The sequence below is a fragment of the Streptomyces sp. SID9727 genome (genome assembly GCF_010550605.1).
Classification (GTDB): Bacteria; Actinomycetota; Actinomycetes; order Streptomycetales; family Streptomycetaceae; genus Streptomyces.
Window position 1 is genome coordinate 1 of sequence record NZ_JAAGNI010000043.1, and the last position, 42,077, is coordinate 42,077.

A 42,077-nucleotide genomic window follows, 5' to 3' on the forward strand; every position below is an offset into this window, starting at 1 on the left:
TGCTCGCGGCGGCGGTCGCCGTGGCGGCGATCGGCGGGGGAGCCGCCGTCCTCCAGGCGGGCGGCTTCGGCGAGGAGCCGGACGAGGGCAAGGCCCGCACGGTCGCCGCGCCCGTCGGCACCCTGCCCGACGGCTTCACGCCCTGGCGCGTGACCGTGCCGGGCGGGCGCGAGGACATCCCGGACGAACTGCGGTGCGTCGCCCGCGCCGACGCCGTGTTCTGCGGGGGCGGCGGGGTCGTCGCCGCCCGGATCGACCTCCGGGACGGTTCACGCACTTGGACGGCGAAGAGCCCGGGCGTGCCCGTCCAGGGCATGCACCTGGTGGGCGCCACCGACGACACCGTGCTCGGCTACCGGATCGCCGCCCAGGACGACCCGCGGGGCACCTCCGACGAGGTGGTCGCCCTCGACGCCGAGAGCGGCAAGGAGCTGTGGTCCACGCCCTCGGGCGCCCAGTCGACGGCCGTCACGGGCCGGACCCGGGACGCTGTGGTGCTCGGCACCGACGTGATCACCGTCGACGCGTCCGACACCGCCCTGGAGGCCCGGGACGCGCACACCGGCGACCTCGCCTGGACGGCGCCGTTCCCCGCCGGCTCCCGGTGCGCCCCCGTCCCCGTGGGCACCCGGCTGCTCGCCATGTGCGCGACCGACGCCGAGCTCGACGCCTCGGCGGTCCGCCACCCGGCCCTGTACCCCCTCGACCCGGCCTCCGGTACCCGGGGCGAGGCCGTCGCGGTCGACGGCCCCGCCGTGCCGGTGGGCGTCACGGACGGCCGGCTCGTCCTGCTCAGGGAGCACCTGGAGGGCCCGGCGCTCACCGGGTACGACGCGGTGGTACAGGTCGACCCGGCCTCCGGGAAGGTCGCGGACGCCCCGCTGCCCACCACGTACGCGGGCACGCCCGGCATGGCGGACGGCACCGTGTACATGAGCGGGCAGACCGGCCGCGTCACCGCGTTCGACCCCGCCACGGGTCGCAGGAAGTGGTCCCGGCAGACCAGTGTGGAGGGCGCTTCGGGCCCCGTGGCCGGGAACGGCGCGCTCTTCTTCAGCTCCGCCACCGGCCGCGTGGTCGCCCTCTCCCCGTCGGACGGCTCGGTGCTGTGGGCGACGGACCCGAGTGCCGACGGCCTGACCGGCGAGGTGGGCGCGAGCCCCCGCGTGACCGTCGCCGGACGCGCGGTGATCGTGACGGCCGCCCGGAACACCGTCTTCGCCTTCGACACGGGCCACCCGCCGGCGACGGGCTGACCCGGCGCCCCGGCTCACCCGCTCCGCCTACAGTGGCCCGCATGAACCGCTGGACCGAACTGACCGGAGACTCCTCGGGCGAGGACTACGCCGCCCGTTTCGAGGCCCTCGCCCGCAGCGGCAAGGACATGCACGGCGAGGCGCGGTTCTGCGCCGCGCTGGTGCCCGCCGGGGCACGGGTGCTGGACGCCGGCTGCGGCACGGGCCGGGTCGCGATCCGGCTCGCGGAACTCGGCTGCGACTGCACCGGGGTGGACGTCGACGCCTCGATGCTGGCCGTCGCGCGCGAGCAGGCGCCCGGTCTGCCCTGGTACCGCGCCGACCTGGCCGCGTTCGACCCGGAGTCGCTCTCCATCGAACCGGGGTTCGATCTCGTCGTCGCTGCGGGCAACGTGATGGCGCTGCTCGCCCCCGGCACCGAGGCCACCGTCGTCGCCCGCCTCGCCGGGGCGCTGCGCCCGGGCGGTCTGCTGGTCGCCGGGTTCGGCCTGGATGCGGCCCATCTCCCCGTACCGCCCGGCCTCACGCTCGCGGAGTACGACGCCCACTGCGCCGCCGCCGGGCTCACCCCCGTCGACCGCTTCGCCACCTGGGACGCCGCCCCGTACGACGGAGGCGGCTACGCGGTCAGCGTGCACCGGCGGGGCGACGACGAACGCTAGGGCCGGTCTGCCAATTCCCGCCCGCCGCATCGTCCCCCGGGGCGGGCGACGCGAAGGTCAGGCAGGCCCTGGGCCGAAGCCGCGGACTCACGATCCGACCCTGGTCCGGACCTCTGTTCCCGGAGGGCCTGCACACGGCGGCCGTTGATCATTCCATCGCGTGTTCGTATTGACTTGGACTAGGTCCATCGTAGGATCGGTTCCGGCCCAGCCAGGGCAGGACGCCCTCCGGGCGAGACCGGTCAGGCCACCGCCCCCACATTCTCAGGGCACCGAGATCCGCCCCGTCCGGAAGGAATTCCATGACTGAGAACCACGACGCGATCGTCACCGACCCCAAGTCGGAGGAGGCCGGCGGCTGCCCCGTCGCGCACGGTCGCGCGCCGCACCCCACCCAGGGCGGCGGTAACCGCCAGTGGTGGCCGGAGCGGCTCAACGTGCGGATTCTCGCCAAGAACCCCGCCGTGGCCAACCCGCTCGGCGAGGACTTCGACTACGCCGCGGCGTTCAACGCGCTGGACCTGCCCGCCGTCAAGCGGGACATCGCCGAGGTGCTGACGACCTCGCAGGACTGGTGGCCCGCCGACTTCGGCAACTACGGTCCCTTCATGGTCCGGATGGCCTGGCACAGCGCCGGCACGTACCGCATCAGCGACGGCCGCGGCGGCGCCGGTGCCGGCCAGCAGCGCTTCGCCCCGCTCAACAGCTGGCCGGACAACGCGAGCCTCGACAAGGCGCGGCGCCTGCTGTGGCCGGTCAAGAAGAAGTACGGCAAGAACATCTCCTGGGCCGACCTCCTCGTCCTCACCGGCAACGTCGCCCTGGAAACCATGGGCTTCGAGACCTTCGGCTTCGGCGGCGGCCGCGCGGACGTCTGGGAGCCCGACGAGGACGTGTACTGGGGCCCCGAGACCACCTGGCTCGGCGATGAGCGCTACACCGGCGACCGCGAGCTGGAGAACCCGCTCGGCGCCGTGCAGATGGGTCTCATCTACGTCAACCCGGAGGGCCCCAACGGCAACCCGGACCCGATCGCCGCGGCCCGCGACATCCGCGAGACGTTCCGCCGGATGGCGATGAACGACGAGGAGACCGTCGCCCTCATCGCCGGCGGCCACACCTTCGGCAAGACGCACGGAGCCGGTCCCGCCGACGCCGTCGGCCCCGACCCCGAGGCGGCCCCGATGGAGCGCCAGGGCCTCGGCTGGGAGAGCTCGTACGGCACCGGCAAGGGCGGCGACACCATCACCAGCGGCCTCGAAGGCATCTGGACGGACACCCCCACCAGCTGGGACAACAGCTTCTTCAACATCCTCTTCGGCTACGAGTGGGAGCTCTTCAAGAGCCCCGCGGGCGCCCACCAGTGGCGGCCGAAGGACGGTGCCGGCGCGGGCACCGTGCCCGACGCGCACGACCCGTCGAAGAGCCACGCCCCGACCATGCTCACCACCGACCTGTCGCTGCGCTTCGACCCGGCGTACGAGCAGATCTCGCGGCGCTTCCACGAGAACCCGCAGGAGTTCGCCGATGCCTTCGCCCGCGCCTGGTTCAAGCTGACCCACCGCGACATGGGCCCGGTCGTCCGCTACCTCGGCCCCGAGGTCCCGCAGGAGACCCTGATCTGGCAGGACCCGCTGCCCGAGCGCACCCACGAGCTGATCGACGCCGCCGACATCGCGGCGCTCAAGGAGAAGGTCCTCGCCTCCGGCCTGTCCGTCTCCGACCTGGTCTCCACCGCCTGGGCCTCCGCCTCGTCCTTCCGCGGCAGCGACAAGCGCGGCGGCGCCAACGGTGCGCGCATCCGCCTCGAACCGCAGAGCGGCTGGGAGGTCAACGACCCGGACCGCCTGGCGGGTGTCCTGCGTACCCTCCAGTCCGTCCAGGAGTCCTTCAACGCGGAGCAGCGGGGCGGGAAGCAGGTCTCGCTGGCCGACCTGATCGTCCTCGCGGGCGCCGCCGGGGTCGAGAAGGCGGCCAAGGACGCCGGTACGGACATCGAGGTGCCGTTCACCCCGGGACGGGTCGACGCCTCGCAGGACCAGACCGACGTCGAGTCCTTCGTCGAGCTGGAGCCCGTCGCGGACGGCTTCCGCAACTACCTCGGCAAGGGCAACCGGCTCCCCGCCGAGTACCTGCTGCTGGACCGGGCGAACCTGCTGAATCTGAGCGCGCCCGAGATGACGGTCCTCGTCGGCGGTCTGCGCGTGCTGGACGCCAACCACCAGCAGACCTCGCACGGCGTGTTCACCGACGCGCCGGGCACCCTGACCAACGACTTCTTCGTCAACCTGCTCGACATGGGCACGACGTGGAAGTCGACGGCCGACGACCAGAGCGCCTTCGAGGGCCGCGACGCCGCCACCGGTGAGGTCCGCTGGACCGGCACCCGCGCCGACCTGGTCTTCGGCTCGAACTCCGAACTGCGCGCCGTCGCCGAGGTCTACGCGAGCGACGACGCCAAGGAGAAGTTCGTGCGCGACTTCGTCGCCGCCTGGGACAAGGTCATGAACCTGGACCGGTTCGACCTCGTCTGAGTACGACGTGAGGGCCGGCCCCGCACGGGGCCGGCCCTCACGTGTGTCCGGATGACGTCAGGCGGTGGCCACCGCGAAGACGTGGATGATCCCGCCGTCCGTGGTGGCCGGCAGCGTCACGGACGCGAGCCGCTTCCCGGCCTGGAGCGCGATCGGCGCGGTCGTGAAGACCTCGGTGCCCACCGGGTCCTTCCCGCCGCCCTGCACGTCGCGGTAGTCGGTGTGCACCGCCACCGTGTTCCCGTACGACGGCTGCTGCGAGCCGCCGCCCAGCGTCCAGTCGCTGAAGCCGATCCCGGCCTGCTGCGTGGAGCCGTCCGTGTACGTGAGCGTCACCGTGCCCGATGCCTTGCCCTCGGCCGCGCTGCCCAGGAACGCCAGCTTCGTGTCACCCTCGTCGGAGGGGACGTTCAGCACCTGGGGACTCGTACCGGCCACCTCGATGTTGTCCGGGTCACCGGCCTCCACCTTCGGCCAGGTGAAGTCGAAGCCGCCCGAGGAGACCGTGGAGCCCGCCTTCGCACCGGCCGCCGCCAGCGCCTCGGCCGAGTAACTCCAGCCCTCACCGTCGAAGTTGGCCTGCGGATTCTTGTCGTCCGCCGAGATGCCGGTGCTGTTGCGGTTCCACAGCAGGCCGTTCTTCTTCGCGACCGTCACCGCCGCCGACGTCTTCGGCAGCTCCGTGCCCGCCGACGAGGTCAGCGTCACCGGGACCGTGTAGTAGCCCTCGGCGGTGTCCTTCCCCGCCGACACGGTGAGCTTCGCCTGCGCCGCGCCGCTCGCCGGGACGGTGAAGTCGCCCTCCGCCGGGGTCACGGTGACCCCGTCCGGCGCCTGGGCCTCCCAGTGCACGGTGGTGGCCTTCGTCTGCAGGCTCTGCACCTTGACCACGGTCTGCGCGCCCTCGGCGCCCGGCTCGACCTTCAGCTGGTCGGGCGAGGCGCCCGTGAAGTACTTCAGCCCGCCGCCGGGGAAGGACGGCGGCGCGTCGGCCGGTGCGCCGCCCCAGGAGGTGTCGGGCGTCGTGCCGAGCGTGAAGTCCAGCCGCCCGCCGTGCTCCACGAGCGCGTCACCGACCCACGGCTTCGTGGACGTACGGCCGTTCACCTTCAGTCCGTGGATGTACGTGTGGTCCGCCGAGGCGGCCGGCGCCTCGATGGTGATCCTCTTGCCGTGCCCGGTGTGCACCACCGCGTGCGGGAACAGCGGCGCGGTCAGCGTCAGATCGGCGCGGCTCGGGTTCTGCGGGTACATGCCGAGTGCGGAGAAGACGTACCAGGACGACATGGTCCCCGCGTCGTCGTTGCCCGGGATCCCGCCGGGGCCGTCGGTCCACAGCTGGTCCAGTTCCGCGCGGACCGTCTCCTGCGTCTTGTACGGGGCGCCGAAGTAGTTGTACAGGTACGGCGCGTTGATGTCGGGCTCGTTCGTCGGGTCGTAACGGGTGGCGTCCTTCGCCGAGAAGTCGAACGTCCCGTCCGGCGTGCGGAAGAACGCGTCGAGCCGCTCCGTGGCCCGCTCGTTGCCGCCCATCGCACCGGCGAGACCCGCCACGTCGGAGTACACCATCCACGTGTACCGGGCGCTGGTGCCCTCCACGAACCCGGTGCCGGTGCCGGGCGTGAAGGTGCCGGCCCAGCTGCCGTCGGACTTCCGGTCGCGTATGTACCCGCCGTGCTCGGTGGCGTTGGCGTCGAAGACGTTGGTCCAGTTGCCGGACCGGTCGAGGAACTTCTTCGCGTCCGCCTTGTTGCCCAGCCGCCGGGACAGCTCGGACAGACCGTAGTCGGCCGCCGCGTCCTCCAGCGTCTCGGCCGCCCCGCCCCAGCAGTGGCAGTTGTCCGCCGGTACGTAACCGAGCTCCAGGTACTTGTCGAGGGCGGGGCGCTGGCCCACGCACTCGACGTTGCAGCCGGAGCTGTCGGAGTCGTTGGCGGTCGGCACGGTCGCCGCCGTGACCAGGGACTTCAGCGCGCCCTTGACGTCGAAGTCACGGCCGCCGAACGCGTAGATCCCGGCGAGCGCCGCGTCGGACGGGTCGCCCGACATCACGCTCGTCTTGCCGTTCTCCAGCAGCCAGCGGTCCCACTCGCCGTCGCGCTGGTTCGCGTAGTTGAACAAGGACTGCGCGTAGTCGCTGCCCGCCCTCGGATTGAGCAGGGCCATCAGCTGCACCTGCGCCCGGTACTGGTCCCAGCCGGAGAAGGTGCCGTACTGCGCCTTCTGGCCCTTGGCGAGCCGGTGCGGCTCGCGGTCGGCGCCCAGGTAGCGGCCGTCCACGTCGCTGGTGAGGGTCGGCTCCAGCATGGAGTGGTAGAGCGCGGTGTAGAAGGCGGTGCGCTGCGTGTCGGTGCCACCGCCGATCTCGACGGCCTTCAGCGCCTTGTTCCAGTTCGCGGCGGCCTGCCGCTTCACCGCGTCGAAGCTCTTGCCGGGCCCGTTCTCCTTACGGAGGTTGGCCTCGGCGTTCGCGGCGCTGACGTACGAGACGGCCACCTTGGCGCGGGCCTGCGTGGTGCCGTCCGCGAAGGTGACGTACCCGCCGGAGCCCTTGCCCGCCACGGCGTTGCCGGACGAGCTGTAGCCCGTACCGCCGGAGGCGGAGGTGGAGCCGGGGGTGAGCGTGCCGTCCTTCCAGGTGCCGGTCTTCGCGAAGGGCTTGTCGAAGTGGGCGGTGAAGTACAGCGTGTAGAGGTCCTTGCGGTTGTTCGCGCTCTGCGGCCCGCAGAAGTTGCCCGCCGTGACCGAACCCGTCACCGTCCGCGCGGCCTTGTCGATCCGCACGGTGGCGTCGGTGCTGCCGGTCTCCGAGTTGGAGGTGCGGAAGAGCAGGCTGGCGGGCTTGTCCGCCGGGAAGCCGAACTCCCCGGACCCCGTCCTGGCGGTCGTGGTCAGCGCCGCCGAAGCACCGCTCGCCAGGCCCACCTTGTAGTAGCCGGGGGTGGCCGTCTCGTCGTCGTGCGAGAAGTCGCTCGCGTACTTCGCGTCGGTGGTGTCCGAGGTGGGGGAGGAGTCCACGTCACCCACGTACGGCATGATCGGGATGTCGCCGTTCGCACCCGAGCAGCCCACGCCGTTGAGGTGGGTGAGACTGAAGCCGCGGATCTTCTTCGCGTCGTACTGGTAGCCGCCGGGAGCGGGCGTCGAGACCTGCTTGCCCCGCGAGTTCTGCGGGCTCCACGCCAGCATGCCGAACGGCTGCACGGCACCCGGGTAGGTGTTGCCCGCGTTGGACGTGCCGATCAGGGGATCGACGTACGAGACCGGGTTCTTCACGAGGTCCCTGCCCGGCGCGGCCGAAGCCGGGACGGCGACCGCGAGCCCCGCCACGGCCATGGCGGCGGCCGTGACGGAGCCCACGGCCCGGATCGCGGTGTGCGTACGACGTGTGTGCGTCTGTGGCACCGTTCCTGCCCTTCTGATGTGACGGACGGTCAACGCGGCGCGAGGCCGGCGCCGTGACCGCGAGGGAACGGCGTCGTCCCGACAACGTTGTCAACGACGTGAGGATGCTCCTCCTGCCGGTCCGGGGTGTCAAGGCTCCCCGGAATCCATCCGTCCGGCCGGGCCGCCCTCGCGCGACAGCCCGGCCCGCGCATCCGGTTGTCGCTCCGTCAGCGCAGGGACGCCGGAAGCGCCTCCCGGTGCAGGATGCCCAGCCGCTGCGTGGCACGGGTCAGCGCCACGTACAGGTCGCTCGTCCCGAACCGGCCCGGCTCCACCACCAGGACGTGGTCGAATTCGAGGCCCTTGGCCTGCCGGGGCCCCAGCAGCACCACGGTCCGGGTCAGATCCGGCTCGCCGCCGGGCGTCACGCCGTCCAGCGGCGCCGCGATCTCCTCGTGCAGCTCGCGCGGCGCGATCACCGCGAGCCGTCCCTCGGCGGGCGTCAGCTCCCCGACCGCCCGTGCCACCGCGCCCGCCAGATCCGCCCCCGCGTCGCGCACCCAGGGCGCCTCGCCCGTGGAGCGCACCGAGCCCGGAGGCTCGAACGAGGGGTCGACGGCCCGCAGCACCTTCGCCGCGACCTCCATCACCTCAGCCGGCGTACGGTAGTTGACCGCGAGCCGCACATGCTCGTACCGGTCGCCCACGTACGGCTCCAGGATCTCCCGCCACGAGCCGACCCCGGCCTCCTCCGAGGTCTGCGCCGGGTCGCCCACCAGCGTCATCGACCGGGTCGGGGACCGCCGCATCAGCAGCCGCCACGCCATCGGCGACAGCTCCTGCGCCTCGTCCACGATGATGTGCCCGAACGCCCACGTCCGGTCGGCGGCGGCCCGCTCCGCCGCACTGCGGTGGTCGGCCTCCTCCTGGCGCTCCGCCATCCGCTCCGCGTCGATGATGTCGTGGGCGGCGAGCAGTTCCGACTCCTCGTCCTCGAACTCGAAGGACTCCGAGCCCCGGGACAGTTCGAGGACGCCCTGGGCATACGCGATCCGCTCCTGGCGCTCGGCCTCGGCCGCCGCCCGCTCGGCGCTGTCGTCCACCCCGAGCAGTTCCGCGGCCTCGTCCAGCAGCGGCACGTCGGCCGGCGTCCAGGCGTCCGCGCCGGGCGCGCGCCGGATGGCCGCCGCGTCCGCCTCCGGCAGGTGCACCGGCTCGGCCAGGTAGTCGGCGAGGAAGCCCTCGGGGGTGAGGGCCGGCCACAGCTCCCCGATCGCGGCGTGCACCTCCTGGCTGACGGCGACCGCCTTGCCGAGCTGGGCGATGTCGTCCGGGCCGAGGAAGTTGGGCCCGCCGTACGGGTCGGCGCCGATGCGCTCGGTGAGCTGGGCGGTCAGCGCGTCGATGATCCGGAACGCGAAGTGCGGCCGGGCGAGGTTGTGCGGCAGCCGGGTGTCCCGGGCCGCCTGCCGGGCCTCGTAGGCGATCTCCCAGTCCAGGACCAGGTCGCCGTCGTCGTGCGGGACGATCAGCGGGGCGCCCGGCTCGGGCAGCAGTTGCCGGTCCCGCACGGCGAGCGCCAGCGCCTCGGCCATGGGCGCGCCGCCCTTCACGGCCGCGGCCCGGGGCGTGTCCGTGCCGCGGGCCCGGACGCCGGGGAACAGCTCGGCCTGGGTGGCGAGGAGGACGCCGGTCTCGCCGAGCGAGGGCAGCACCTCGCCGATGTAGCTGAGGAAGGCCGGGTTCGGCCCCACGATGAGGACCGCCCGCTTGGCCAGCAGCTCCCGCTGCTCGTACAGCAGGAAAGCCGCCCGGTGCAGGGCGACGGCCGTCTTGCCGGTGCCGGGCCCGCCCTCGACCACCAGGACGCCCCGGTGCGGCGCCCGGATGATGCGGTCCTGCTCCGCCTGGATGGTCCGCACGATGTCCGCCATGCGTCCGGTGCGCGCCGAGTTCACCGCGGCGAGCAGGACCGTGTCGCCGCTCGGGTCCTCGAAACCGGTGCGCTCCTGGTCCGCGACGTCCAGGATCTCGTCGTGCAGCTCGGTGACCGTGCGCCCCTCGGTCGTGAGGTGGCGGCGCCTGCGCAGACCCATCGGGGTGTGATGGGTGGCGAGATAGAAGGGGCGGGCGACCGGGGCGCGCCAGTCGATCAGCAAAGGCGTGTGCTCGCTGTCGTCCTCTCGGATTCCGATACGGCCGATATGGTGCGCGACGCCGTCCGTGAGATCGATACGGCCGAAACAGAGCGAGCCGTCCACCGCGTTCAGAGCGGCGAGCAGACCGGAGCGCTCGGCGACCAGGACATCGCGTTCGAGGCGGGCCTGCTGCCCGGTGCCGACCGGCGTCAGGGCGTCCTGGACCTGCTCGGCGGCGTCACCGCGCAGAACGTCGACACGGTGGTGGAGCCGGTCGATGTATTCCTGTTCCTTCTGCAATTCGGCGCTTTCCCGAGTTGACAAAACAGCTCCCTGACGGATATCGTGATTCTTGTTGGCCCCGCGAGGGGCCTTTTTCTGTGGACACACAGAACCACTCAATATACGTGAGCAAATCCCCGGGCCGCAATTGCGGTCCGGGGATTTCTCGTTGTCCCGGGAGCCTCGGTGCCGCGTCTACGCCAGGACCTCGCGCAGCCGGGCGGCGTACGCGCGGGGATGGGTGGTGTTGCCGTTGTGCCCGCCGGGGAAGGCGACGGTCTCCCGCCCCACCAGGTCGGCCAGCCGGTGCGCGCACTGCGCGACGAAGACGTCCGGTGAGGTGACGGCACCGCCGGCGGGCACGATGCGTACCGGCGAGGTCCGCAGCGCCTCCTGGTCGAGTTCGGCCTCGACGACGGCTGTGAAGTCGCGCGCGATGAAGAACCCGAAGTTGGCGGCCCGCTCCGGGGTGAGCGGCATCGGAGTCAGGTCCGGCTCGGTCTCCTGGCGGGCCGGGTCGATGCCGAGGACCCGGGCGATCTCCGGGAGCGCGGCACCCAGTCCGCCCTCGCGGTGGACCTGCTGGAGATGGATGAGCTCCGCCGCGTGCGCGGTGCGCGGGCCGGCGGGCAGCAGGGACGGGGAGACCGGGTCGTGCGCCACGAGGGTGCGGAGCTGCCCGGGGTGGGCCACCGCGAGGTGGAGCCCGATGGCGGCGCCCATGCTGCATCCGAGCATCAGGGCGGGCTCGTCGGTGAGCCGGGCCAGCAGCCGGTGGACGTCGTCGGCGTGCTGCTCCATCGTCACGCCCTGTGCCGGGTCGGCGAGGGTACTGCGGGACAGGCCCCGGCGGTCGTAGGAGACCACCGTGTACCGGTCGACGAGGTGGCTCGCCAGGTCGGTGCTCCGGCCGGCGTCGCCCTCGCCGCTCTGCGCGATGAGCAGCAGCGGCCCGGTGCCCCGGACCTCGTAGTACAGGGTCGCGCCGTCGGTGTCGAGGAACATCGGGTCTCCCGGTCGGTGAGGTGTCCGGCGCGGGGAGCGCCGGCGGTGCCCCCGACGTTACTCCATCGTTTTAGATGCATCAAGAGAGATGTATCAGGGAGGATGCATCTCCCAGCGATACATCGGTAGTGATGGATGGGGATAGGGTTCGCTCCATGAGTACCTCGATGACCCCGGTCCAGCTGTTCCTGCTCGGACGGACCCTGATGAAGATCGGTGAGCAGGCGCTCCCGGAGCCGTCGGCCCCGGCCGGCGCCGTGCAGCGCGGAGGCACCCGGGCGGCCCTGGTCGTGCTGAGCGACGTCCTGGGGCACCAGGACACCTCCGTGAGCGAGATCGCCGCCCGCACGGGCCTGCCGCAGAGTCAGGTCTCGGGTGCCGTGGCCCGGCTGAAGGAAACCGGCTCGTTCGTGTCCGCGCCCGATCCGGCCGATGGCAGGCGGCAGTTGATCCGTACGGCCACCGAGGTGTCGGAGCGGGTGGCCGAGGTGCGGTCCGCCCGGATCGACGACGCGTTGAGCGCTGCGCTGGGCACCGACGACCCGGAGACGATGCGCAGGATCGGCGCGGCGTTGGACGTGCTCGCCCTGCACCTCACGCCGGAGGCCGCGGCGGACCCCCGGACGTGAGGTACGGGCGCTCAGATCTCCTTCAGCAGCGCGTCCGTCGTCGTCACGACCGCGCAGCGGCCCGCCGCCCAGCGCAGCGCCATGTCGTGGTCCTCGCGCGAGAAGTCCGCGACCGCGTCGGCCACCACGAAGGCCTGGATGTCGCGCATCCATGCGTCCGCGGCGCTCATCAGCACACCGATGTGCGCGTACACGCCGGTGATCACCAGTTGGTCGCGGCCGCCGTCGCGGATGAGGGATTCCAGCTCGGTGCGCACGAAGGCGCTGTACTTCCACTTGGTGAGCACCGTGTCGCCCGGCGCGGGTGCCACCTCGTCCGGCGAGGCGAGGGCCTCCGGGTCGTCCGCCATCCCCGGCCCCCAGAAGTCCAGCTGGAGACCGCGCTCCTCGGCGCTCTGGCCGCCGCGCTGCGCCGAGTGCACGACGGGTATCCCGGCCCGGCGGGCGGCCTCCATCACGCGGGCGGTGTTCGCGAGCATGCCGGTCAGCGGCTCCTCGCCGGAACGGTACGCGCGCAGGAAGTGGTTCTGGAGGTCGTGGACGAGCAGCACGGCGCGCGCCGGGTCGACGGTCCAGCCGACCCGGTTCGCCGGGAGCTCGTCGGCGCCGGGCAGGGGATAGGGGGCGATGGCGGGAAGTGCCATGGGAGCAGCCTTTCGGTGCCGCGCGGAGCGGTCTCAGTTCTGTGCGGGGGGAGTTGACGCGGAGGCGGGAGCCGCATCGGTCCGCAGGCCCTTCTTGCTGATCTTGCCGATCCCCGTCTGCGGGAAGACGTCCACGAACTCGACGAGGTCGGGCACCTTGTACGCGGCGATTCCGTGGGCGCGCACGTGCCGCTTCACGGCGAGCGCCCCGGGCGGTTCGGCGCCCTCGCGCAGAATGACGTACGCCAGGGTGCGTTCACCGAGATACGGGTCGGCCACGCCGACCACCGACACGTCGTGCACCGACGGGTGGGCCAGGATGATGTTCTCGACCTCCTCGGGTGCGATCTTCTCGCCGCCCCGGTTGATCTGGTCCTTCGCCCGTCCCTCCACGACCAGATGGCCGCTCGCGGTGCGGCGCACGATGTCGCCCGTGCGGTAGAAGCCGTCCTCGGTGAACGCGGTCCTGTTGTGCTCGGGGGCGCGCCAGTAGCCCCGGATCGTGTACGGACCCCGGGTCAGCAGATGCCCGAACCGCCCGTCGGGGACGTCCTGTCCGGCGTCGTCGACGATGCGGATCTCGTCGTCCTCGGAGATCGGCCGGCCCTGGGTGCCGACGATCGTCTCGTAGTCGTCGTCCAGCCGGGTGTAGTTGACGAGTCCCTCGGCCATCCCGAAGACCTGCATGAGCCGGCAGCCGAGCGCCGGTTCGAGGCGCCGGGCCGCCGTCTCGCTGTACTTGGCGCCGCCGACGAGGATCAGCTCCAGGCTCGACAGGTCCTGCTCCGCCGAAGCGGCCGCGTCCGTCCACACCAGGGCGAGCGGCGGGACCATGCCCGTCATGGTGACGCGTTCCCGTTCGATGACAGGGAACGCCGTGGCCGGATCGGGTCGCGGGCAGAGGACGACGGTGCCGCCCGCGTACAGCGTGCCGAGCCAGCCGGGCGAGCTCATCGGGAAGTTGTGCGCGGCGGGCAGGAGCACCAGGAAGCGGGTGTCCGCGTCGACGCCGCAGATCTCGTTGGAGCCGCGCAGCGAGTAGATGTAGTCGTCGTGCGTACGGGGGATGAGCTTGGGCACCCCCGTGGTGCCGCCGGACAGCTGGAGGAAGGCCAGGTCGTGCGGCTCGGGCCCGTCCTCCGGCGCCCCGGCCGCGTCGCACGGCACGTCGGCCAGGGCGGTGTGCCCGCCCGGATCGCCGACGACGAACACGTGCTTCAGGGTGGGCGCCTGCTCCCGTACGGCGGTGGCCAGCGCGCGGTGGTCGAACCCCGCGTGCTGGTCCGGGATGACGTAGGCGACAGCCTCGGCGAAGGAGCAGAAGTAGCCGATCTCCGTCTCACGGTGGGCGGGCAGCGCGTACACGGGGAGCGCGCCGATGCGGAAGAGGGCGAAGACGACCTCGGCGAACTCGGCGATGTTGGGCAGCTGGACGACGACCCGGTCGCCCCTGGCTATTCCGCGCGCCCGGAAGCCGGCCGCCAGCCGGGCCGCGCGCTCGTCCAGCTCCCGGTACGTCCAGGCGCGGCGCTCGGGTGCGGGGTCGATCAGCGCGACGCGGTCGCCGTGGGCCTCGGCCCGTTCGCGCAGCACGCTCGTGAAGGTCTCGCCGCGCCAGTGCCCGGCCGCGCGGTAACGGGCGGCGAACTCGGCGGGCCAGGTCGGGGCGTCTTCGTACGGTGAGGCGGTCATCGTTCCAGGGCTCCAGGGGGCGTTTGCGGGGTGCCGGGCGGACGGGTCAGGCGCGCAGGGTCGCGCCGCCGTCGACGTACAGGTCGTGCAGGGTGATGTGGCGGGCCCGGTCGGACACGAGGAAGGCGACCGCCTCGGCGATGTCGGCCGGGTCGGCGATCCGGCCGAGCGGGATGCCCGTGCGGTAGCTCGCCGGGTCGCCGGCGATGACGCGCTGCGCGGCGGGCCCGTCGTCGTGGGCCTCATCGGCGGGCCACATCCCGCGCTGCATGTCGGTGAGCGTGGAGCCGGGCGAGACGGTGTTGCAGCGGACGCCCCGGGGGGCCAGTTCCAGACCGAGGCACTTGGTGAACATGACGGCCGCGGCCTTCGACGCGGCGTACGCCGCCATGGTCGTACGGGGGATGCCGGCGGCGTTGGACGCGACGGTGACGATGCTGCCCGCGCCCCTGTCCGCCATCCGGCGCCCGACGGACCGCGAGACGTGGAACACCCCGTCGGTGTTGACGGCGAACGTCGCCCGCCAGTCCTCGTCGGTCAGCTCGGTGACCGGTGAACAACGCAGTATCCCGGCGACGTTGACCGTGATGTCGAGGGCGCCGAGCGTGTCCTCGGCCTCGGCGACCAGGGCCTCGACGGCCGCGGCGTCCGTGACGTCCAGCGCCCGGGCGACGACGTCCCCGTCGTGCTCCCGGGCGAGGGCGTCGACCCCCTCCGGGGCCGCGTCGGTCGCCAGGACCCGGCAGCCGCGCGCGACGAGGGTCCGCACGACCGCCTCGCCTATGCCGCGCCCGGCTCCCGTCACGAGGGCCAGCCGGCCGGCGAGTTCCCGCTCGGCGGGGGCGGCGGGGCGACGGCGGGAAGAAGAGGCGGAATGCGGCGCCATGGTCCTGGGATCTCCCTGTGACGGTGAACGGGGAACGGCAACACTTAGGTAAGCCTAACCATAGAGTGATCACGCGGACCAGGGGGCCGGAATCGGTGCCTGGGCCGCCCGTGCCGCACGCTATGCCCTTTTTATGCGTACATGGGCTTATAGCCAATTACGGGCGATCTAGACGGTTTTGATGCTGACGGAAGCGCTCAAAACGGACGAACAGGGATATTGTGCGCCCAGTGGGCAGCGTCACGTCGGCCGTTTCTGACGCGGGATCCGATCGCCCGGTTCCCAGTCGTGCCAAGTAATTTGACTGCCCCCGGCGCCGGCGATCATGAATATTTCCTTTGATTGATCTTGCAAAACAATTGTGATCAGCAATTCCGGGCTTGTTCCGGCCGTCGTTTCTCGCTTACGGTCCCGTCATCAATCCGGATGGAACGCCGAATCCTGCCGCCGTCCGGGAACCCGACCACTCACGTACGGCAGGAGCGGGGGACCCAAGGTTTGCCGCCGGTCCGGAATCCGGAGCGGCTAGGGGTGAAGTCGCCATGCGCGACCGGACATCTCCAGTCCGAACCCGACAGCTCACCTCGCAGGCGACGGAGAGGAAATACCCCATGCCCTTCACGGGTAAGCACCGTCGTGCCAAGTCCGCGTCCCTGACCCGCGGTTTCATCGCTGTCAGTGCGGGCGGAGCCGTTCTCGCGCTCCCCCTGATCACGGCCGGATCGGCCTCCGCCGCCCCCGCCAAGACCGTCGTCGCCGAAAAGGCTTCGGCCTCGACTTCCGCTGCCGGCAAGGAAATTGCCGTGCGCAAGGCCGCGTCCACCACCTATTCCGTGGTGTCCGGTGATTCGCTTTACAAGATCGCCCAGGGGTATTCCCTCAGCGGCGGCTGGGAGCGGCTGTACAAGGACAACCGCGGTGCTGTCGGCAGCAACCCCGACCTCATTCACCCGGGTCTGAAGCTCACCATCGGCGCCGCGTCCGAGGCCGCCGCCCCGAAGGCCGCGGAGAAGAGCGAATTCAAGGCGGAGACCGCCGAGAAGAACGGTGACACCGCCCCCCGGGCCGAGAGCGCCGACCGTGCCGACCGCTCCGAGCGCACCGTCGTCCCGGTCGCCGCCGAGAAGCCCGCCGAGACCCAGGCGGCCGTCGCGTACACCGACGACCTCGACGGCTGGATCAAGGAATCCCTGGCCGTCATGGCCGAGCAGGGCATTCCCGGCAGCTACGACGGCATCTACCGCAACATCATGCGCGAGTCCTCGGGCAACCCGATGGCGATCAACAACTGGGACATCAACGCCGTCAACGGCACGCCCTCCAAGGGCCTGCTCCAGGTGATCCAGCCCACCTTCGACGCCTACCACGTGCCCGGTACGTCGATGGACATCTACGACCCGGTCGCCAACATCACGGCCGCGTGCAACTACGCCGCCGCCACGTACGGCTCGATGGACAACGTCTTCGGCGCGTACTGATCCACACCTGCCCCGTGCTCGGGGCAGTGCGTGAGCAGGGGTGGAAAGAAGCGGAAGCGCTCCTTTCCACCCCTTTGGTCTGCCCGGCCGGCGGCGACGGACGTCCCGCGGCCCGCTCACCACCGCTCCGGTCGAGGACGGGGGCGCGAGGCGGCCGACGCGGGGCCGCCGTGCCCGGCCGTCCCGGAGTGCGGGGGCGCGGCCGGGCGTGGATGCTGGAACGGTCAGCGTCTCTAGGAGGTCAGTCATGAGCATGCTCGACAAGATCAAGGACATGATCAAGGGGCATCCGGACCAGGCCCGCCAGGGAGTCGAAAAGGGCGGCGACTACGTCGACAAGAAGACCGGCGGCAAGTACGGCGGTCAGGTCGACTCGGCCCAGCAGAAGATGAACGACCAGTTCGGCGACCGACCGCCGGGCGAGGGCCGGTAAGCGCCCGCACGGATCGTGAGGGAGCGGTGGACGCCACACAGCCGTGGCGTCCACCGCTCCCACGCGTCGCACCCCGTCGGCCGCGCGGGCCCGGCGCGCCTCCGACGTGCCGCCCCCGCCGCCCGGGGGCATCCTGACTGTGTGACCTGGCACGGCGCGGCCGGGCGGCTGCCCTCCGGCCCGAGCGGCGGCCCGCCCGGAGGACCCGAGGACGGCTGGGCGCCGGACGACCTGTCCCTGGCGCTCGCCCAGTCCGTCGTGAACGCCATCGAGGCGGTCGGCGGCCGGGCCGGCGGGGTCTACCTCCCGTCCCGCACCCCCGGCCTGCTCCGGCTGGCCGTGCTCGCGGGCCTCCCCGGCCCCCTGTTCCGCCCCTGGTGGCGGATGCACGTGAACCGGCCGTTCCCCGTCGCCGAGGCGTTCCGCACCGGCAGCCCGGTCTACCTCTCCGACGCGGAGGACGCCATGCGGCGCTTCCCGCAGCTGATGGCCGGACTGCCGTTCCCCTTCGGCTCCCTGTACGTGCCGGTGCCGCGCCGCCGCCGGCCGGTCGGCGTCCTCGTCGTCCTGCGCGCCGCGACCGGCGACGAGCCGGTGTCCGCCGCCGACCGGGACCGGCTCCAGCACATCGCCCGCGGCCTGGGCACACAGCTGGCCGCCCTCGCGGAGGCGGGCGTCCGGCCGGAGTGGGAGGGCGAACCGCTCCCCGTACAGCTGCCCGCCAGGACGTCCCCGCCCGTACGCATCGGCCGCTTCGACTGGAACCTCGCCACCGGTGCCGTCGAGGCGGACGACGACCTGTCGGCGATCCTCGGCACCGGAACCGGGCGCTTCCCCGGCACCATCGGGGCCCTGGCCGCCCGGCTCGCACCGGAGGACGTCCACGGCCTCTGGGCGCTGGCCCGGCAGGCGGCGGGATCCGGCGGCCCCGTCGTCCGCCGGATGCGGCTGCGCGGCCCGGACGGGCGCTCCCACCTGCTGGAGGTCTCCGGACGCCGGCAGGACGACGAGGGGCCCGGCGGGCACCTGACCGGCTTCCTGGTGGACCTGGGCATCGGCCCGGTCGTCACCGAGGCCGCCGACCGGCTGCCGCGCGGCATCTTCTCGCTCGACCGCTTCGGCCGGATCACCTACGTCAACCCGCTCGCCGAGGACATGCTCGGCCGGCCCCGCGCCGCGCTGGTCGGCCGGGTCTTCTGGGAGGCGCTGCCCTGGTTCGCCAACCCGGCGTACGAGGACCACTACCGGGCCGCGATGATCTCCGACGCCCCGGTCCACTTCCTCGCCCGCCGCGACCCGCCGCCCTGGCTCTCCGTCTCCCTGTACCCGGGGCAGGACGGCCTGACCGCCGTCCTCACGCCCGCCGAGAAGCCCGCCTACGCCCCGGACTCCGTCGTCACGCCCGGACTGGGGCTCGGCTCACCGGCCGACCGGTCCGCCGCCCTCTACCGGCCGGTCGCCCTCGCCATCGCGCTCACCGAGGCCGTCACCGCCCGGCAGGTCTCCCGCGTGGTCACCGAGGAGCTGCTTCCGGCCTTCGGCGGCCGGCAACTGGCGATCTACCTGCTCAAGGAGGGCCACCTCTACCTGGAGTGGGAGACCGGCTTCCCACCGGGTTTCCTCGACCGGTTCGACGCGGTCGGCCTGGACGCCCGCATCCCCGGCGTGGAGACGCTCACCACCGGGCGCCCCCTCTTCTTCGAGTCGATGCAGCGCCTGGCCGCCGCCTACCCGGGCATCCCCATGGAAACCGATGTCGGCGCCCGTGCCTTCCTCCCGCTCATCGCCTCCGGGCGGCTCGTCGGCTCCTGCATCCTCGGCTTCGACCAGCCACGCGGCTTCAGCCCCGAGGAGCGCACGGTCCTGACCGCCCTGGCCGGCCTCATCGCCCAGGCCCTCCAGCGGGCCCAGCGCTACGACACCGAGGCCGCCCTCGCCCGCGGCCTCCAGGACGCCCTGCTGCCGCACCGGCTGCCCGCCGTCCGCGGCATCGACACCCAGGGCCGCTACCTCGCCGGCACCCAGGGCATGGACGTCGGCGGCGACTGGTACGACGTGATCGAGACCCGCGGGCGCCTCGCCCTCGTCATCGGGGACGTGCAGGGGCACGGCGTGGCCGCCGCCGCGACCATGGGCCAGCTCCGCAGCGCCGTACGGGCCTTCGCGCTCAGCGGCCACGACCCGCAGGAGGTGATGAGCGGTACCAACCGCCTGCTCATCGACCTGGACACCGGCCAGTTCGCCAGCTGCTGCTACATCGTGACGGACCCGGCCACCGGCCGGACGCACGCCGTGCGCGCCGGGCACCCCCAGCCCGTTCTGCGCCGGCCCGACGGCACCGCCGAGGTCATGGAACTCCCCGGCGGCATCGTCCTGGGCATCGACGCCGAGGCCGCCTACCCCGTCACCGAACTGCACCTCGACCCCGGCGCCACGCTCGCCCTGTACACCGACGGCCTGGTCGAACAGGCGGGCATCGACATCGACGTCGGGGTCGAGCGGCTGCGCTCCACCCTCGCGGGCCGGGGCGCCGCCCCGCTCGCCGACACGGCCGACCATGTCATCCGCCGCGCCCGCCAGGCCGCGGACCGGCCCGACGACATCGCGTTGCTCCTCGCGGCCCGGTGGACGGGGGAGGACGCCTGACGACAGCCTCGGCACCGGGGCCTCAGCGGCCGAGCCGCCCCCGCGCCGGGGCGGTGGACAGGGACACGGCCAGCTCCGCGACCGCCGGCAGATGGTCGTTGAGGAAGAAGTGCCCGCCCGGCAGGACCCGCATCGCGAACGGGCCCGTGGTCGTCTCGCGCCACGGCCCCACGTCCTCCGGCGCCACCTCCGGGTCCCCGTGCCCGGTGAGGGCGACGACCGGGCACGACAGGAGACCGTCACCCGGTACGTACCCGGCGACGGCCTCGTAGTCGGCGCGCAGCGCCGGCAGGATCATGTCGAGCAGCTCCGGATCGGCCAGCACCGCCGGGTCCGTGCCGCCGAGCGCCCGGACCCGCGCGAGCAGCGCCTCGTCCGACTCCGGCCGGCCGGACCGAAGCCGCGAGGGCGCCCGCCTGCCGGACACCATCAGCGCCGTCGCCCCGTGGCCGGATACGCCGGACAGCCGCAGCGCCACCTCGTGGGCGAGCGAGGCGCCCATGCTGTGCCCGAGGAGGACGCGCGGCCCGGCCGGCTCGGGGCCGGCCGCCAGGGCCTCGGCGATCAGGTCGGCGAGCCGGTGCAGATCCTCGACGGGCTCCTCGCGGTAGCGGTCCTGCCGGCCCGGATACTGCACCGCGCGCACGTCCAGCGCGTGCCGGACGACGTCGGACAGCGGACGCCAGAACCCCGCCGCACCGCCCGCGTGCGGGAAGCACACCAGCTCCGCGCGGGCGTCCGTGCCGTGGTAGCGGCGCAGCCACGTTTCCGGGCGCGCGCCCGCCGTTCGGCCGGTCTCTTCGGTCTCTTGCCTGTGCATCGGTTGCCTTCGGTTCTCACGTCTCGTGTGCGGGGCGTCCACCGGCGGACGGTGAACACGTTCCTGCTCAGCGGCGCCGGGCGCCCGGCGCGGGCACCAGGCGGACCGCCGTGTTCAGGACATGGTCGATCACGTCGCGCGAAGGGTGCTCCGTGAGGTTCGTGAGGAGCCGGGCCAGGGTGTTGAGCAGGGCCGGCGAGCTCATCACGTACCGGTTCAGCACCGGCTGGAAGCCCGACCGGCTGAAGATCAGATCGGCGGCCGTGTTGCCGAGCCGGTAGTAGCGGCCCCAGCGCCGGTTCATCTCGGCCGGATAGTGGCGCAGCGCCCGCTCCCGCCGCGGACCCGGCGGCAGCGCCAGCGCGAGCGCCGTCGTCTCGGCGGCGACCTCACCGGCTTCGAGGGCCTGCCCGATGCCCTCGCCGTTCCACGGGCTGACCATGCCCCCGGAGTCACCGACGAGCAGGAGCCCCCGGGTGTACAGCGGGTGGCGGTTGAAGCCCAGCGGCAGGGCGGCGCTCCGCACCGGCCCCTCGGCGTTCTCCTCCCGCAGTCCCCATTCCGCGGGCGTACGGGCGAGCCACCGGTCCAGCGTGGCCCGCAGGTCCGCGCTGCCGTGCCGGCGGTGGGGGAGCGCGCCCAGACCGACGTTGACCCGGCCGTCCCCCATCGGGAAGATCCAGCCGTACCCGGGCAGATAGGCGTCGCTCCCCGGGAAGCGGAGGTCGGCCCACAGCTCCAGGAAGTCCTCCCGGGAGCGCTCCGGGCTGCGGTAGTAGCGCCGGGCGGCCGTGGCGATCTGCCGCTTGGCGTCGCGCTGGAGGCCCATCGCGAGCGCGATCCGGGCCGAGGCTCCGTCGGCGGCGATCACGACCGGGGCCCGGTGCACCACGGGCGCCGTCCCGGCCACTGCCGCCACCCCGGTGATCCGGCCCGCCCGGTCGGTCACCGGCTCCTTCACCTTCACCCCGGTACGCAGCCGGGCACCGGCCGCGACGGCGTGCCGGGCCAGGATGTCGTCGAAGTCGTGCCGGCTGCGGGTGAGCCCGAAGTCCGGGAAGCCGCCCAGCGCCGGCCAGTCGATCTCCACCTGCCGAGGGCCGGCCACCCAGCGCATTCCGCGCGACCGGGCCCAGCCGGGGGCCTGGATGTCGACGCCCATGCGGATCAGCTGGTGCACCGCGCGCGGCGTCAGGCCGTCCCCGCACACCTTCTCGCGCGGGAAGCGGGACTTCTCCAGGAGCAGCACGTCGACCCCGGCTCTCGCGAGGTGGTAGGCGGCGGACGAACCGGCCGGGCCCGCACCGACGACGATGACCTGCGCCTCCTCGGCCGCGTCGTGAGCGGTCTCCTCGTCCGGCGGCGACTGCTCTGCACGCGTCTCCCGCATGGGGCTCCCTCCTCGGTCCGGCGCCGCCGCCCGGGGACGACGACCCTGTACACCGCCATCCTGCCGGTTTCCCGGGCCCTGGGGAGGGTGATCGAAAAGGCCGGTGCCCGGTACCGGACCGTTCATACACGGCCGGGTGACCCGGGCCGTGTCCGGAAGGTCCGGGCATGGTCCCGGCCCGAGGTCCCGCCGATCAGTCCGGCGGCCTGCGCCCCGCGTCGGCGAGCAGCCGTTCGATGCGGTCGAAACGCTCGTGCAGCAGTCGCTCCGTGTCGTCCCGCATCCGGCGCGCGGCGTGCTCGGCCTCGGCGGCCAGCCGGTGACGGCGCCGCTGCTCGTGCCCGACGAACCAGGTCGCGAGCGCCGCCGTGACCATCCCGTACGTCGTGATGCCGACACCCATCACGACGACGGCGACGATCCGCCCCCAAGGCGTCACCGGGAAGAGGTCTCCGTAACCGACGGTCGTCGCGGTCTCCACCGACCACCACAGCCCCCGCGGATACGAGGTGATCGTGGCGTCCGGCGCGTGCCGTTCGGCCAGGACCACCAGCCAGGAGCCGACCAGCACGGTCAGGGCGAGCAGCACCGTCGCCCAGCCCGCCGCCTTCAGATGCAGCGAGCGGTTCTCCCGGCCGAGCAGCAGCTCGACGGCCTTCGTCAGGAATACAGGCACCATGTGCGGATCATCGGGCGACGGCGGCGGTCCCGGCGCCCGGGCGCGCGCCCGCGCCCGCGTGTCACCCGATCGCGCCCGGCCCGGCCCGTCCGGGGCACGCGGACCGGTCCCGCACGCCGATCGCCCCGCGACGATCCGTGTTAAACCTGGATATGTGGGTGGCACAGGTCGATTCCGGGCGAAATTTCATCGCTCCGCCCGGCGTCCGCAGCGACACGAGGGCGGCCGCCCGGGCGGTGACGCACCCGCGCCCACCGAGCCGTCGCGCGGGCGGACCTCCCCGGGGCGCCGCCTGCTCTCCCTCTTCAGCGTGCGCACCGTCGCCGGACAGTTCTTCGTCCTCATGCTCGGCATCGTCGTCCTGCTCGACGCCGCCGCCGTCGTCGCCCTCGTCGTGCAGGGCCGGCGCGACAGCATGAGCGCGGCGCGGGCCCAGTCGCTGAGCGTCGCGGAGACCTTCGCGCACGCCCCGGGCGTGGCGGCGGCGCTCGACAGCGAGGACCCCACGGCCGCCCTCCAGCCGCGCGCCGAGGAGATCCGGCAGAGCACCGGCGTCGAATACGTCGTCGTGGCCGGTACCAACGGCATCCGCTACACCCACCCCGACATCGCGCTCATCGGCAAGCAGGTCCCCGGCCCGTACAAGGACGCCCTGGAGCACGGGCCCGTCACCCGGACCGTCGACGCCAGCCGGGGCAAGGCCGTCAGCTCGGCGGTGGCCGTCCCGCGCAGGGACGGAACGCCTGCCGGGCTGGTCGCGGTGGGCATCAAGGTCGAGGCCGTCAACAAGCTGGCGTACCCGAGCATCCCGCTCACCGTCGGTGCGGGGGTCGCCGCTCTCGCCCTCACCGCGGCCGGCGCCGCCCTGGTCAGCCGCCGGCTCAGCCGCCAGACGCGCGGCCTCGGCCCGACCGAGATGACCCGGATGTACGAACACCACGACGCCGTGCTGCACGCCGTGCGCGAGGGCGTCCTCATCATCGGTGCCGACCACCGCCTGCTGCTCGCCAACGACGAGGCCCGGCGGCTGCTCGACCTTCCGCCCGACGCCGAGGGCCGCGCGGTCAGCGACCTCGGGCTGGCCTCCGGCACCGCGGAGCTGCTGGCCTCCGGGCAGGTCGCCACGGACGAACTGCGGCCCGCCGGGGACCGGCTGCTGGCCGTCAACCTCCGCCCCACCGAGGAGCGCGGCGGCCAGCCCGGCATGGTCGCCACCCTCCGCGACACCACCGAACTGCGGGCCCTCACCGGCCGGGCCGAGACCGTACGGGAACGGCTGACGCTCCTCTACCGGGCGGGCGCCCTGATCGGTACCACCCTCGACGTCGCCACCACCGCCCAGGAGCTGGCGGACGTGGCCGCCCCCGGATTCGCCGACTGCGTGACGGTCGACCTGGCCGACGCCGTCCTGCGCGGCGGGGAACCGAGACCGCCCACCGGGGACACCCTGGAGTTCCGCCGCACCGCCGTCCGCAGCGCCACCGAGGACCACCCCCTCCACCCGGCCGGGCGTGTCATCGGCTACCGGCCGACCACCGCCGGCGGCCTGGGCACCGGCGCCGGGCACACCTGGATCGTCTCGGACCTGGCCGCCTCCCGGCAGTGGCGCGAGACCGAACCGGAACAGGCCGACCGTCTCCTGGAGCACGGATACCACTCGCTGCTCTCCGTCCCGCTGCGGGCCCGCGGCGTCATCCTGGGCATCGCCAACTTCTGGCGCGCGCAGAACGAGGACCCGTTCGACCTGGACGACCTCTCCTTCGCCGAGGAACTGGTGGCCCGCGCCGCCGTCAGCGTCGACAACGCCCGCCGCTACACCCGCGAGCACGAGATGGCGGTCACCCTTCAGCGCAGCCTCCTCCCACGCGGCTTGCCGGAGCAGAACGCCCTGGACGTCGCCTACCGCTATCTGCCGGCGCAGGCGGGCGTGGGCGGCGACTGGTTCGACGTGATCCCGCTCTCGGGCGCCCGGGTCGCCCTCGTCGTCGGCGACGTCGTCGGGCACGGGCTGCACGCGGCGGCCACCATGGGCCGGCTCCGCACGACGGTCCTGAACTTCTCCAAGCTCGACCTGGCACCCGACGAACTCCTCGGCCACCTGGACGAACTGGTGGTCAGGATGGACCAGGAGGAGGCGGAGTCGGGCGGCGGCGAGATCACCGGCGCCACCTGCCTGTACGCGATCTACGACGCCGTGTCCGGCCGCTGCACCGTCGCCCGGGCCGGCCACCCCGGACCCGTTCTCGTGCTGCCCGACGGCACGGTCGGCTTCCCGGAGATCCCGGCCGGACTGCCCCTCGGCATCGGCGGCATGCCCTTCGAGATGACCGAGCTGGACGTCCCCGAGGGCAGCCGCCTCGTCCTGTACACGGACGGTCTGGTGGAGCGCCGCGACCGGGACATCGACGACGGCCTGGACCTGCTGCGCCGCTCGCTCGCCGACCGCGACCGCACCCCGGAGGAGACCTGCGACGACGTGCTGGAGGCCATGCTGCCCAGCCGTCCCGGTGACGACGTGGCCCTGCTGGTCGCCCGGACCCGGACCCTGGACCCGTCCCGGCGCGTCGAGTGGGACGTGCCCCCGGACCCCGCCGCCGTCGCCGGAATCCGCAAGCAGGCCATGCGCTGGCTCTCCGACCGGGGCCTCGACGAGGAGGGCTTCGTCACCGAGCTCATCCTGAGCGAGCTCGTCACCAACGCCATCCGCTACGGCTCCGAGCCCATCACGGTCCGGCTCCTGTACGACAGGGCCCTGACCTGCGAGGTGTCGGACTGCAGCAGCACCTCCCCGCACCTGCGCTACGCCACCACCACCGACGAGGGCGGCCGGGGCCTCTTCCTCGTCGCCCAGTTCGCGGAGCGCTGGGGGGCCAGGTACACCGACCGGGGCAAGGTCATCTGGTCCGAGCAGGCAGTGGGCGGCCCGCCGCCGGCCGGCTTGTTCTAGGTGTATCGCCCTGTGAGGTTGGGGACGCGGGGCCCGGCGTACTGCCGGGCCCCGCGCCGGTTCACCTCAGGTGCCGGATGTCCTGCGTGTCCCGTCAGGGGTAGGACACCACGTTCGACGGGACGGTCGAGGTCCCCGAGGTCGGGGAGCCCGTGTCGTTGATGACGTGGTTGTACTGGCCCTGGCCGCCGAGTGAGACGACGAGCAGGTCGTGGAACTTCACGCCCGCCTTGACCGGGGCTTCGAAGCCGTGGTCCTGGCGGATGCCCGGGTCGACGTTGAAGTAGCAGTAGCTGCCGAGTCCCCAGCCCTCGTGGGTGTTGACCGAGTCGTCCACCTTGTAGGCGGCGTAGCCCTTGGTGCTGCCGTTCTGGACGGCCACCTGGCTGGGGGCGTCGTAGGCCTTCTCGTTCTGGAAGAAGATCGTTTTGCCGTTCTCGCCGGACCAGCGGACGTCGTACTTGTTGAAGTGCTCGACGAAGAGCCCGGTGGCCAGGACGTTGTCGCCGTTGACCTGGAGGCCGTAGTCGGAGCGGTTGGTCTCCCAGCCGATGCCCTCGCCGTGGTCGGCGCGCCAGAGCCAGGTGTGGTCGATGATCGTGTCGTTGCTGTTGATCACCATGCCCGTGGTCGCCTTGCCGGCGCCCGCGCCGCCGACCCGGACGAACACGTCCTGGACGCTGGTCGGGTTGGCCGCGTGGCTCGCGGAGGCACCTTCGGGGCCGACCTCGACCAGGGAGTCGCTGTTGGTGGTTCCCGCGTCGATGAGCAGCCCGGCCAGCTTCACGCCGTCCACGTCACCGACCTTGAGGGCGGTGACGCCGTTGTCGGGGATGATCGTGGCGAGGCCGAGGCCCAGCACGACCGTGTTGGCGCGGTCGATGTTGATCGTCTGGTTCACGTGGTAGATGCCGGGCGTGAACAGCAGGTGCAGGCCCTGCTGGACGGCCGCGTTGATGGTGGCGGCGGTGGCCCCCGGCTTGACGACGTAGAACTGGCTCAGCGGGATCGACTCACCCTGCGGGGTTCCGCTCCAGGAGACGCCGCGCGCGTTGGTGCGCTTGGCGGGGACGAACACCTTGTAGTCGTTGCCGTCCAGGTAGAGGAACGGCTTCTCGCGGGAGACCGGGGTGTTCTGGAGTGTGGTGTACGGGGGGTTGGGGAAGCTCTGGGCGGGCGCGCCTTCGACGCCGGAGAACGTCATGTTCCAGACGCCGTTGCCCCAGCTGCCGATGGAGCTGTCGCGGGTGTACCACTGCTGCTGCGAGTACGGGCCGACCTGGCCGTCGATCTTGCTGTCGGCGATGTATCCGCCGCTCGCCCAGCCGTAGCCGTTGGGGGCGAGGTTGAGGCCGCCCTTGACGTGCATCCGGCGGAACGGCGCGGCCTGGGACACCGCCCAGCGGTCGGTGCCGCTGACCGGGTTCAGGGCCAGGTTCTCCGCCGAACGCCAGAAGTTCTGGGTGGCGTTGCCGTTGAACCAGCCCGCGTCCACGGTGACGTCACCGTTGAACGTCGTGTCGTCCGGCTTGAGGCCGAGACCGGCGATCGACGTGTAGAAGCCGATCTGCGCGTTGATGTTGTTGTACGTGCCCGGCTTGAACATCAGCGCGTAGCGGCCGTTGCCGAACTGTGCCGACTCCTGCTGGTGGAAGATCTCGTCGACCTTGGCCTGGATGTTGGGCGTCGACGGGTCGAAGACCAGGACGTTCGGGCCGAGGTCGCCGCCGCCCGGGAGCTGCGGGCCCCCGTCGCCGCCGGTGGTGCCGAACACCTGGAACTCCCACAGCGAGTAGCCGTACCCGGTGGCTCGGGCGGTGCCGGTCAGCCGCACGTAGCGGGCGGTGCCCGAGACGTTCAGCGTCTCGTTGCCGCCGGGGCCGGTGGTGGTCGAGTAGGCGGTGCTCCACGTGCTGTTGTCCGTGGAGAACTCGATCTTGTAGCTCTTGGCGTAGGCGGCCTCCCACTTCAGGGCGATCTGGCTGACCGAGGCGGAGGTTCCCAGGTCGACCTTGAGCCACTGCGGGTCGGAGAAGGCGCTCGACCAGCGGGTGCCGTTGTCGCCGTCGACGGCGGCGGTGGCGGGGGTGCCGGCGCTCTCCTGGCTGGACGTGGTCACCGTCTTGCCCTGCGAGAGCAGGGAGGGGGCCGCGTTGGCCGCGGTGGAGGGCACGAAGGCGAGGAGTGAGACGACGAGACCGGCGACGGCGGCGAGTACGCCGGTGCGTCTCCTTCCGGTCGAAGGTGCGGTTCTGCGGAGCGAGGGGGGTCCATACATGGGGGCTTGTCTCCTGAGTCGCGGAACGGGTGCACGACACGAGGTCGGAGAGCGCTCTCTCCGGCCGATGGGGATACTTCACCCTGGCTCACGACGCGTCAATAGGTGTGCGGCAACAGCTTGTTCACGTGGCCTTGCGAACAACAGTTGACGACGGAAAGCTCACGAGTGTCCGCCTTGCGGCCATCTTGCGGGAGCTGCCGCTCCCGGCCCGTCGCCCCGTCGGTTCAGGTGATGACGGGGTGCGTACGGGGAGTGAGTGCGGTCGAGCTGATCGTTGCCGCCGCAACCACCGGGCGCGCGGGCCGGACGCGTGGACCCCTCGGCCGCCAACCCCCGCGCCGGTTACCGGACATGTTGTCCCCGCCCGGGGGACAGCGGCCCCGGCCCGTCGCTATCCTCCGGGGCATGAGCCGTGAGCGTGGCGCGAGCAGCAGCCCTGACCAGGCGCGACGAGGCCAGGGGTGACCGAGGTGACGGGCCCCGCGCCCGCGGACGCGCGGGGTGTCCAGGCATGGCGGGCGTTCGGTACCCGGCTGCGCCGGTGGCGCAGGCGGGCCGGTCTCACCCAGGCCCAGGTGGGCGCCCGGGTCGGCTACGACCACACCGCCATCAGCAAACTCGAACACGGCAGCCGCCGCACCCCGCTCCCGCTGGCCCGCCGACTGGACCGGCTGCTGCGGGCCGACGGCGACCTCGTCGCCGCCTGCGAGGAGGCCGAGGCGGGTGAGCGGTCGGTGGCCGTCCCGGCCGCGCCCGGGCCCCCGCCCGACCCGGTCCGGCAGTACCCGCTGCCCGGCGAGCCGGCCGGCGGGGAACTCACGGCGATGCTGCCCCCGGGCACCGTCCTGCCCGGACGGCTGCCGGCGTACGGCCTGGTCTGCCCGCTGCACGGGCGTGATGGCTGCGCGGTCCCGGCGCTCACCGATGTCGTCGCCCTGCACGCGCGGTTCTGCGCTCCGGGGCCCGACGCCGCCGACCACCCCGCCCTGGACACCGACACGGTGCACGCCCTGACCGCGCTGCTCGCCGTCTGCCTGCGCGCCGACGAGGAGCGCGCCTGGCCCGGAGCGACCGCCTTGGTCGAGCGCACCCTGCACGCGATGCTCCGCTGGATGGCGCTCCCGGCCGCCCCGTACCAGCGCCAACTCGCCCCGCTGGCCGCCGAGTACGCGCAGTCGGCCGGCTGTCTCAGGCTCCTGTGGGGACGCAACGGCACGGCGATGGCCTGGCTGGACCGCTCCCTGGTGTGGGCGGCCCTGTCCGGCCACGTCGGCGTCCGGGTCGCGGCACTCAGCGACATGAGCACCCTCGCCAGGCTGGAGGGCGACGGCCCCTCCGCCCTCGCGTACGGCGAGGCCGTCCGCCCGGCGGCGGCGGGCCGCCACTGGGCGGGGGCCCTGAGCGACCTGTACCAGGCGCGCGGCCACGCGGTGCGCGGCGACGCCGACCGCACCCTGCACCACCTCGCCCGGGCCTGGTCGCAGATGGACCTGGCCGGTGAGCGGGACGAGGCCGAGGCGCCCTGGCTCTCCGTCGCCTCCGTGCGCCTGCGGGTGGAGTCCGGCGCGGCGGGCGCCCTGCGCGACCTCGCGGTCGCGACGGGTGAGCGCCGGTACGCGCTGCGCGCCCTGGACGCGGCCGGCAGCGCGATCCGGCTGCTGCCGCCGGGCCTGCACTCGGCCCGCAAGCTGTTCCTGGTCCGCACGGCGGATGCCTACGTCTGCGCGGGCGAACCGGCCGCCGCTTCGGCGGTGGCCGGACCGGTCCTGGACAGCACCGTGGTGCACCCCGCGACCCTGCTCGGCCAGGAGCTGCGCGGACTGTACGGGCGACTGGCCGGCCGCTCCGACGGGTGCGCGGAGACCGAGGACTTCGTCCGCAGGCTGGCCGCCGTCGTCCGCTGAAGCGCGGGGCGGGCGTGTAACGCACAGGGCGGGGCGTGTGGTCCACGCCCCGCCCCCGTACACACGCCTGCGGCGGTCAGCTCACGTCGAGGGCCACGTCGTCCACGACGAAGCTGGTCTGCAGGTAGGCGTCCTCCTTACTGGTGAAGCCCAGCGTCACGGTCTGCCCGGCGGCCGACGCGACATCGAAGGTCCGCAGGACGTAGCCCCCGGCCGCGTCGAGGTTCGAGTACGTGCCCAGCGTCCGGGACCCCAGCTTCACGGTGAACGTGTCGTACGCGTTCCCGTCGGGCGTCTCGGCGGTGTCGGTGCGCAGATAGAACGACAGCCGGTACGACGAGCAGCCGGCCGGCACGGTCAGCGACTGCGTGACGTAGTCGGAGTGGGTGCTGCCCCAGCCCCCGAGCCACGCCTGGTACGAGCCGCTGTGCGCGGGCTTCTCGGAGGTCCGGTTGTTGATCACACCGTCGGTCTGCGTCCACGGCGCGGTCCCGCTCTCGAACCCGCCGTTGGTCACGACCTGCCGGGGCTGGCAGGTGCCGCCGCCTCCGACCACCAGCGAGTAGGTGGTGGTGTGGGTGGCCGTGCCGGTCCCGGTCACGGTGAGCGTGTACGTGCCCGCCGCGGTCTGGGCGCTCGCGGAGACCGTCATCGTGGCCGACGAGCCCGACTGCACCGACGTGGGCGAGAAGGAGACGGTCACCCCGCTCGGCGCACCGGACGCGGACAGCCGCACGCTCTGCGCGTCGCCGCCGGTGGTGGCCGTGGACACGGTCGCGGTGACCGAGCCGCCCGGCTGGACGCTGCCCGAGACCGGGTTCACCGAGACGGAGAAGTCGTCGTCGGGCGCGGTGGAGCCCACGGCGGACTTCCACAGCGTGTACGCGACCCCGTCGGCGCTGCGGTTCAGCGCGGTGGCGCTGATGTTGGCGGTGGTGTCACAGGAGGAGTGGTAGCACGGGTCGTACGAACGGCCCGCCGTGCCGCCCCACTTGGACGCCTGCCCGGACGTCTTGGTGTCACTGGCCCCGGTGGCGTACCCGGAGGTCGCGATGCCCGCCTGCTGGAAGGAGTAGTCGTCGGAGCGGCCCTGGCCCTCCACGTTCTCCTCCGGGGCGAGCCCCAGGGAGTCCCAGTAGGCCTTCATCGGGGCCGACGCGGCGGAGTTGAGGTTGTTGATGAAGTAGCCGCCGTTGACCGAGGCCACCATGTCGAAGTTGTAGTAGGCGGTGATGGCGCTGCGCTGTGCCGCACTCAGCTGGCTCACGTAGTACTTGGAGCCCTGGAGGCCCTGCTCCTCACCGTTCCACCAGGCGAACCGGACGTGCTTGGTCATGGTGGGGTTCTGCTGGGCGAGCGCGAGCGCGTTCTCCAGCAGGGTGGCGGAGCCGGAGCCGTTGTCGTTGATGCCGGGCCCGGCGGACACACCGTCCAGGTGGGCGCCGAACATCACCGTGCTGTCGGCGGGCCCGCCCGGCCAGTCCGCGATGAGGTTCTTGCCGGTGTAGGTGCAGGTGGCGCAGGTCTGCTCGGTGACGGTGTAGCCGGCTGCCTGGAGCTTGCCCTTCACATAGGCGAGCGAGGCGTTGTACCCGTTGCTCCCGGCCCGCCGGTTGCCGCCGTTCTGGGAGGCGATGGTCCCGAACTGCGTGAGGTGGGCCTGTACCCGGGCGACGTCGATGTCGGGCGGGGTGCCGCCGGGCGTGCCGCCGCCGTCGTTGACGGTCAGGGTGTACTGCGCGGTGTGCTCCTGGGTGCCCGCGCCCTTCACGGTGAAGGTGTAGGAGCCGGGGGCGGCGGCCGAGGTCGTCGAGACGGTCATGGCGGAGCTACCGCCGGACTGCACCGACGCCGGGCTGAACGAGGCCGTCACCCCGCCGGGCAGCCCGCTCGCGGACAGGTTCACCGTCTGGGCGCTGCCGGAGGTGAGCGTCGTACGCACGGTGGCCGTCACCGAGCTGCCGGGCTTCACCGAGCCGGACGCCGGGTCCAGGGACAGCGAGAAGTCGTTGTTGCCGCTCGGCGAGCAGGTCGGGTCACCGCTCTGGGCGGGCACGCTGACCGCGTCCCACGCCGCCTTCGTGCGGTTGTACAGGGTGCAGGTGGTGTCGAGGTTCTTGGCCGCGGTCAGGGTGGCCGTGCGGTAGCGCTTGTACGTCATGCCGCTGGTCTTGAGGAGCATGCCGCCGTAGAACACCTTGCCGGCGTCCTGGATGCCGACACCGGTGACCGCGGAGTTGTTGCAGGTGGGGCTGGAAGGCTTGCCGCCGCCGGGGTTGGAGCCCTCGGCGAGGAGATAGAACCAGTGGTTCAGGGGCCCGGCCGCCGCGTGCTCCTCGGTGTTGGGTATGGAGGAGCTGTAGCAGTTCGGGTCGCCGGTCTGGCCGGGGTTGTACATGACCCGGATCGGCCCGTTGCCGACGAGGTTGATCTTCTCGCCGACGGTGTAGTCCGGGTCGTCGTACGGAGCCGGCTCGTTGGTGTACGCCTCGGTCAGCGCGCCCATGATGTCGCCGGTGGCCTCGCCGAGCCCGGACTCGTGGTTGGCGCCGCCCGGTGTGTACTGGTCGATGCCGTGGCCGAACTCGTGGGCCACGACGTCCATGGCGCCGATCCACTGGTTGGCCTGGTTGTGGCCGATGGAGACCGTGGAGCCGTCCCAGTAGGCGTTGACGTCGTTGAGCCCCACCTTGACCGGCCAGCTGCGGCCGTTGCCGTCGTGGCCGTTGCGCCCGAGCCAGTCGCGCAGCATGTCCCACTCGTGCTGGGCCGCCCACATCACGTCGACGCAGCCGGTCTCCTTGCTGGACGCGCTGCCGTTGCCCCACGAGTCGGTGGACTTGGTGAAGACGCTCCCGGTGCTGTAGTCGGCGCAGCTGAGGCCGGTGCGGCCCGGGTCGCGGAGCGAGTAGCTCCCGCCGGAGGACGTGGTGTTGATGGTGAGCGGGCTCGGCCCGTTCCACTGGCTGTTGCCGGTGCCGGCCCGCACGTCGTCGTAGCTGTCGAGGACCGCGCCGGTGCCCGCGTCCACGAACACGTGCAGCCGGCTGGGCGCCTTCGCGGTCCGGCCGGTGAGCACGGTCTCCCAGGCCAGCCGGGAGCGCTTGCCGGTGGCCCGGACGACGAGCCGGTGGCTCTCGACCTTGTCCACGGTGCGCAGTTGCCCGCGGGAGGTGGCCTCGGCGGTCTTCGCGGAGACGGTCGCGGTGGTGGGCACGTTGATGCGCCGCGAGACCGCCGACTGCGAACCGCGTACCCGTCCCCTGGAGTCGGCCACCACGACGGCGTCCCCGCCGACGACGGGCAGGCCGCGGTAGGTGCGCTCGTACGCGACGGAGTAGAGGCCGTTGACCCACGGGGTGACCATCCGGCGCTCGTAGCGCTCCTCCGGCCCCTTGGCCAGGGTGTCGAGCCCGCTGGCAGCGGCTTTGTCGGCGGCCGAGACGGCGGTGGTGAGTGCCTTGGGGGCGGGCGGCGGTGCGGGGTCCGCCGAGGCGGACGGGCCGCTGACGGCGACCAGCATTCCGGCGAGGACGGCCAGGGTCGTCCCGGCCGTCATCGGTCTGCGTTTCATCGAGGCTCCTCATGGTGTCCGTGATCGAGCGACCGAACACTCACATGTGGTCATGACCCCGTCAACGAACTGCGGGTGCCTGCAAGGGAGTTGGCAAGTCTCGTCAAGTCGGGCACACGCTGCCGCGGGACGCGCAAGCGGAAAAGGGGATGGACAGGCGGGGAGCCGGACGTTATCCCTTCATGTGCCCCTTCTCTTCGCCTCGACCACAAGGAAGGCACCAGCCTTGACCTCGCACTCCCTCACCGCAGCGGCCGCCGGCACCTGGCGGCTCGGTGATCTGACCGTCAACCGGATGGGCTTCGGCGCCATGCGGCTGACGCAGAACGGCCGGGCGTTCAGCGACGAGCGCACCCCGCACGACCGGGACCGGGCCGTCGCGGTGCTGCGCCGCGCCGTCGAGCTGGGCGTGAACCACATCGACACGGCCGCCTTCTACTTCTCGCCCCTGCGCTCGGCCAACGAGCTGATCAGCCGGGCGCTCGGCCCCTACCCGGACGACCTCGTCATCACCACCAAGGTGGGCCCGGGCCGCGGCCCCTCCGGCGACTGGCTCGACTGGGCCCGCCCCGAGCAGCTGCGCGGCCAGGTCCTGGAGAACATCCGGCAGCTCGGCCGCGACCACCTCGACGTGGTGAACCTCCGGATGAACGGCAACCGTCCCGTCTCCGACCTCTTCGGCGCCCTGGCCGGGCTGCGCGAGGAAGGGCTCGTCCGCCACCTGGGCCTCTCCAACGTCTGGCCGGAGCAGATAGCCGAGGCCCGCGCCATCGCCCCCGTCGTCTGCGTGCAGAACCGCTACGGCATCGGTGAGCGGCGCGCCGACTCCCAGGAGGTCCTGCGCCTGTGCGGTGAACTGGGCATCGCCTTCGTCCCCTTCTACGCCATCGCGGGCGCCGGCCGCGAGTCCGGGGCCGTCGCCGAGCACGAGGCGCTGCTCGACGTGGCCCGCGCCCGGGGCGCCTCGCCCGCCCAGGTCCGGCTGGCGTGGACCCTCCAGCAGGGCCCGCACGTCCTGGCCATCCCGGGCACCGGCGACCCCGCCCACCTGGAGGCCAACGTGGCGGCGGGCGCCCTGCGGCTGACCGACGAGGAGATGGCACGCCTCACCGCGCTCGGGCAGGCGACCGGTGCGGACGTAGCATGATCCCCATGGAACAGCGCGAACTGGGCAGGACCGGACGCAACGTGTCGGTCGTCGGACTGGGCACCTGGCAACTGGGCGGGGACTGGGGTGAGGTCCGCGAGGAGGACGCCCTCGGAGTGCTCGACGCCGCCGTCGAAGCGGGGGTCACCTTCTTCGACACGGCGGACGTCTACGGGGACGGCCGCAGCGAACAGCTCATCGGCCGCTATCTGAAGGAGCGGCCCGACGCCGGGGTCTTCGTGGCGACGAAGATGGGCCGTCGCGTCGACCAGGTGCCGGAGAACTACACCCTGGACAACTTCCGGGCCTGGAACGACCGCTCCCGCGCCAACCTGGGCGTCGACACCCTCGACCTCGTGCAGCTGCACTGTCCGCCCACCGCCGTCTACTCCTCCGACGAGGTGTACGACGCGCTGGACACGCTGGTCGCCGAGCAGCGCGTCGCCGCCTACGCGGTCAGCGTCGAGACGTGCGCCGAGGCGCTGACGGCCATCGCCCGCCCGGGGGTGGCGAGCGTCCAGATCATCCTGAACCCGTTCCGCCTGAAGCCGCTGGACGAGGTCCTGCCGGCGGCGCGGGCGGCCGGGGTGGGCATCATCGCCCGGGTGCCGCTGGCCTCCGGTCTGCTCTCGGGCAAGTACACCGCGGACACCGTCTTCGCCCCCGAGGACCACCGCACCTTCAACCGGCACGGCGAGGCGTTCGACCAGGGCGAGACCTTCTCCGGCGTCGACTACGGAACGGGTGTGGCGGCCGCTGCCGAGTTCGCCGCGCTGGCCCCCGGGGGAGCGACCTCGGCGCAGACGGCGCTGCGCTGGATCATCCAGCAGCCGGGCGTCACCAGTGTCATTCCCGGCGCCCGCTCGACGGAGCAGGCACGGGCCAACGCGGCCGCCGCCGCGCTCGCCCCGCTCCCGCAGAGCACGCTGGACGCGGTGCGCGACCTCTACGACCGGAGGTTCCGCGCGACGGTCCACGACCGCTGGTAGTCACCGCCCGGAGAACAGGCTCATCCCCAGGAACACGGCCGCCAGGAAGGCGATCGCACCCGCGATGGCACTGGCCACCCTGGGCCGGCGCCGGATCGCCTCGCCGGCGGTCCGCCGCCGGCCCTTCGCGGTCCTGGCCGCCGCACGCCGTCCGTGCCCGCCAGGTCCGGGAACGGTCCCGTGTCCCGCCGCTGCCTGCGGCAGCCGGTACGTCGTCGGCGCACCGGAGTCCGCTCCGGGCAGCGGGGCGGGCGCGGCGGGGAAGCGCGCGGGGGCGGGCGTCCGAGCGGGCTCCGGGTGGTGCGGCGGCAGCGGTTCCGGCCGGCCCCGCCAGGCGTCGCTGTGGAACCAGTCGGCGACCTGCTGGGCGGTGGGCCGCTCCTCCGGCTGTTTGGCGAGCAGGCCGAGCAGGTACGTGTCGAAGGCGGCGGGGACGTCCACGCCGCGCCGGCGCAGCGGCACCGGAGGCGTGTCCACGTGCTGGTAGAGGGTGGCCGTCGCGGTGTCGGAACGGAACGGCGGCTCGCCGAGCAGCAGTTGGTAGACGACGCAGCCGAGCGAGTACATGTCGGACGCGGCGTCGGCCGTACGGCCGAGCGCCCGCTCCGGGGCGAGGTAGAGGCTCGTACCGACGATCTGGCCCGTCGTCGTCAGCGCAGCGGACGGGTCGTCCACGAACTGCGCGATGCCGAAGTCCCCGATCTTGACGGTGCCTTCGCCGTCCAGCATGAGGTTTCCGGGCTTGATGTCGCGGTGGACGATGCCCTGGCGGTGCGCGGCGGCCAGCCCGGCGGCGGCCTGCCCCGCGATGCGGGCGGCCTGTTCGGGGCCCAGCCGCTCCTGGGCCAGCAGCAGATCCGCCAGGCTGCGGCCCTCGACCAGCTCCATCACGAGGAACAGCCGGTTCTCCCAGGCCCCGAAGTCGAAGACGGCCACCAGATGGGGATGGCTCAGGCGGGCGGCGGTCTGGGCCTCCAGACGGAAACGGGCGGTGGCCGACTCGTCGGCGTGTTCCCCGAGGAGCAGCTTCACGGCGACGGCACGGCCGAGGACTTCGTCGGTGGCCCGCCAGACCTCACCCATCCCGCCCCGGCCGATGGCGGATATCAGCCGGTACCGACCAGCAACCAGCACCTGTGCACACCAATCTCGATAGCTCGGGCCTAGACCGTGTCCGAGGGCCGCTTCGACTGCCGCGGCGACGGCCTCGCCGGGGCGAGAGCGGGGTGGGGGAGCGCGGCAAGATCAGGATATCCGCCGCGCGGAGCCCGCACGACCGGCCCTCCTCAACGGGCGGCGCCGCCCAGCGATTCGACGAGCGGAAGCAGCCGGTGCGGCACGCGTTCGCGCAGTGCGACCTCGGTCCGGGTCCTGACCACGCCGGGCAGCCGGATGAGCCGTTGGATGACGTCCTCCAGATGCCCGTTGTCCCGGGCGACCACCCGGGTCAGCAGGTCGCCGCCGCCCGTGGTCGAGAACGCCTCGATGATCTCGGGCACGGCGGCGAGCGCGTCGCCCACCTCGTCGAGATGGCCCTGGGTGACCTCCAGGTGCACGAAGGCGAGGACGGGGTGGCCGAGTGCGGCGGGGGAGAGGAAGGGGCCGCTTCCGGTGATCACACCGTCCCGCTCCAGCCGGTCGATGCGCGCCTGGAGGGTGCCCCGGGCGATGGACAGGATGCGTGCGTACTCGCGCACGCTCGTCTGCGGCTGCTCGATGAGCAGCCGCAGGATACGGGTGTCGAGCGCGTCCACCGCCATGCTTCGCCGGCCTCTTTCGGTGCGTCCTCCGGGGGCCAGCGACTGTATCAACGGCCGCCGTGCGCGGCGGGCCGCGCGTCACCGCTCCGGCCGGATGTGCCCCGCGCACCGGCGGGCCGCGCCGGGCAGCCGTCCGCCGAAGGGCACCGTGAGGAACGGCTGCGTCTCCATGCCGGCCCGGGTGAGCGGCTTGGCGGGGTGGTGGCCGTCACCAAGGGTGAGCGTAGTGAGGGCGAATGGACGTGTGGGGGACCAGGAGAAGGGGGGCGTGGGGCGGCTTCCGGCGCTGCTGGTCCGTTGGTAGGCGGCTGGTCCTCCGGATGCGCTGTGGAGTGAGCCATTGGCCCGGTGAATCGAGTTCAGTTTGAGCCAACCGCCCTCCAGATGGTCTGATGTATCAGTCGATGGCGCTGCGGACCTCCGCGGCGCCTTTTTCATGCCTGGAGGGAGAGCCGGTGAACCGGAGTGGGGGAGTGACCTTGCTGAGGAAGGCGTTCGTGGCCCGGGACCCGGGACGGCTGCGCCTGCGCTTCGCAAGCCGCGCGGTGCTCGGCATCGGACTGGCCGTCGTGGTGTGCGGGCTCGTCGGCCACTCGCTCGTGGCGGCCATCACCGGCGGCCTGGCCGCGCTGCTCGCCCTGTTCACCGTGACCGACCCCACGGTCCGGGGCCAGGCGGTCACCACCGCGCTGCTGCCCGCCGTCGGCTTCCCGGTCCTCGCGCTCGCCGCCGTACTCCACGACCACCCGCTCGCCCGCGACACCGCGTTCCTCGCGGTCATGGGGGCGGGGGTCTACGCGAGGCGGTACGGGCCGCGCGGGCACTCCCTCGGCATCTTCGCCTTCATGGCGTTCTTCACCACGCAGTTCCTCCACACGCTGCCCGGGCAGCTCCCCGCCCTCTACTCCGCCGTCGCCCTGTCCCTGCTCTCCGCGTCGGCCGTCCGCTTCGGCCTCTGGTGCTACGAACGCCGGCTGACCGCCCCCGCCGCACCCGCCCCGCCCTCCGGCGCCGGTCTGGCCAGGGTCACCACCCGCCAGGCCGTCCAGGCGGTCACCGGCGGAGCCGTCGCGCTCATGGCCGGGCAGCTGATGTCCGACCAGCGCTGGTACTGGGCCGTCGGCGCCACCTGGTGGGTCTTCGTGAACACCGCCTCGCGCGGCGAGACCCTGGTACGGGGCTTCCGCCGGGTCCTGGGCACCCTCATCGGCATCCCGGTCGGCCTCGCCCTCGTCGTCCCGCTGCACGGGGCACCCGTGCCGACCGCCCTCGTCGTCGCCGCCGGGGTGTTCGGCATCTTCTACACGGCCGCGGTCTCCTACACCTGGATGATGCTCTCGGTGACGGTCATGGCCGGCGCGCTCTACGGCTCGCTGGGCGTGCTCGACCCCGGGCTGCTCGCCCTGCGGCTCGGCGAGACCGCCGTCGGCGCGCTCGGGGCGATGCTCGCGGTGCTGTGCGTCCTGCCCGTCACCACGCACGCCACGACCGACGCCTGGATCCAGCGCGCCCTGCGCTGCGTGCACGCCTGCACCGAGGAGGCCGCCGCCCGGCTCTCCGGCTCCGCCACCGCCGATCCGGCCCCGCGCATCGCCGAGCTGGAGGCGCTCCTCGGACGCGTCCGCCTCTCACTCGCCCCGCTGGTCCACCCGCTGAGCCCGCTCCGCGCCCGCCGGGCCCGGGCCGGACACGTGCTGGCCCTGCTCGACGCGTGCGCCCGCGAGGTGCGGGGCCTCGCCTCGGTGGCCGCCGACCCGGAGGCGTCCCACGACGCCCGGCTCGCCGCCGCCTGCTGGCGCGTCGAGAACGCGGTGGAGGCGCTGACCGGCCGCACGGCCGTCGTGTCCGCCGCCCCGGCGCACCCCGTCGCCACCGAACCCGCCCTCGCCCATCTGCACAGCCTGGAACGCGCGCTCGCCGAACTCGCCGCGCCGCTGCACAGCCCGCCGAGCGCACCCCTGGTCACGGCCTGACCGCCTTCGGGCACGGCCTGGTTCGGCACCCTTGGTCTAGACCGCACCGGCGCACTGCTACCGTCGCGGCAAAAGATCACGACGGCCACGTCCGCCGCGCGCAGCCGGCGGGGAGGAGCAGCGGTGGACAGCAGCAACGGAGCGGGACGGGCATTCATCGGGTCGTTCACCTCGGCGGGCGGGCGGGGCGTCACCGTCGCCGCCGTGGACGCGGAGACCGGCGCGCTCACCGTCCTGGGGGCCACGGATGCCGTGCCCGACCCCTCCTACCTGGCGCTCGGCGCCGGCGGCACGGTCCTGTACGCGGTCAGCGAGACCGAGCCGGGTGGTGCGGCGGCCCTGGACGTCACCACGGACGAACCCCGTCCGCTCGGCGAGGTCCGGGCGGTGGACGGCGACGGCCCCACCCACCTCACCCTCGTCGGCGGCCACCTGGTCACCGCGAACTACGGCTCGGGCAGTGTCAGCGTGCTGCCCGTCGCGGGGGACGGCACCCTCGGCCCCGTCGCCGCGGTTCTCGCGCACCAGGGCAGCGGACCGGTCGCGGACCGCCAGGAGGGTCCGCACGCCCATCAGGTCCTGCCCGACCCCTCCGGGGCCTGGGTGCTCGGCGTCGACCTCGGCACCGACTCGGTACGGGTCTGCGCGGTCGACCCGGCCACCGGCGAGCTGCGCCCGCACGGCGAGACGGCCCTGCGCCCCGGCACCGGCCCCCGCCACCTGGCCTTCCACCCCTCGGGCCGCCACGCCTACGTGCTGAACGAGCTGGAGCCCACGCTCACCGTGTGCCGCTGGGACGCCACGGCCGGCGTCCTGGAACCGGTCGGCGAGACCCCGGTGCTCCCCGACGACGCGACCGGTGAGAGCTACGCCTCCGAGGTCGTCGTCTCCCACGACGGCCGGTTCGTGTGGGCGGCCAACCGGGGCCACGACAGCATCTCCGTCCTCGCGCTCGACGCGACCGGTGAGAAGCCGTCCCTGGTCACGACCGTGAGCTGCGGCGGGCACTGGCCCCGCGACCTCGCGCTGGACCCGGCCGGGCGCCGGCTGTACGCGGCCAACGAGCGCAGCGGGAACGTCGCCTGGTTCACCGTGGACCCGGAGACCGGTGTCCCGCGCCACGACGGCTCCCTGGACGCCCCGGCGGCCTCCTGCGTGGTCTTCGGCTGAAATGCGGCGAGGCCCCGGTGCCGGACTGCCGTCCGGGCCGGGGCCTCGCGCATGCCGGTAGGGTCAGCGGGCCTGCGCCCCCTGGGCCACCGCGGGAGCGATCCCGAGGGCCGAGGTGTACATCGAGAGGACCAGCTTGCCGATCGCCGGGTACGCGCCCAGCGGCTCGGCGCTCGCGCAGCCGGCCTCCTTGGCCGCGGCGTCCAGCAGGCCCTCCGCCACCTCCGGGCCCACCAGGTACGGCGCCACGGCCAGCTGGAGCGAGCCGGAGCCCTTCAGCTGATCGGCGGTCGCGGCGACCGAACCCTCCACGTCGAGCGCGGCGGCCATCACCGGCACCGCGAGCCGGGCCGCGAGCAGCATGCCCGTGATCCCCGCCGCCTGCACGGCCTCCTCGCCGCCCACCGTCGCGAGCACGATGCCGTCGGCTGCCGTCGCCACCGTGAAGAGCCTGGCCCGGTCCGCGCGGGCCAGCCCGGCCTCCGACAGACGGACGTGCAGCGCCTCGGCCAGCAGCGGGTGCGGGCCGAGCACGTCGGTCAGCTCCGCCGGGGCCTCGCTGTCGGTGATCGCCTGACGTATCCGCTGCACCAGCGAGCCGTCCGGGCCCGCGAGCAGCGGGACCACCACGGCGGCCGGGCCCTCGGGCTCCGCGACCTCACGGCCCACGGCGAGCGCCTGCTCGTAGCGCGCGGTGCGCTCGGCGGCGGAATGCGCGATCACGGAGGTCAGCGCCGGGTACTCGGCGTCGTCCCCGTCCACGTAACCGATCAGGGCGTTCAGACCGGGCAGCTCGGAACGGGCGATGCTGATGACCTCTTCGGCCAGACCGCGGCTCGCCGAGGAGGGCGTACCGGGAACGGCGAGAACGAGCGCGGCAGCGCCCTCGGGTGCGACCACGGGCTCCGGGCGGCGGTGCCGTCCGGACTGGCGAGGTCGCGGCATTCGTACAGGCAGGCCGGAAGCGGGCCCAGTGGGGGTGCTCATGGCGCCGCATGCTACTGGTTTCGGACGGCGTCCTGCGCGGGGAGGGTCCGGTCGAGCGGCCTCTGTCCGCTTTTATCCGATCAGTGGCTTACCGGCCAACCGCCCCGATCCGTTGTCGGCGTGAGCGCGCCCGTCGCCCTACGGGCGGGGCCCGGGCGCCGGAACGCAGAGCAGCGTCGGGTGGTGCGGCAGCCTGAGCCCTCCGGTGTCCAGAGCCTGGGCGATGCGCAGCGCACCGATCAGGGGATCACCCGAACCGGGGACGGCCCGTGCCCCGGGCAGCAGCCGCGCCAGCTCCTCGCGCAGCGGTACGAGCAACGGTTCTCCCATCCGGAACAGCCCGCCCGTCAGAGCGACTTCGCAGGCGTCCTCGTCCGCGTCCGCCTCCGGGCACACCGCCGCGGCGGCCTCCGCGATATGCGCGGCGGCTTCCCGCAGGATGCCCGCGGCGACCGGATCGCGGTCCGCGCACGCCGCCACCTCCGGCGCGAACGAGGCCAGCAGCGCGGGCCGGTCGGCGCGCGGGTAGAGCAGACCGGGCAGTTCCTGCGGTGGCCCGAACACCGCTTCCAGCCGGGTCAGCAGCGCGGGTGAACCGCCGCGCCGTCCGTCGTACGCGCGCATCGCGGCGTCGAGCCCGGCCCGCCCGATCCAGGCACCGCCTCCGCTGTCGCCCAGCAGGTGCCCCCAGCCGTCCGCCCGCCGCCACCGCGTCAGATCCGTGCCCAGCGCGATCAGCCCGGTGCCGGCGGCCACCACCGCGCCGGGCCGCTGGCCGACCGCC

General features: G+C 72.9%; 28 protein-coding genes, 1 pseudogene and 1 riboswitch. Of the genes and pseudogenes, 13 read left to right on the top strand and 16 right to left on the bottom strand.

Features of this window, described 5'->3' with window-relative positions; genetic code table 11:
- From G3I41_RS02495 to katG, 3 genes are all read left to right on the top strand, one after another.
- Window positions 1-1,256, top strand: a 1,256-nt coding sequence (locus G3I41_RS02495) for a PQQ-binding-like beta-propeller repeat protein (protein ID WP_164398653.1), incomplete at its 5' end; no start/stop codon positions are given.
- Between the two features lie 41 nt (window positions 1,257-1,297).
- The gene (locus tag G3I41_RS02500; protein ID WP_164398654.1) at window positions 1,298-1,918 is read left to right on the top strand and encodes a class I SAM-dependent methyltransferase; all 621 of its coding nucleotides are present in this window, start codon (window positions 1,298-1,300) and stop codon (window positions 1,916-1,918) included.
- A gap of 302 nt (window positions 1,919-2,220) precedes the next feature.
- On the top strand, window positions 2,221-4,452 hold the full coding sequence (gene katG / locus G3I41_RS02505; protein ID WP_164398655.1) for a catalase/peroxidase HPI: 2,232 nt from the start codon (window positions 2,221-2,223) through the stop codon (window positions 4,450-4,452).
- 57 nt (window positions 4,453-4,509) lie between these two features.
- Here the strand turns inward: katG and G3I41_RS02510 are convergent, their stop codons facing one another.
- The 3 genes from G3I41_RS02510 to G3I41_RS02520 form a co-directional block, all read right to left on the bottom strand.
- Window positions 4,510-7,788 (bottom strand): GH92 family glycosyl hydrolase, encoded by a 3,279-nt coding sequence (locus G3I41_RS02510; RefSeq protein WP_203600070.1) that lies wholly within the window; start codon window positions 7,786-7,788, stop codon window positions 4,510-4,512.
- Between the two features lie 278 nt (window positions 7,789-8,066).
- Window positions 8,067-10,277: an AAA family ATPase gene (locus G3I41_RS02515; protein WP_164398656.1), complete on the bottom strand. Its 2,211-nt coding sequence runs from the start codon at window positions 10,275-10,277 to the stop codon at window positions 8,067-8,069.
- Between the two features lie 177 nt (window positions 10,278-10,454).
- Window positions 10,455-11,264 carry an alpha/beta hydrolase gene (locus G3I41_RS02520; RefSeq protein WP_164398657.1) on the bottom strand — a complete coding sequence of 270 codons (810 nt, stop codon included), beginning with the start codon at window positions 11,262-11,264 and terminating at the stop codon, window positions 10,455-10,457.
- Between the two features lie 167 nt (window positions 11,265-11,431).
- Between G3I41_RS02520 and G3I41_RS02525 the strand changes: the two genes are divergently transcribed.
- Window positions 11,432-11,893, top strand: a complete 462-nt coding sequence (locus tag G3I41_RS02525) for a helix-turn-helix domain-containing protein (protein WP_164398676.1) — start codon at window positions 11,432-11,434, stop codon at window positions 11,891-11,893.
- Window positions 11,894-11,904: 11 nt separating this feature from the next.
- Here the strand turns inward: G3I41_RS02525 and G3I41_RS02530 are convergent, their stop codons facing one another.
- From G3I41_RS02530 to G3I41_RS02540, 3 genes are read right to left on the bottom strand one after another with little or no spacing between them, the layout of a single operon-like run.
- Window positions 11,905-12,537, bottom strand: coding sequence for an isochorismatase family protein (locus tag G3I41_RS02530; RefSeq protein ID WP_164398658.1), 633 nt, complete (start codon window positions 12,535-12,537; stop codon window positions 11,905-11,907).
- Between the two features lie 33 nt (window positions 12,538-12,570).
- Complete coding sequence (locus G3I41_RS02535) at window positions 12,571-14,229, bottom strand: (2,3-dihydroxybenzoyl)adenylate synthase (protein ID WP_164398659.1); 1,659 nt, start codon at window positions 14,227-14,229, stop codon at window positions 12,571-12,573.
- A 46-nt stretch (window positions 14,230-14,275) separates the two neighbouring features.
- Window positions 14,276-15,115, bottom strand: coding sequence for a 2,3-dihydro-2,3-dihydroxybenzoate dehydrogenase (locus G3I41_RS02540; RefSeq protein WP_164398660.1), 840 nt, complete (start codon window positions 15,113-15,115; stop codon window positions 14,276-14,278).
- Window positions 15,116-15,537: 422 nt separating this feature from the next.
- Window positions 15,538-15,723: riboswitch (cyclic di-AMP (ydaO/yuaA leader) on the top strand.
- 3 nt (window positions 15,724-15,726) lie between these two features.
- Here G3I41_RS02540 and G3I41_RS02545 point away from each other — a divergent pair.
- From G3I41_RS02545 to G3I41_RS02555, 3 genes are all read left to right on the top strand, one after another.
- Complete coding sequence (locus G3I41_RS02545) at window positions 15,727-16,593, top strand: LysM peptidoglycan-binding domain-containing protein (protein ID WP_164398661.1); 867 nt, start codon at window positions 15,727-15,729, stop codon at window positions 16,591-16,593.
- A gap of 247 nt (window positions 16,594-16,840) precedes the next feature.
- Window positions 16,841-17,026, top strand: a complete 186-nt coding sequence (locus tag G3I41_RS02550) for an antitoxin (protein WP_164398662.1) — start codon at window positions 16,841-16,843, stop codon at window positions 17,024-17,026.
- A gap of 141 nt (window positions 17,027-17,167) precedes the next feature.
- Window positions 17,168-19,672, top strand: coding sequence for a SpoIIE family protein phosphatase (locus G3I41_RS02555; protein WP_164398663.1), 2,505 nt, complete (start codon window positions 17,168-17,170; stop codon window positions 19,670-19,672).
- A gap of 22 nt (window positions 19,673-19,694) precedes the next feature.
- Here G3I41_RS02555 and G3I41_RS02560 read toward each other — a convergent pair whose 3' ends face one another.
- The 3 genes from G3I41_RS02560 to G3I41_RS02570 form a co-directional block, all read right to left on the bottom strand.
- On the bottom strand, window positions 19,695-20,492 hold the full coding sequence (locus G3I41_RS02560; protein ID WP_164398664.1) for an alpha/beta fold hydrolase: 798 nt from the start codon (window positions 20,490-20,492) through the stop codon (window positions 19,695-19,697).
- A gap of 67 nt (window positions 20,493-20,559) precedes the next feature.
- Window positions 20,560-21,882 (bottom strand): geranylgeranyl reductase family protein, encoded by a 1,323-nt coding sequence (locus G3I41_RS02565; RefSeq protein ID WP_164398665.1) that lies wholly within the window; start codon window positions 21,880-21,882, stop codon window positions 20,560-20,562.
- Between the two features lie 193 nt (window positions 21,883-22,075).
- Window positions 22,076-22,561, bottom strand: coding sequence for a potassium channel family protein (locus tag G3I41_RS02570; RefSeq protein WP_164398666.1), 486 nt, complete (start codon window positions 22,559-22,561; stop codon window positions 22,076-22,078).
- 343 nt (window positions 22,562-22,904) lie between these two features.
- Between G3I41_RS02570 and G3I41_RS02575 the strand changes: the two genes are divergently transcribed.
- Window positions 22,905-25,508: a SpoIIE family protein phosphatase gene (locus G3I41_RS02575; protein WP_239081452.1), complete on the top strand. Its 2,604-nt coding sequence runs from the start codon at window positions 22,905-22,907 to the stop codon at window positions 25,506-25,508.
- Between the two features lie 94 nt (window positions 25,509-25,602).
- On the opposite strand, the gene G3I41_RS02580 is transcribed toward G3I41_RS02575, so the two are convergent.
- Window positions 25,603-27,786 carry a discoidin domain-containing protein gene (locus G3I41_RS02580; protein WP_164398667.1) on the bottom strand — a complete coding sequence of 728 codons (2,184 nt, stop codon included), beginning with the start codon at window positions 27,784-27,786 and terminating at the stop codon, window positions 25,603-25,605.
- A gap of 464 nt (window positions 27,787-28,250) precedes the next feature.
- Between G3I41_RS02580 and G3I41_RS02585 the strand changes: the two genes are divergently transcribed.
- Window positions 28,251-29,693, top strand: coding sequence for a helix-turn-helix transcriptional regulator (locus tag G3I41_RS02585; protein WP_164398668.1), 1,443 nt, complete (start codon window positions 28,251-28,253; stop codon window positions 29,691-29,693).
- A gap of 76 nt (window positions 29,694-29,769) precedes the next feature.
- Here the strand turns inward: G3I41_RS02585 and G3I41_RS02590 are convergent, their stop codons facing one another.
- Window positions 29,770-33,252 carry a M28 family peptidase gene (locus G3I41_RS02590; protein WP_164398678.1) on the bottom strand — a complete coding sequence of 1,161 codons (3,483 nt, stop codon included), beginning with the start codon at window positions 33,250-33,252 and terminating at the stop codon, window positions 29,770-29,772.
- A gap of 241 nt (window positions 33,253-33,493) precedes the next feature.
- Between G3I41_RS02590 and G3I41_RS02595 the strand changes: the two genes are divergently transcribed.
- The gene (locus G3I41_RS02595) at window positions 33,494-34,414 is read left to right on the top strand and encodes an aldo/keto reductase (protein WP_164398669.1); all 921 of its coding nucleotides are present in this window, start codon (window positions 33,494-33,496) and stop codon (window positions 34,412-34,414) included.
- Window positions 34,411-35,403 (top strand): aldo/keto reductase, encoded by a 993-nt coding sequence (locus tag G3I41_RS02600; RefSeq protein ID WP_203600066.1) that lies wholly within the window; start codon window positions 34,411-34,413, stop codon window positions 35,401-35,403. The genes G3I41_RS02595 and G3I41_RS02600 overlap by 4 nt, the downstream gene beginning before the upstream one ends.
- Here the strand turns inward: G3I41_RS02600 and G3I41_RS02605 are convergent, their stop codons facing one another.
- The 3 genes and pseudogenes from G3I41_RS02605 to G3I41_RS02615 form a co-directional block, all read right to left on the bottom strand.
- Complete coding sequence (locus G3I41_RS02605; RefSeq protein ID WP_164398679.1) at window positions 35,404-36,486, bottom strand: serine/threonine-protein kinase; 1,083 nt, start codon at window positions 36,484-36,486, stop codon at window positions 35,404-35,406.
- A gap of 203 nt (window positions 36,487-36,689) precedes the next feature.
- Window positions 36,690-37,163: an Lrp/AsnC family transcriptional regulator gene (locus tag G3I41_RS02610; protein WP_164398671.1), complete on the bottom strand. Its 474-nt coding sequence runs from the start codon at window positions 37,161-37,163 to the stop codon at window positions 36,690-36,692.
- A gap of 117 nt (window positions 37,164-37,280) precedes the next feature.
- Window positions 37,281-37,373, bottom strand: a pseudogene (locus G3I41_RS02615) (chitin-binding protein); the annotation flags it as partial.
- Window positions 37,374-37,642: 269 nt separating this feature from the next.
- Here G3I41_RS02615 and G3I41_RS02620 point away from each other — a divergent pair.
- Window positions 37,643-39,136 carry an FUSC family protein gene (locus G3I41_RS02620; protein WP_164398680.1) on the top strand — a complete coding sequence of 498 codons (1,494 nt, stop codon included), beginning with the start codon at window positions 37,643-37,645 and terminating at the stop codon, window positions 39,134-39,136.
- A 123-nt stretch (window positions 39,137-39,259) separates the two neighbouring features.
- Window positions 39,260-40,306, top strand: coding sequence for a lactonase family protein (locus G3I41_RS02625; protein WP_164398672.1), 1,047 nt, complete (start codon window positions 39,260-39,262; stop codon window positions 40,304-40,306).
- A 63-nt stretch (window positions 40,307-40,369) separates the two neighbouring features.
- Here the strand turns inward: G3I41_RS02625 and G3I41_RS02630 are convergent, their stop codons facing one another.
- Window positions 40,370-41,293 carry a hypothetical protein gene (locus G3I41_RS02630; protein WP_203600068.1) on the bottom strand — a complete coding sequence of 308 codons (924 nt, stop codon included), beginning with the start codon at window positions 41,291-41,293 and terminating at the stop codon, window positions 40,370-40,372.
- A 138-nt stretch (window positions 41,294-41,431) separates the two neighbouring features.
- Window positions 41,432-42,077, bottom strand: a 646-nt coding sequence (locus G3I41_RS02635; protein ID WP_164398674.1) for a BadF/BadG/BcrA/BcrD ATPase family protein, incomplete at its 5' end; no start/stop codon positions are given.

Excerpts from the sequence above, each read along its gene's own strand:
- G3I41_RS02600 (WP_203600066.1), top strand. The coding sequence starts at position 34,411 with ATGATCCCCATGGAACAGCGCGAACTGGGCAGGACCGGACGCAACGTG.
- G3I41_RS02590 (WP_164398678.1), bottom strand. The coding sequence starts at position 33,252 with ATGACGGCCGGGACGACCCTGGCCGTCCTCGCCGGAATGCTGGTCGCC.
- G3I41_RS02500 (WP_164398654.1), top strand. The coding sequence starts at position 1,298 with ATGAACCGCTGGACCGAACTGACCGGAGACTCCTCGGGCGAGGACTAC.
- G3I41_RS02525 (WP_164398676.1), top strand. The coding sequence starts at position 11,432 with ATGACCCCGGTCCAGCTGTTCCTGCTCGGACGGACCCTGATGAAGATC.
- G3I41_RS02535 (WP_164398659.1), bottom strand. The coding sequence starts at position 14,229 with ATGACCGCCTCACCGTACGAAGACGCCCCGACCTGGCCCGCCGAGTTC.
- G3I41_RS02570 (WP_164398666.1), bottom strand. The coding sequence starts at position 22,561 with ATGGTGCCTGTATTCCTGACGAAGGCCGTCGAGCTGCTGCTCGGCCGG.
- G3I41_RS02530 (WP_164398658.1), bottom strand. The coding sequence starts at position 12,537 with ATGGCACTTCCCGCCATCGCCCCCTATCCCCTGCCCGGCGCCGACGAG.
- G3I41_RS02510 (WP_203600070.1), bottom strand. The coding sequence starts at position 7,788 with ATGGCCGTGGCGGGGCTCGCGGTCGCCGTCCCGGCTTCGGCCGCGCCG.
- G3I41_RS02575 (WP_239081452.1), top strand. The coding sequence starts at position 22,905 with ATGCTCGGCATCGTCGTCCTGCTCGACGCCGCCGCCGTCGTCGCCCTC.
- katG (WP_164398655.1), top strand. The coding sequence starts at position 2,221 with ATGACTGAGAACCACGACGCGATCGTCACCGACCCCAAGTCGGAGGAG.
- G3I41_RS02630 (WP_203600068.1), bottom strand. The coding sequence starts at position 41,293 with ATGAGCACCCCCACTGGGCCCGCTTCCGGCCTGCCTGTACGAATGCCG.
- G3I41_RS02560 (WP_164398664.1), bottom strand. The coding sequence starts at position 20,492 with ATGCACAGGCAAGAGACCGAAGAGACCGGCCGAACGGCGGGCGCGCGC.
- G3I41_RS02580 (WP_164398667.1), bottom strand. The coding sequence starts at position 27,786 with ATGTATGGACCCCCCTCGCTCCGCAGAACCGCACCTTCGACCGGAAGG.
- G3I41_RS02540 (WP_164398660.1), bottom strand. The coding sequence starts at position 15,115 with ATGGCGCCGCATTCCGCCTCTTCTTCCCGCCGTCGCCCCGCCGCCCCC.
- G3I41_RS02545 (WP_164398661.1), top strand. The coding sequence starts at position 15,727 with ATGCCCTTCACGGGTAAGCACCGTCGTGCCAAGTCCGCGTCCCTGACC.
- G3I41_RS02565 (WP_164398665.1), bottom strand. The coding sequence starts at position 21,882 with ATGCGGGAGACGCGTGCAGAGCAGTCGCCGCCGGACGAGGAGACCGCT.
- G3I41_RS02610 (WP_164398671.1), bottom strand. The coding sequence starts at position 37,163 with ATGGCGGTGGACGCGCTCGACACCCGTATCCTGCGGCTGCTCATCGAG.
- G3I41_RS02550 (WP_164398662.1), top strand. The coding sequence starts at position 16,841 with ATGAGCATGCTCGACAAGATCAAGGACATGATCAAGGGGCATCCGGAC.
- G3I41_RS02605 (WP_164398679.1), bottom strand. The coding sequence starts at position 36,486 with ATGGGTGAGGTCTGGCGGGCCACCGACGAAGTCCTCGGCCGTGCCGTC.
- G3I41_RS02520 (WP_164398657.1), bottom strand. The coding sequence starts at position 11,264 with ATGTTCCTCGACACCGACGGCGCGACCCTGTACTACGAGGTCCGGGGC.